Here is a 57,413-nt window from a genome sequence, read left to right on the forward strand (position 1 = left end):
ATCCGAAAACCGCTCGCCCCCCACCGACTTCACCTGTCCCGGCCTTGGCACACCCAACACAACGAGCCGACACCCTCAAAGTCACCGGTATTGGGGCTAGGCCGGCGGCGTGCTGATGCGCCGCCGGTGATGATGTGAGGAGGGCACCGAGGTGAGACCTTTCTTCTCGTCCTTCATCCGGCTTCCTCCGGGTCCCGCACGTGCCGGGCCGGTGTCAGCGGGAGTCTCCGAGCGGCGCGGTACGGTCGCCCGGCCGCCCGCGCTCCCCGGCCAGGTAGGCCGCGCCGAGCAGCGGGGCCTCGTCCGGCCGGTGCGCCGGGGTGATGACGACGCGTCGGTTGCGGACCGGATCGGCCTCGGTGAGCCCTGAGCGCAGTGGTTCGGCCAGGAGGTCCCAGGCCCCCGCGACGGCGCCCCCGACCACCAGAACCGTCGGTTCGAAGGCGGCGAGCAGTGGCCCGAGCACCTTTCCCAGGGCACGGAACGTCTCGGTGAACACCTCCGCCGCGGCCCGGTCCCCGTGCCGTGCCCGCCGGGCGATCTCCCGGACGTCGGGCGGCGCCGCGCCGGTCGCCCGTGCGTAGGCCCGCCGCAGGGCACGCCGGGACACCGTCTCCTCCAGGGGTCCGCCCGCGTACCGCAGGGTGTGGACCCAGCCTTCGGGAGGGACCCCGGGGCCGTGCCGCAGTATCCGGCCGTCGCGCAGGAAGCAGGAGCCCACACCGGTCCCGAGCGTGATACCGGCGACGGTGCGGTGCCCGCGCGCCGCCCCGGCCCACCACTCGCCGAGCACGAACGCGTCCGCGTCGTTGCAGAAGCTGAGCGCGGTGGCGCCGGGCAGTGACGCCGTCAGGGCGGCCCGCAGATCGACCCCCCGCAGGGCTTCGAACTTGCCGACCCCTTCGAACCGCCCGATCCCGCGCTCGTAGTCGAACGGACCGGGCAGTGCCACGGCCCATGGGCCCGCGCCGAGGCCGGACAGCCGGTCGGCGCAGCGGACGAGGGCCGACAGGATCTCCTCGGCACTGCCGTCGCTGTCCACCGCCTCACGGAACGAGAGGCCGGACCGGAGGCTGCGGGTGCGGATGTCGACACCGGCCGCGGTCACATGGGTGCCGCCGACATCGAGGACCGAGACGGTGGCTTCGTCGGCGGGGCTCACCGCACCAGCGCCTTCACATAGCGCACCGGTCCCCCGCCGAGGGCCCGCACCCGGTAGGCGCCGACCGCGGCGGGCACGGTCAGTGTCTCGGCGTACGCCAGCACATGGCGGTGGCCGCCACTGGTCTCCAGGAGGATTCCGTCGCCCTCCACGACGTTGAGGACGTGGAAGCGGTGGTCCGTGTCGTCGTCCGCGACGGTGTCCGGCGCCAGTGCGATCCGCCGGACCTCGAAGAACATCTCCGGGAGGCGGCCGATGACGTCCTCGTGCCAGCCGTCGCCCGAGCGCAAGGTGCGCGGCGTGGGGACCAGGTCCCTGGCCACGGCTTCCCCCGACCGGTCCGGGTCCAGGTTTTCGAACGCGTGGCCGACGTGGACCGGCCGCTGCCTGCCTTCGCTGTCCTTGCGCAGCCAGTCGTAGAGGCGAAGGCTGTACAGGTACGGCGTCGCGCTGATCTCGAGTACGACATTGCCCTCGCCGCTGCCGTGCGGGGTGCCGCCCGGGATGAGGAAGATCTGGTGCGGATCGGCCGGGAAGGTCTGGACGTACTGTTCGATGTCGAACGGCACGCCGTCGTGGAACGCCCGGTCCGCCTCGTGTCGGAAGGCCGCGAGGTCGGCGTCCTGGCGCAGCCCCAGGAACACCTGCCGACCGGGCCCGCCGAGCATCATGTAGTAGGTCTCGTGCTGGGTGTACGGCCATCCGAATACGCGGCGCATGTAGTCCGACTGCGGGTGGCAGTGGACGGAGAGGTTGCCGCCGCCGACGGTGTCGAGGTAGTCGAAGCGGATCGGGAACGAGGTGCCGAACCTCGCGTGCACGTCGTCGCCGAGGATCGCCTCGGGGTGCGAGGCGACCAGTGCCTGCAGGGGCACCTCGACCCGCGGACCGTCCGGCGTACCCACCAGAATCCCGCTCTCGGGAGCGATGAGCTCGTAGCCCAGCGCGGTGTTGGCCGCCTCCTGGTTGAAGCCGAGCTGCTCCTGGGCCCAATGTCCGCCCCAGGACGTGGTGTTGAAGGTGGGGCGGGTACGGAAGGGCCGCCTGGCCAGATCTGCGAGGGCAGCGCGCAGGGCGGCGCCCTCCAGCCAGGACGGAGCCTGCGCGTCCTGGGTGTCCAGCCACAGGTCGACGCCGGATACGAGGGTGTCGCGGTGCCGGTCAAGGACGGGCCAGTCGATGTAGAAGAGCCGACGGGTCGTGCCCGCCCCGGTACCGGCGGGCTGCCCCAGGTTGCGGCCGGTCCCGCCGGTGATCTGGGCCTCGGCGTACCGCTTGGGCAGGTCCGCGTACCAGAGCCGGTCGTGCGGCACCAGGGCCGCGCCCGGTCCGAAGACGACCGCTACGGTGTCGTCGGCGGCCCCGGGCTCCGGCAGCCCGGTGAAGAAGTCGGCGAGCCCGGCCCGGGACAGCGGGGCAAAGTCCGGGTCGTCCTCCAGTACCGCGGACGCGGTCAGGGCGAGGACGTCCGGCCAGGGCGCGAAGTGCTCGCGCAGGTCGGTCTGTTTGGTCGCGATGGCGCGAGCGGCCAGCGCCTCACAGATCCCGGCGGCAACCGCCTCCCAGTCCACGGCCACCGGGCCGTCGACGGCGAGGACAAGACCCTGGGCGAGTCCGGCGACCGCCTCCCGGTACCCGGCGCCCAACTCTGCGGAGATGCTGTAACACGGTTCGGCTTCATAGCCGCGAACTTCCGGCATGACGGTGTCAGCCTTTCTGTCTTTCGGTAGGGCTTGCTGATCGTGCGGCTCAGGCCGTTCCTGCGACCGGGCCGGGACGCGTGAGCGTCCCGACGCCGTCGACGCGGACGGTGGCGGGCAGGGGCGGGCGTCGCGCCGACCGGGGACGTCGGACCGATGCCGCAGAGGGCCGGGAGCACCGCCGCGGCCCCGGCCGCGCCCGCGGTGCGCTCCCGGCCGGACGCACCGCACTCGGCGTGACGCCGGGGCCAAGCGGCGCAGGCGCCGACCGCGCCATGATCGGGACGGTTGGGGGCGACGGCGACCGGGTCGCCGTCGCCCTGCGGTCCGCTCAGCCTCCCCATGGCGCTCCAGCCGCCGGTACGGTCCGGTCCCGGCCTGGTGTCCGACGGCGGGATCACGGCCGACGCGGCGATGAAGGCAGGCTCGCAGCCGGTTCAATGTCCATCCGATATTTCTGAGCTACGGATCTCCACGGGTGGAATGTATCGGATCTATGGTCTTGACGTCACGGAGCGCCCCACAAATACTGAGCTTCGCCTCGCGGTGGATACAAGTACCGGACCTCAGCGCCTCGGGAGACTACAGCCCCATCCCTCGGCCTTCGAGGGCAGCGCCAGTCTCCTCACGTTCAACTTGCCCAAGAATCTGAGTAATTGCCAGTTCTTCGCAACGGGAAGGTGCACATAAATGCTTGCTAAGTTGGCCGCGCGCTCCAGAAGGCGGGCCGTACTCGGGAGTTTGTCCGCGGCTGCCCTGGTCCTGACAGCGGCGGCGTGCGGAGGGAGCGGCGACGACAAGGCCGCCGGCGGCACCGTCCACCTGGAGTTCTGGGGCTGGGCCCCCGGCTACGACAAGTCGGCCGAGCTGTTCAACGCCACCCACAAGAACATCGAGGTCACCTTCAAGAAGCTGCCGTCCGGTGGCCAGGGCGGCTACGACAAGATGCTCTCGGCGGTGAAGGCGGGCAACGCCCCCTGACTGGCGCAGATCGGCTTCGAGTCCATACCCACGTTCCTGCTCGAGGGCGCCCTGGAGGACGTCTCCCAGGAGGCCGGTGCCGCGAAGGACAAGTTCGTTCCGTGGACGTGGAACCAAGTCACCGTCGCGGGCAAGACCTACGGCATCCCGGTCGACACGGGCCCGATGGCCATGTACTACCGCAAGGACGTCTTCAAGAAGTACGGCATCGCGGTGCCGACGACCTGGGACGAGTACGCCAAGGCGGCCGAGAAGCTGCACAAGGCCGACCCCGAGGCCCACATCGTGAACCTGCGGGCGATCACCCTGTCCGGCCTGGCCTGGCAGAAGGGCGCCAAGTGGTTCGGCACCGAGGGCGACGCGTGGCACGTCGGCGTCAACGACGACCAGTCCCGGCAACTCGCCGACTACTGGCAGCAGTTGGTGGACAAGAAGCTGGTGGCCACGGACCAGGGCTACAGCGCCGCGTGGTGGAGCGGCCTGCAGTCCGGCAAGGTGGCCACGGCGATCGGCGCGGTCTGGCTGAACCCGCTGATCGCCCAGAACGCACCCAAGGCCAAGGGCAAGTTCGCCGTCGCCCCGATGCCGCAGTGGACCGCCGGGGAGAAGAAGTTCGGCAACGACGGCGGCGGCAGCACGGCCGTGCTCAAGGGCTGTCAGCACAAGGACGAGGCAGTCGAGTTCGCCACCTGGATGAGCACCAACCCCGACAGCCTCAAGAACCCGATCACGAAGACCGGCATCTACCCGGCCGCCACCGCCGGACTCAAGCTGCCCGAGGGCCGTGGCGACTCGCTACGACAAGCGCGGGTACGTCTTCCTCGGCACCGTGACCGCGGCAGCCGTCGTCATCTGGCTTCGAGCCTGATCGCCCTCACCGGGCCGGAGGCCGAGACTGGTCGCCACCCTCGATCTCCTTCGGCCAGTCAATGGGGCGACTGTCCGTCCTGTTCAGGATCCCGGGGTCGGGTGGGAACTCTTCGTCGTGCGGTCCGGACCAGTAGGCCCGCCGCGTGCGCGGAAGGGGTATCTCCACCAGCTTGCCGTCGTGGATCATCCACAGCCCGAGACAGTCATCCTCCTCGTCATGGATCAGGACCTGCACCGTCTCCGGCCGGGGCCACGGCAAGGACTCCAGGTACTTCAACAACCCGGATCTACTGCGCATCCGCACGAACTCCGCACCCCAGCCGAACCCCCAGTTTCCGCCGGGCCGCATCTCGAAGAACGTCCCGTTCCAGGTGCGCGTGTCGTCGCGCCGCGTCAGTGGCTCCATGACCTCGTCCGCGTCCTGCGCCAGCACGATGACCTCAGCAATTCTGCTCATGCCGGAATACCACCGTGAACCACGGATGCTCCGCAACTGAGATCTACTGCAGGTCAGAAGTCAAAGCAGGGCAGCACCTGAGCACGACGTCGCCCTTGGCCATGATCGCCCGGACAGGTCCTGGTACCGTCCGATACCCTGGCCGCAATCATCGATGCGCACACAATGCCATTCCTCCCCGCCGCTTCAGGAGTTCGCGGAGCGCCAAATACAGCCAATCTCCACGGAGTTCGGATCGCTCCGACGGATTCGGCATCATCCGGCGCATTACTCCTCGCGGCTGGCAATCTCCTTGCAGACCGAGACATGTGGACCTTTAGCGAAAAGGCTGGACCCCTCGCTTCCGAGACATGCAGGCGTTCAAAATCATACGCCCGGAAAATCGCTCGAGAGCCTGGCATTTCGAAGGACTTCGCCCGGGCCATGTCACCACGTGCTCCACATCTGCACAGAAACAACAAAATCTACCGCACATTGCGACACGGCCATACCTTCAGAATTACTGAAGTCCCGCCCTGCCTGCCGCGCTCCTGGTACCTGAAGCACTTCGCGAAGCTCCGTGCACAGCTCCCCAATGCCACATACCGCGACGACCGACTCCTGCGTCGCGGAGCCGCGTTCCGGCTCGCGGAACTCGGATCCGGGCAGACATGGCCAGAGTGCGCAATATCCCTGGGCATCACTGCAGGAGTGGGAAGCAACGCGCAACGCGCGCTGGGCCACAGACTCACCGACACGCGACTCTGGCCGCTCTTCACCCACACCGTCGAGCAGATCGCGGACGATCTCGACGCGCAAGAAGACCGAATCGACTACGCCAACCGACGACAAGGAGCGGAGTGTTGGCGCATGCCCGACACCGACCGGGACCGCCTATTCGACAACCCCCACCGGCTTGAGCGCATGCGGACCCAAACAGACCCCCGCGGCATGTCGATCATCGTGTGGAGCGACGTCACTCAGTCTGAACCCTCGCGATCCCCCATCGTGGCCGCAGCACGCAGCGCCGGCGACGCCCAAACCCTCACCACCGCGACCGGCCAGTTCCACGAAGCCGACCTCGGCCACGGCCAGCGATACCGAATACGGCGGCGCCTGAATCTGTACGCGACGCACCTGGCGAGAGCCTGTGACCAAGACGAGGCACTGTCCGTCGACACGGACATCGTAGTCGCGCAAGAAGCAGACATGTACAGCCTAGAGGCCCCCAACCCGCGTCGCTAAGGCAGCAGTTCAGATGACCTATGCCGTCGAAGCCCATAGGCTTCGCATCGCGATGACTGCAGGCTGCAGCCAGTGCCAACTATCCCGCTTTTGTGCCAAATAAAAAGCCTCGTCACAAGACCGCTCACCGCCGAACGCGCGGCATGCCCAGGCCGATCCACGAAATGATCTCCCGCTGAATCTCGTTGTTGCCGCCGCCGAAGGTGAAGATGACCGCGGACCGGTATCCGCGTTCGAGTTCGCCGTGCAGTACGGCGCCCGCCGACCCTTCCTTCAGCGGTCCCGCCGAGCCGACGACCTCCATCAGCCAGGCGTAGGCGTCGCGGCGTGCCTCGGAGCCGTAGACCTTGACGGCGGAGGCGTCCTGGGGGGTGAGGGTTGCGTTCTGGACCGCGGACACCATCTGCCAGTTGAGGAGCTTCATGGCGTCGAGCCTGGTGTGGGTGCGGGCCAGGAGGGCGCGGACCCAGCCGAGATCGATGACGCGACGGCCGTCGGTGAGCCGGGTGTCCGCCGCCCAGTGCTGAACGTCGTGGAGCGCGCGGATGGCCATGGTGCCGTGGGCGGCGAGGGTGACGCGTTCATGGTTGAGCTGGTTGGTTATGAGCCGCCAGCCCTTGTTCTCGTCGCCGACGCGACGGGAGACGGGGACGCGGATGTTCTCGTAGTAGCTGGCGGTGGTGTCGTGCGAAGCGAGGGTGTTGATGACGGTGCAGGAATAGCCGGGGTCGCTCGTCGGGACGAGGAGCATGGTGATGCCCTTGTGGGGCGGGGCGTCCGGGTCGGTGCGGACGGCGAGCCAGACCCAGTCGGCTGTGTCGCCGTTGGTCGTCCAGATCTTCTGCCCGTTGACGACATAGTCGTCGCCGTCGCGCACGGCCCGGGTCTTGAGCGCGGCGAGGTCTGTGCCCGCTTCGGGTTCGCTGTATCCGATCGCGAAGTCGATCTCGCCGGCGAGGACCTTCGGCAGGAAGTAGTCCTTCTGTTCGTCGGTACCGAACTGCATGATCGTCGGGCCGACGGTGTTGAGGGCCATCAGCGGCAGCGGAACGCCCGCCTGGGCGGCCTCGTCGAAGAAGATGAACTGTTCCATCGGGGACAGGCCGCGTCCGCCGTACTCCGTCGGCCAGCCGACGCCGAGCCAGCCGTCGGTACCGAGGCGCCGGATCGTCTCGCGGTAGAAGTTCTTCTGGGAGGCGGGGTCGGCGTAGCGCGCGTAGGCGTTGTCGGGCACCAGTCCGGCGAAGTACGTACGCAGTTCGGCGCGCAACTGCTGCTGTTCAGGCGTGTATTCGAGGTGCACGGCCCCTCCAGGAGTCTCGCGGTCGCGTCGCCCGTGTGCGGCGGCGCACACAGTAGAACGTGTTGCAAGAATCCGGAAGGGGCAGGACGTCTCCGGCGGACGTCAGCGCTTGACGGCGCGCAGGACGACGAACTTCGGGTCGCCCGCGACCGTGGTGCAGTTGCCGAAGATCCGGCGCAGCTGGGTGTGGTAGCCGAGATGCCGGTTGCCGACGACCCACAGCTCGCCGCCCTGCCGCAGTGCGGCGCGCGCCCCGTGGAACATGTTGCGGGCCGTTGCGTCGGTGGTGGCCTGGTGGGAGTGGAACGGCGGGTTGTTGAGCACCAGGTCCACACTGGCGGGCGGCAGCTGCGCCGGCCCGTCGCCGACCACGAAGTCGGCCTTGGCGTCCGGGCCGGTGTTGGCCCGGAAGGTCTCCTCGGCGGAGGCGACCGCCTGGTACGACTCGTCGATGAAGGTGACCGCCGCTTCGGGATTGGCGAGCGCGGCGGACAGCCCGACGACGCCGTTTCCGCAGCCGAGGTCGACTACCCGGTCGGGGCCGCTGCGCGCGGGGAGATGGCCGAGGAAGAAGCGGGTGCCGATGTCGAGGCGCTCGGCGCAGAAGATCCCGGCATGGTTGGTGACCGTCCGGCCGGAGACCGGACCGACGCCCTCGGGCAGGTCGTAGCGGTGCGGCCAGGGACTCGGCGTGCGGGCCAGGGCCGGGTCCGGGGTGCAGAAGATGAGCCGGGCCTTCTTGACCGCGAGGGAGGTACGGGTCGGGCCGATGATCCGCTCGAAGAGTTTGAGGGTGGAGGTGTGGATCTCCTTGACCATGCCGGTGCCGATGACGACGGTGCCCGCATGGACGGCCGGCGCGAGCCGGTGGAGCTGGTCCTCCAGGAGCGCGAGGCTCTTCGGGACACGTACCAGCAGGACGTCGATACGGTCCGGCGGTGTGTCCCTGGCCGACAGGAGGCGTACGGCATCCACGTCCACGCCGTTGCGGTCCAGATTCGCCAGGGTCGCGCGCTGCGCCAGGTAGGAGTCGGTGATCTGTACGGGGCGGTGCCCGGCCAGCACGGTACTCAGGGCGCCCCAGCGGTCGCCCACCACGACCACGGCGCCCGACAGGTCGACCGGTTCCGACTCGCCGGTTCCCTCCAGCCGCCGCAGCAGATACTCATCGGCAGCGTCCCAGGCACGGAACGGGTCGCGCGGGTCCTCGGGGAAGCGGGCGAGGTCGTACCCGGCCCCTGACGTAGTCAAACGGTTCATTGTGCACCCAGGCTAGCCGAGCTGCGGGGAGCGCCCACACACACTCCCCGCGCCGACCGCCGGGCCATGCGCTACGGCAGCGCCTTGTCGATCGCCGACCGGCCCTCCCGGGCGAGCCTGCGCTCCGCCCACTGAAGATTCTTCGGAGTCAGGTCCCGCCCGGAGGCGAGCACCAGGTCCTCTGCCGAGGGATTGTCGCTCCCGCCGGTGTGCAAGAGGCTGTCGGGAGTCACTCCCCAAGCTGCGGATACGGATTCGGGCTCGTCGCTCATGCCGCCTCCTCGTCCTTTCGGTCATTCTCGCCCCGCGCCCGGCCCGCCGCATCCGATGCCTCCCCGATCCGCTCCCGGCGCCACGGACAAGCCCTCACTTGACCTGCACATGATAGGTACACAGCGTTCACACCATGGTCACGGTGCGTGTGGAAGGCTCCCGCTGACCACGTACCACACGACCGCCGCGGCGCCGCCCCCCACCTTGTGACGGCTTCGTGGTGCCCGCATTTTCGGAGAGGACACCCCACATGTCCCGTCGTCACCTTCATTACCGGCGCCCCCTGCTGGCGACCCTTGCCGCGTTCGCGGTACTCGCCGGCACCGCGGCCGCCGCGCCCGCCGCCACACCCCCCCAGGCCGCACCGGTCGCCGCGACACCGCTCGGCGCTCTCGACGACACGTACTACCAGGACGCACTCGGCAAGTCCGGAACCGCACTCAAGAGCGCTCTGCACACGATCATCAGCAGCCAGACCAAGATCTCCTACAGCCAGGTCTGGGACGCCCTCAAGAACACGGACGAGGACCCCGCCAATCCCTCGAACGTGATCCTCCTCTACTCCGGGCGCTCCGAGCCCAAGAGCGACAACGGCGGCTCGGTCGGCCAGTGGAACCGCGAGCACGTCTGGGCCAAGTCCCACGGCGACTTCGGCACCGCCACCGGCCCCGGGACCGACATCCACCACCTGCGCCCGGAGGATGTCACCGTCAATTCCATCCGCGGCAACAAGGACTTCGACAACGGCGGCAGCGCGGTCAGCGGCGCACCGGGCAGCTACACCGACAGCGACTCCTTCGAACCGCGCGACGCGGTCAAGGGCGATGTGGCCCGCATGATCCTCTACATGGCGGTGCGCTACGAGGGAGACGACGCCTTCCCCGACCTCGAACCCAACGACAGTGTGTCCAACGGCTCCGCACCGTACATCGGCCGCCTCTCGGTACTGAAGGCGTGGAGCCAGGAGGACCCGCCGGACAGCTTCGAGAAGCGGCGCAACGACGTCATATTCGACCAGTACCAGCACAACCGGAACCCGTTTGTCGATCACCCGGAATGGGTCGAGTCCATCTGGTAGAGGGACAAACCCGGACCAGCTCCTTCCCCGTTTCAGTCGGCCAGGCCGCTCGCGCACCAGGCCACGGCCTCCTCACGGGAGTCGAAGGGCCGAAGGGCTGTGCGCTCGTCCTGCTCCCCGGCGCCGGGGAGCAGGACGAGGTGGCCCGCCGGGTCGGCCACGGCGGTGCGCACGCCGCCATCCACGAGCCGGCCGAGTCCGCTCTGCAGCACCGCCCGGGCCACCGAGTCGATGTCGGTCACCTGCCGCAGATCCAGCACCGCGGCCCCCGTCTCCTGCGGTCGCGCCGCGTCCAGGGCGTACAGCACCCGTTCGGCCGCGGTGAAGTCGAGAGCACCCTGGGCTGCGACGACCGCGACCCGTTCGCGCCGGGCGCGCTCCCAGGGCCCGACCTGGGTGGACGGCAGATCGTCGGCGGTGGTCACCAGGGTGACGGTGGACCCGGCCAGTGCCGGATTGTGCATCAGATGGAGGCCGAGCCGCTCCGACAGGGCCCCGAGCGCGGCGCGCCCCCGAACGGAGGTGCCGGTCGGATCCAGCAGCGGGCTGTACGTCGCCAGCCCGAACCTGGCAGGGCCCGAGGCGATCAGGCCGCCGGACACACCACTCTTCGCCGGCAGCCCCACCCGTAGCAGCCAGTCGCCCGAGGCGTCGTACATGCCGCAGGTCGCCATCACCGCCAGCACCTGGGCCGCGACCGGCTCCGGGACCACCTCGACGCCGGTGAGCGGGTTGACGCCGCCGTGCGCGAGGGTCGCGGCCATCGCGGCGAGGTCCAGCGTGGTGACCCGTACCGCGCACTGTCTGAAGTACGTCTCCATCGCCGCCACCGGGTCGACGGGCAGTGGGCCGGCGCTGCGGATCAGATAGGCGAGGGCGCGGTTCCGGTCGCCGGTGACGGCCTCGGAGGCGTACACCTGCTCGTCGACGTCCAGCTGCCGTCCGGCGAACCGGCTCAGGCAGTCGAGGATGCGGCCGAATCTGGGGGCGTCGGGGGTGTCCGGGATCAGCGCGGTGGTGACGATGGCGCCCGCATTGACCATGGCGTTGTCGGGCCGCCCTGTGACCGGTTCCAGACTGATGGCGTTGAAGGCCTCGCCGCTGGGCTCGGCATTCACCCAGCGGCCCACCTCGTCGAGCCCGAGGACGGACAGGGCGAGGGCGTAGACGAACGGTTTCGACACGGACTGCATGGTGAACGGGGCATCGGCGTCACCGGTGCTGTAGCGGTGACCGTCCATGCTGATCAGCGCCAGTCCGAACGCATCCGGTTCGGCCAGCGCCAGTTGCGGGATGTAGTCGGCGAGCCGGCCGTCCCGCAGCCCGGCGAACCGCGTGTGCAGTTCGCGCAGGGCATCTGTGACGGCTTCGGCAGCGCTCACCCGGCCCGGCCGTCAGCTGCGCTCGGCCTGGGCGATCCGGGGGAACGTCTTGACTCCGGCCGCCTTGCGGCTGTTGGCGTGCTGGCTGACGGTCCGGCCGGGCGGGACGTCCGCGAAGCCGAGCACCACGGAGTCGAGCACCTTCTGGGACGAGTCGACGAACTCCACCTTGACGGCGTAGAAGGCCGCCTTGTCCGTGCGGTTGGTGACGCGGACGAGGGCGCTGCGGAACTGCTCGGACTTCACGACCGGCAGCCCCGTCACCGAGACGTCCTTGACCGCGTTGCCCCGTCCCTTGACGCCTGCGAGCTGCTTGGCGGCCTGCTGCCGGTTGCGCTCGGCGGCGGCGGAGACCGAGGCCGCGAATTCCTGCTGGGTACGCGGACTGGCGCTCGCAGACCGGGTCATGGCCGGTTCCGGGGACACCGTACGGGTGCTCCTGGCCGTGCCTTGCGAGGAGGTGTCGGAGCCGCCACAGGCGGCGGTACCGGCAATGATCAACACGGCCAGCACGGCTGGGGTCAGGTTGCGGGCTGCGCGGCCGCCGAGGGCGTGCCGCAAGGGGCTGGTCGGGTTCACGGACGCTCCGTCTGCTCGGAAGGGCGTAAGGGAGGTGGAAAGGTATGGAGAGATGAGGAAATGGGGGTGAGGCAGAGACGGTGCGGGGAACCCGGACCACCGGGCTCCCCGGTCGGTCAGGCCGCGTCCTCGTCGAAGATCTCGCGCAGCCGCGCCTCGCTCTGCGTGTCCAGGTTGCTGTGGAGCAGTTCGGCGCCGCCGTCGGGCAGCGCGTCGCTGATCCGGTCGGGCACCTCGTTCATGGTCAGCAGGAACAGGGCCGAAGTCCCGGGCGTCACCTTCTCCTTGACCTCGGCGATGAAGTCGTCGTCGATGCCGACATCGGCCAGTTTGCCGCCCAGCGCCCCGGCCGCCGCACCGATCGCGGCGCCCAGCATCGGCATCAGGAAGATCAGCCCGAACAACATTCCCCAGAACGTGCCGCTCAGTGCGCCGGCACCGACGAGGTTGATCAACTGCTTGGTCCTGGGCTTCGCCCGGTCGGCGGGCCAGCTGACCACGGCCGCGTCGAGGATCTTGATCAGCCCCTGCTTCTGGAGGGACTTGAGCGTGGTCTCCACGGTCTCCGCGCCCTCGGCCGACTGGAACTTCCACACGGTGAGCGTGGACATCGCGCGTACCTCCTGAGACCGATATTGAAGAACTCGCTCATATTAGGTTCAAAAGGTATGAATTGACTCGTCGAATTCACCCGCTTCACTCGGGAGCGGATGCCAGCCGAAGCCCCTGGGAGAGAACGATGGATGCGGACGCCCTGACCGTCGGCCTGTTGCAGGAACTGCGGGCGGCCAAGCCCTATCCGGCCGTTTCCCTGACCATGCCGACGCACCGCCGCGCTCCGGACAACGCCCAGGACGCCGTTCGGCTGCGCAACCTGGTGTCCGAGGCCGTCAGCCGGCTGGAAGCGGATCCCGCGGTCACCCGCGAGGCCCGGAACGCCATCAAGGAGCAGCTCGACCGGGCGGTCGACGAGGTGGACCCCCGCCGGGCCCTGGACGCCCTGGTCGTCCTCGTCACCGCCGACGAGCACCAGATCTGGCAGCTCCCCCGTACTGCACCCGAGCGGGTGGTCCTCAGCGACACCTATCTGACCCGCAACCTGGTCGCGGCGAAGGCCCAGGCCCAGCTGTTCTGGGCGTTCACCGTGTCGGCCGAGCACGCCGCCCTGTGGAGCGGCACGGCGGACGTCCTGCACGAGGAACGGACCGGCGGATTCCCGCTGACGGCTCCCAGGGAGGCGCCCAACCCACAGCGCGAGGAGCGGATCGGCGACACGCCGAGCACCTTCAGCGACGAGGAGACGCGCAACTTCCTGCGCACCGTCGACGAGAAGCTGCGCGCGGTACTGGCGACGGACCCGCGCCCGCTGTATCTGGTCGGCCTCGCCCCCGCGCTCGCCCTGCTGGACGAGGTCGGCGAGAGCGCCAAGTCGGCCGTGGGCCGGGTCACCAGGGGTGTACCGGCCGACATGACACCGGCCGACCTGTTCAAGGAGCTGCGGCCCGCGCTCGACGAGCGGCAGCAGCGGTTCGCAGCGGAGATCGACGGCAAACTGGACGAAGCGCGCGGCCGCCGCGCCTTCGCCGGTGGTCTCGACGAGGTGTGGGCCGCGGTACGGGAGGGCCGCGCCGGACTGGTCGCGGTGGAGGAGCACTTCCAGCAGACGGTACGGGTGACGGACGAGCACCTCGAACCGGTGAGCGGCGAAGCCGCGGACCTCACGGACGGCTCGGTCCGGGAGGACATCGTGGACGAGCTCGTCGAGGCGGCGCTCGACAGCGGCACCGACGTGGTCTTCCTCGCGGACGGCTCGCTCGCGGAGTACGGACGGATCGCGGCGGCCCTGCGCTACTGAACAGGGCGGCTGCACGCCGTACGCCGCATCGGGTACGTGGCAGGCATGCGGGCTCCGGGGGCCGCTGGGACACTGGGGAAGGGCCCGATCGAGCCCGGGGGCCGAGTCCCGGGGCAGATACCGGGGAGAGGAGCGCACCATGCCACGCGGATCCAATGCCAAACGGGAACGGCAGTACGAACACATCAAGGAGAGCGCGCAGGAGCGCGGGGTCAGCGAGGAGCGGGCGGAGGAGATCGCGGCCCGTACGGTCAACAAGGAGCGCGCCCGCTCAGGCGAGTCGAGGACCGCGAGCCGTACCTCCATCGAGGACATGTCGTCCTCGCGGCGCGGCGGTCTGCGCTCCCACAGCGGAGCCGAGGGGCCTACTCGCGACCAGCTCTACGAAGAGGCGAAGAAGAAGAACGTCCACGGACGGTCCCATATGACCAAGGCCCAGCTGGCAAAGGCTGTCGGCCGCTGAGCCCATGCCGCAGGAACCCGGGCGGTGTCAGCCGCTCCAGGTCCAGTCAGCTACCTCGGGCAGGTCCGTGCCGTGTTCACGGATCCAGGCGTGGTGGCGGGTACGGACATCCGCCATCGCCTGGCGTACCGCCACGGCACGGACGCCGAGGCCGGGCACCCTGTCGATGGCATCCATGACCAGCCGGTAGCGGTCCAGGTCGTTGCGCACCACCATGTCGAAGGGCGTCGTGGTGGTGCCCTCCTCCTTGTAGCCCCGCACATGCAGATGGGCATGGCCGGCCCGCCGGTAGGCCAGCCGGTGGATCAGCCACGGGTAGCCGTGGTAGGCGAAGATCACCGGGGTGTTCCTGGTGAACACCGCGTCGTACTCGGAGTCCGGCATGCCGTGCGGGTGCTCCCCGTGGGGCAGCAGCCGCGTCATGTCGACCACATTGACCACCCGTACCGCCAGTTCCGGCAGATGCCTGCGCAGCAGATCGGCTGCCGCCAGAGTCTCCAGCGTGGGTACGTCACCGGCGCAGGCGAGCACTACGTCGGGTTCGCGGCTGCCGTCCTCCGTGCCCGCCCACTCCCACACACCCGCTCCGCGGGCGCAGTGTGCCCGGGCCTCGTCCATGGTGAGCCAGTCGAAGCTCGGCTGTTTGCCCGCCACGATCACATTGACGTAGTCCCGGCTGCGCAGCGCATGGTCGGCGACGGAGAGCAGGGTGTTGGTGTCCGGCGGCAGATAGACCCGTACGACTTCGGGGCTCTTGTTGAGGATGTGGTCGACGAAGCCCGGGTCCTGGTGGGAGAACCCGTTGTGGTCCTGGCGCCAGACGTGCGAGGTGAGCAGGTAGTTGAGTGAGGCGATGGGTCGGCGCCAGGCCAGCCGGCGGGATGTCCTGAGCCATTTGATGTGCTGGTTGACCATCGAGTCGACGATATGGGCGAACGCCTCGTAGCAGGAGAAGAGACCGTGCCGGCCGGTGAGGAGGTACCCCTCCAGCCAGCCCTGGCACAGATGCTCGGAGAGTACCTCCATGACGCGTCCGTCGCGGGAGAGGTGCTCGTCGGTCGGCAGGATCCGCTCCTGCCATGCCTTGCCGGTGGACTCGTAGATGGCGTCGAGCCGGTTCGACGCGGTTTCGTCGGGGCCCACGACCCGGAAGTCGCGGCGTTCGGAGGTGGCGGCCATGACGGCCTCCAGCAGGCCGCCGAGCACCCGCGTCGGCTCGTGCAGCACGGTGCCGGGCTTGTCGACCTCGACGGCGTGGTCGTCCAGCGGCGGGATGGGCAGATCACGCAGGAGCAGACCGCCGTTGGCGTACGGGGTCGCGCCGAGCCGGGCGGTGCCTACGGGCACGCAGTCGAGCACCTGGGCAGTGGGGCGCCCCGATGTGTCGAAGAGTTCCTCCGGCCGGTAGGAGCGCATCCACGCCTCCAGCTGGCGCAGATGTTCGGGGTTGTCCCGGACTCCAGGCAGCGGGACCTGATGGGCGCGCCAGGTGCCTTCGACGGGCACCCCGTCGACCTCGGCCGGTCCGGTCCAGCCCTTGGGGGTGCGCAGCACGATCATCGGCCAGTGCGGGCGCCCGGTGTCGCCGCCGGTACGGGCGGCGGCCTGGAGCTCCCGGATGCGCTCCACGGCCCGGTCCATCGCGGCGGCCATCGCCCGGTGGACGGTGAAGGGGTCGTCGCCGCCGACATACATGGGGTCGTGCCCGTAGCCCCGTAGGAGGGCGTCGAGTTCCGGCTCGGGGAGGCGGGCGAGCACGGTCGGGTTGGCGATCTTGTAGCCGTTGAGATGGAGGACCGGGAGGACGGCTCCGTCGTGCACCGGGTCGAGGAATTTGTTGGAGTGCCAGGACGCGGCGAGTGGTCCGGTCTCGGCCTCGCCGTCGCCGATGACGCAGGTGACGAGCAGGTCCGGGTGGTCGAGGGCGGCACCGTAGGCGTGGGTGAGGGCGTAACCGAGCTCGCCGCCCTCGTGAATGGAGCCGGGCGTCTCCGGTGCCACATGGCTGGGCACCCCGCCGGGGAAGGAGAACTGTTTGAACAGCAGCCCCATGCCCTGGGCGTCACGGCTGACGTCGGGGTACGTCTCCGAGTAGCTGCCCTCCAGCCAGGAGTTGGCGAGGACGGCGGGTCCGCCGTGGCCGGGACCCCAGACGCACAGGCACTGGATGCCGCGGGACTTGATGACACGGTTGAGATGGGTGTGGACCAGGTTCAGTCCGGGTGAAGTGCCCCAGTGGCCGAGCAGGCGCGGCTTGATGTGCTCCCGGCTGAGCGGCCGGGTCAGGAGCGGGTTGGCCATCAGGTAGATCTGGCCCACGGCCAGATAGTTGGCGGCCCGCCAGTGCGCGTCGAGGGCCGCGATCTCTTCGTCGGAGGGGCCGGGCGTCACTGCCGGGTGGGCGGCATGACTCATGTTGTGTCTCCTAGGACGTGGCGCAGACGGGATCGGGGCCGTACCAGACCGTGGTCGCGTTGCAGAATTCGCGGATGCCGTGCCCGGAGAGTTCACGTCCGTAGCCGGAGCGCTTCACGCCGCCGAAGGGCAGCGCGGGATGGGACGCCGTCATGCCGTTGAAGAAGACACCACCCGCCTCCAGATCGCGCACACAGCGGCGGGCCTCGTCCGCGTCGCGGGTCCATACGTTGGAGCTGAGGCCGAAGGGGCTGTCGTTGGCGAGCGCCACGGCTTCGTCCAGCCCTTCGACGCGGTAGAGCGTGGCGACGGGGCCGAAGGTCTCCTCGCGGTGGATGCGCATGCCGGTCGTGATCCCGGTGAGGACGGTAGGGGCGTAGAACCAGCCCCGCTCCAGCTCAGGGCCCAGGCCGTCGGGCCGGCCGCCTCCGCAGAGCACGCTCGCGCCCTGCCGTACCGCGTCGTCCACCAGCTCCTCCAGGTCGGCACGGCCCTGTTCGCTGGAGAGCGGTCCGACGTCGGTGGATTCCTGCAGCGGGTCGCCGACCGTCAGATCGCGCATGCCCACGGTGAACCGCTCGGCGAACTCGTCGTACACCTCCGTGTGCACGATGAACCGTTTGGCGGCGATGCAGGACTGGCCATTGTTCTGCACCCGGGCGGTCACGGCGGTACGCGCGGCCCTGGCGACGTCCGCCGACGGCATGACGAGATACGGGTCACTGCCGCCCAGTTCCAGCACGGTGTGCTTCACCTCGTCGCCGGCGATCGACGCGACCGAGCGGCCGGCCGGCTCGCTGCCGGTGAGGGTGGCGGCGGCGACCCGGCGGTCGCGGAGGATCGACTCGACCGCTCCGGATCCCACCAGCAGTGTCTGGAAGCATCCCGCGGGGAATCCGGCCCGGCGGAACAGGCCCTCCAGATACATCGCCGTCTGCGGGACGTTCGACGCGTGCTTGAGCAGGCCGACGTTCCCGGCCATCAGCGCGGGGGCGGCGAATCGTACGACCTGCCAGAGCGGGAAGTTCCACGGCATCACGGCGAGGACGGCGCCCAGCGGGCGGTAGTGGACATAGGCCCTGGAGGCACCGGAGTCCTGCACATCGTCCGCCGGCGGATGCTCGTCCGCGAGGAGTTCTTCGGCGTTGGCCGCGTACCAGCGCATCGCCTTCACGCATTTGGCGGCCTCCGCTCGGGCCGCCTTGACGGGCTTGCCCATTTCGGTGGTCATGGTGCGCGCGATGTCCTGCACGTCCTCGTCGAGAAGACCGGCGGCCAGGTTCAGCAAGCCGGCCCGCTCGTCGAATCCGGTGGTGCGGTACTGCCGGAACGCGGTGTCGGCGGCGTCGAGCTTCTGCTCGATCTCCGCCTCTCCCAGTGCGTCGAACGTTCTGAGCGTCTCGCCGTTCGCGGGGTTGACCGTCGCGATGGGCATGACTGGGGCCTCCTTGCCTCGGTACTTCGACCGTGCAGCGCCGCGCGCCGTGCCGCAACGCGGGCCCTGCTGGGCGAATACCCGACCGGCGCGGACCATGCGTGCGGTGCGCACGCCGTCCGCGCCGGGAGGTGAAGCGTTCAGCGGGTACGGAAGCCGGCGGTACCGGTCCTGGTGGCCCGAATCAGACGAGAGCGGGGGCGGAGTCGGATGCCGTCGCGGTTTCGGGAACCGGATCCGGAACGGCGACGGGCGGACGACGGAACTCGCCCACGCCGGGCAGCGGCGGCAACGGCACCAGGTCGACGGTGCGCGGCTCCTTCGCGTACCGGGTGAACCAGACGACTTTGCCGTCGGCCGTGCGGCAGGTGCCCCAGCTGTCGCTCAGGGCCATGACGCGGCTGAGACCACCGCCGCCGGTGCTGAGCAGCCGCGGCATCTCGGAGCCGTTGTCAGCGACAGAGACCGTGAGATGCCGCCCGGACCAGCGGAGTTCGACGACACAGTTGTTGTCGTCACCGACATGCCGGTGGACATTGGTCAGCAGCTCCTCCACACCCCGGCACACCGGCCGGATATGAAGTTCGAGACTCCAATGGCGGAGGTGCGCGGCGATTATCCGCCGCAGCTGCGAAACACGCTCTGCCGAAACCTGGAGTTCGACCAGATAGTGCCGGTCGAATTGAACGGTCATCGTCGAGGCTCCTCGCATCGAGGCCCACTGACTTCGCCCCATTGAACCAACGACCCCCCGAATACGAAGAGTGAGCAGATGTCACTTCTGGGTCACTCAACAGGGTGACCCCGCAGAGCCGGATGCGCAACACGGAGGCTGAGCAGTCTGCCGTACAACAAGTATCTTCCCAGGTCAGAGCAGATACGGCAGCAGTACGTCGGGGGTGAGGGGAAGGCTGCGCAACCGGACGCCGGTGGCGTGCCGGACAGCGTTACCGACAGCCGCCGCGGCGCCGACGATGCCGATCTCGCCGATGCCCTTGCTGCCCATAGGGTTGAGATGCGGGTCGTCCTCGTCGATCCAGTGCACCTCGATCGGAGGCACGTCGGCGCAGACCGGCACATGGTAGGAAGCGAGGTCGCTCTCGGTGAAGTCTCCGAAGACGGGGTCCATGGTGCTGCTCTCGGTCAGGGCCATGCCGATTCCCATGGTCATACCCCCGATGAACTGGGAGCGTGCGGTACGGGGGTTGAGGATGTGCCCGGCGGCGAAGACACCGAGCATCCGGCGCACCCGCACTTCTCCGGTGCGGGAGTCGACGGCGACCTCGGCGAATTGCGCACCGAAGGCATGGCGCGCGTACGGGGACTGCCCTGAGGTCTCCTGCCCGGTGTCCGCGAAGGCTGTCAGCCCCTCGGCGGGAAGGGGGCCGGTGCGCTCGCGCAGCTGTCCCAGCAGGGCGGTGGACGCCTTGTGGACGGGCCAGCCCCAGGAGGCCGTGCCCGAGGAGCCGCCGGCCAGCGAGGCGTCGGGCAGTGCGCTGCTGCCGATGTCGATCCGGACGTTCTCCACCGGGGTGTCCAGTACGGAGGCCGCGATCTGCGCGAGTACGGTGCGGGCGCCGGTACCGATGTCGGTGGCGTTGACCTGGACGCGGTACGAGCCGTCGGGGGCCGCGTGCGCCGACGCGCTGGAGCCGAAGAGGTACACAGGATACGTGGAGGACGCGACGCCCGTACCGACCAGCAGCGGACCCTCTTCACGGACCCCGGGGCGCGGATCACGGTCGTACCAGCCGAAGCGTGCGGCACCCTCCTCCAGACAGGCGGCGAGGCCCCGGCTGCTGAACGGGCGGCCGGAATCGGGGTCGTCGACCGGATCGTTGCGCAGGCGCAGTTCGACGGGGTCCATGCCGAGTGCCGCGGCGAGTTCGTCCATGGCGGACTCCAGCGCGTACATGCCCGGGGCCTCGCCCGGTGCACGCATCCAGGAGGGGCTCGGCACATCCAGGGCGGTCACACGATGGGTGGTACGGCTGTGAGCCGACCCGTACATGATGCGGGCCGGGACGGCCGCCTGCTCCACGAACTCCTTGATGGTGGAGGTCTGGGTGATCACCTCGTGGGAGACCGAGGTCAGGGTGCCGTCGAGTTCGGCACCGAGCCGGAGGCGCTGCACGGTGGGCGGGCGGTGGCCGACCACGGCAGCCAACTGCCGCCTGGGCAGAGCCACCTTGACGGGGCGTCCGGCGTGGCGCGCGGCCATGGCCGCCAGGACGGTCTGCGGGCGTGTGGTGCCTTTGCAGCCGAAGCCGCCCCCGACGTGTTCGGCGACCACGGTGATCTGCTGCGGCCGGAGCCCGAAGGCGGCGGCGAGGCTCTCACGGACCGCCGTGGACCCCTGATTCGAGTCGTGGACGTGCAGATGCCCGTCCTGCGTCCACTGCGCGGTGGAGGCGTGCGGCTCCATGGGGTGGTTGTGCAGGGCACCGATGGTGTAAGTGGCGTCGACCTGTACGGGCGCCACGGCGAAGGCCCGGTCGGCGTCCCCGCGTTCGCGGACGGCGGGGTACTCGCCGTTGACGGTCTCCGGCGTGTACAGGCCGGGGTGGTTCTCGGACAGAAGGACATCGTGCTCGGTGGTCTCGTACGCGATCCGCAGTGCCTCGGCCCCGGCACGGGCCTGGTCGAGCGTGTCGGCCACCACGAGCGCGATGTACCAGCCCCGGTGCGGGACCCGGTCGTCCTGGAGGACGGCGAGGATCGGGTCGTCGGGCTGCTTCAGCCGCGGGGCGTTGTCGTGGCTGAGGACGGCGTGCACGCCCGGCAGGGCCAGCGCCTCGTCGGTGTGGACGGCGCTGACGCGGCCGCGGGCGATGGTGGCGGGGACGGGCCAGCCGTACAGACAGCCCGGCGGGGTGTGCTCGGCGGCGTAACGGGCGGCGCCCGTGACCTTGTCCCGGCCCTCGCGGCGTGCGACGGGGGTGCCCAGTGGTGGAGGGGCCTGGCTCATGACGGGGTCCTCACGTCTGCGGGTCGGCTTTTGTGCGGTTGCTCAGCTGTCGGCGGCGAGTTCGGCCAGCGCGTCGACGGCCAGACTGCGGGCGAGGCCCACCTTGAACGCGTTGTCGCGCAGCGGCCGGGCCGCGGCGAGTTCGGCGTCCACGGCCCGTTCGAAGGTCTCATCGGTCGCGGGTGCGCCCCGGAGTGCGTCTTCTGCGGCGTGTGCGCGCCAGGGCCGGTGGGCAAGCCCGCCGAACGCCAGCGCCGCATGCTCGATCCGGCCGTCGCGGACGCTCAGTACCGCGGCGACGGACACGAGGGCGAAGGCGAACGAGGCGCGGTCGCGGGCCTTTCGGTAGAGGGAACCGGCGCCGTCCGGGCGCGGCGGCAGGACCACCTCGGTGATGAGCTCGCCGGCCCGGATCTCGGTGTCCCGGTGGGGGGTGTCGCCCGGCAGCCGGTGGAATTCGGTGGCGGGTAGGGTCCGTTCGCCGTCCGGCCCGTGCAGCTGGACGGTGGCGTCGAGCGCGGACAGGGCCACGGCCATGTCGGACGGGTGCGTCGCGACGCAGTGCTCGGAGTGGCCGAGTACGGCGAGATCGCGGTGGGCGCCCTCGATGGCGGGGCAGCCGGTGCCGGGTTCCCGCTTGTTGCAGGGCTTGGAAGTGTCCTGGAAGTAGGGGCACCGGGTGCGCTGCAGCAGGTTGCCGCCGGTCGTGGCGGTGTTGCGGAGCTGCCCGGATGCGCCGGACAGCAGCGCCTGCGACAGGACGGGGTAGCGGGTGCGTACAGCGGGATGGGCGGCCAGATCGCTGTTGCGTACGGTCGCGCCGATGCGCAGTCCGCCGCTGTCGGTGTCGCCCACCCGGTCCAGCGGCAGTCGGCTGATGTCGATGAGCAGGTCGGGGGTTTCCACTCCGAGCTTCATCAGGTCGACGAGGTTGGTGCCGCCGCCGAGGAATCCGGCGCCGGGGTGGGCGGAGCTCTCACGGACCGCTTCGGCGGTGGACCGGGCGCGGAGGTAGGCGAATGGTTTCACGGCGCCACGTCCTCGATCGCCTCGACGATACGGGGGTAGGCGCCGCAGCGGCACAGGTTGCCGCTCATCCGCTCGCGGATCTCGGGGGTGTCGAGCGGCGCCGGGGTGGATACGGGTGCGGTGCGAGCGGTGACATGGGACGGGAAGCCGTCCGCCGCCTCGCCGAGCATGCCGACGGCCGAGCAGATCTGGCCGGGTGTGCAGTAGCCGCACTGCAGGGCGTCGCGGTCCAGGAAGGCTTCTTGGACGGGGTGGAGCCGGTCGCCGTCGGCGAGGCCCTCGACGGTGGTGATGCGGGCGCCGTCGTGGGCGACGGCGAGCAGCAGGCAGCTGTTGGCGCGCCGTCCATCGACGATGACGGTGCACGCCCCGCACTGTCCGTGGTCGCAGCCCTTCTTCGCGCCGGTGAGGTCGAGGTGTTCGCGGAGCGCGTCCAGGACCGTGGTGCGGTGATCGAGCGTCAGAGTCTGCTCGGCTCCGTTGATGTGCAGCGTCAGGGTGGAACGGTCGCCGGTTGCTCCCGGCTGTTGCGCACCGTCATCCCGCCCGCGAGAGGGGTCCACTCACTCACACCTTTCAGAGGTGGCCTTTGTCTGCTTTCTATCAGATATGTAATACCTTCCTGCCTCATTGCTCCGTCGCCGGGCCGTGGCCGGTCGGCCTATCGGCTTTCTCGGCTTTCTCGGCTCTCTCGGCTTTTCAGGCGGAGGCGTACCTCTTCCTCCTGATCTCCGGAGACCGTCCCGACGACCCGTACGTCGAAGGCATGCGCCAGGCTCCGCCGGAGCCGTTCGACCGCCCAGTAGCCGCCCTGCACGTCGATCGACACGGGGCCGCCGAGTGAGACCGGTCCCGAGACCACTCTCTCCTCGGTGACATCGACGGTCGCCACCCATGCGGTGGGGCGCCTTTCCGCGAGTTTCTTCGGTACGTCGACCGAGGCCCGGTCAGTGGTGAAGGCGGCCCGCAGCGCGTCGAAGACCATCCGCGCGTCGCCCGTATCGCACCCGCTGATGACGACAGAGACGTCCTCCACGTGCGAGCTCTCCTCCGTCTGCTTCTCCTTGATGCTGTTCACCGCGGTTCCTTCCGCTCGGCGTTGTGTGGTGCGTCCCCGCGCTGGGGGCCGACGGTGTGGACGGGGTCCTCGGCGGAGGCGATGCCTGCCGCGAAGATCCCGAGGCGTGTGCAGGCCGAACCGGCGAGCAGGGCGATCCCGGCCCCGACGGCGGCCGGTCGGCCGCAGCCGCCGAGGGTCCCCAGTTGGCGGTCAGCGCGTCGCACACCTGCCGGAACAGGTCGTGCGGCACCCCGCAGATCTCCTCGACCAGTTCGGGGGTGTAGCGCGCGTAGTGACGCCTGAGGATCTGGCAGACGCAGCGGGGGTGCTGGAGTGCCTCGTCGCGCGGGGGCCGTGCGGCGGTCCGTGGGCCGCCGGAGCCGTGCGCCTCGGGCCCGGCCGCTCCGTGGGTACGGACGTGCGCGTCGCTGTCGTCGACGCACTGTTCGTACTGCCGGCTCCGCGGGTCGTAGAGGTGCTCTTCATCGTCCAGGCCGGAGAAGACACCGTCGAGGTCCTCGGTGTCGCGGAAGTCCTCACCTACAAGGGTGGCCCCGCCGAGGCCGGCGATACCGGGCGTGCGGGCCGTGCGGAGCCCCTCGTGCTCCCACTCCCAGGTCCTGCGCCGGGTCTCGACCACCCGGTCGGCGACCATGTCCATGGCGGTATCCAGGTCGAGCGGCTCCCAGTCGGTCGCGTACGGGCGCCGGTACAACACCTGGTGGCGGCGGGACGGGCCCGTGGTGAGCTGAAGCGTCGCGGAACCCTTCGGACAGAGCCGTCCCCGGCTGATCGGCGAATCGGGGTCACCCTCGATCTGTACGACCCGGTCGTCCTTGACGTACACCTGCTGACCGCAGCCGACCGCGCAGTACGGACAGACGGACTGCACGACCCGGTCGGACGTGGCAGTACGGGGCCTGAGGCCCTCCGTGGCAGGCGACATCGCGGCACGCCCTCTGCCCAGCGGATCACCACCGGTCAACTGTCGGTAGACCGGCCACCGGCTGAGCGGATTCGGCACTGCCATCGCTTCCCTCCAGCGATTCGAGGATCCTCTCCAGGCTCGCCCCACTGCTGGGTGACGGCGACACGAAGCCGTCGGCACGTGGATGGTCCAGACGCCGGAGACCTTCTCCGATCGCCCCTCGCGGGACCGAAACACTTTTAGATTTATATCCACTTAAAACATGAATTCACAGTCATTACCGAGTGCCGCCTCTGCCTCGGGGTATCCGGGAGGCATGGATGTATCGAACGGAGACCTCAGCTCGCTGGCCCTCACCCTCGCCGACGGGCGGGGCGCGACCGGCGTGATCATGGGCATTGTCGGAGTGGCGCTGGTGGGCGTGCTGATCGGTGCCGTCTGGCTGGGCAGGCGGCGCCGAGCCCAGGAGCTGCCTCCACCCCGGCCCGAGGAGCAGCCGCTGCGGCCCGACCACCGGAGCCATATCGAGCAACGCGATGTCCACGGCGACGACAGCTTCCCGCCCGACGGCCGGGGCCTGTCCCCCTATGAGCTCGGTGACCACGGAAGCGAGACCATCCGTCGCGACAGCGACGAGCAGCGTGACCGGCCTCCGGGAGACCAGGGGACGCAGGCGCCTCACTGAGCAGCTGCGGCGAGGCAGCGGGGTGCTGCGTGTTGCGGGAGCGACCGCTCGCGGCGAGGCTGGTGAGGCTCCGACGGCCGCCGGCACGCGCAGGCCGCAGAACCGATGAAGGCAGTAGGACCATGACCGGAAGCCATCCTGGGACGGCGTCGATGCCGGCGCCGCTGACCGGATCCGCAGCGCCCTGCTGGGTCAACCTCATGACCCGCGACCTGGAATCCGCGCAGAAGTTCTACGCCGCCGTGCTGGGCTGGACCTTCCGGCCGGGCAAGCTGGGGCAGGAGTTCTCCGTCGCACGCCGCGGGGATGTGCCGGTCGCCGGCATCGGTGCGGTGGCGACCGCCTACCGGGTGGCCGTGGCCTGGACCCCGTACTTCGCCGTCCCCGACGCCGACGCGGCGGCCTCACGCATCCGTGAGCGCAGCGGCACGGTCGCGGTGGGACCGCTGGCACTCGGCAAGGGGCGCGGGGCCCTGGCGGCGGACCTCGACGGTGCGGTGTTCGGCATCTGGGAGCGGATCGAGCCCGCGACTTCGCCCCCCGCGCCGGACGACCGCTCGCACGCCTGGCTGCGACTGCACACCAGGAACGCCTTCGATGCGGCGATCTTCTACGGCGGGGTGCTCGACTGGGCGAGCGGGCGGCCCGGGTGCTGCGAGGTGTCGTACGAGAAGGACGAGGTCATCGTCGAGTGCGAGGGGCGTCAGCTCGCCCGGATCAGCTCCGGTGCAGTGGAGGCGGCACCCGATCCGCTGGTCCGCCCGCACTGGCAGGTCCACTTCCCCGTCGCCGATCTGGTGGCCACGGTCGAGGCGGCGCGGCGGCACGGCGGCAGTCTGGTCGAGCAGCGTCCGCTGGGGCAGGGCAGCGAGGCGACTCTGCTGGACCCGGACGGCGGGCTCTTCACGGTCACGGACGCCCAAGGCCCCGTTGCCGGCGATTCCGGCTGAACGGACCTCCCGCGCACAGCGGTCACTTCTCTCGCTCGAGTGAGGAGCGGGTCAGCGCCCAGGCCGGAAACACGAACCAGCAGACCAGGAACCACAGCGCCATGCCGCCGACCAGCCACAGGGCGAGAGGGTTGTGCAGGGCCACCCGCAGGATGAGCAGCAGCGCGGAACACATGGTGCACAGCAGCAGAACCAGCCCGAGCACGGTCAGCCGTGACGCCCAGGTGACCGTCTGCGGCTTGAGCCGCCGTCCGGTGAGCAGCCGGTGGTACGACACGGGCCCGATGAGGGCGGCAACGGTGGCGGAGCCCAGCATCACGGTGACCACATAGATGGTGCGGTCCGTGTCCGACAGCTCGGTGAAGCGCGGCTGGAAGACGACGGCGAGCAGGAAGCCGAACAGGATCTGGACGCCCGTCTGGGCCACCCGCAGTTCCTGGAGCAGTTCGTTCCACTGCCGGTCCGCCCGTTCCTCCGGCGTCTCGTGGCGGCCAATGTCGCGGCCCGGGCCGCCGGGGAGGTGGGATGTCGAGGTCACCGTGCGCCTCCGTCCGAATGCGCGGAGTACTTCGCCTTCCCCTCCTCCCCCACCGTAGACCTCGCGGCGGGCGCACCGGGCCTCGACGACCGGCACGACCCCGCCTAGGATCTTGAGTACGGCATCGCGCGTCGGTCACCGGCCGGGTGAGGCGTGGAGGCGCCCGTGAGATGCCCGTTGGAGGCATTCCACAGTGTCAGTCGAGTTGAATCACACCATCATTCACGCCCGTGACAACCGGGAATCCGCCGAGTTCCTGGCGAACATACTGGGTCTGGAAGTCGGCGGGGAATGGGGCCCGTTCATACCGGTCGCCACCGCGAACGGGGTCACCCTGGACTTCGCGACCATTCCCGAAGCGTCGATCGTCATGCAGCACTACGCCTTCCTCGTCTCGGAGGCGGAGTTCGACACGGCGTATGCCCGTATCAAGGAGCTCGGGATCACGTACTACGCGGATCCGCATCGGAAGCATCCGGGCGAGATCAACCACAACCACGGCGGCCGAGGCGTCTACTTCCTCGATCCCGCCGGTCACGCCATGGAGATCATCACGCGTCCGTAGGGGGCTGGATCTCGTAACACAACGTGCTGGAAAGGGGGGTTCGGCCGGGGTCCGTGCACGGGTTCCGGCCGTGCCCTTCCGCGTCGGGTCAGGCGATCGGCAGTAGCAGTTCGGGCCGTTCCCACATCACCGCGGGCGGGCTGGCAGCAAGGGTGCCGGTCCGCCGGGCTCCGACACTGCGGTAGAAGCCCTCGGCGGGCGGATGCGAGACGATACGGACGCCGGTCAGGCCGGCGCTCTGCGCCTCGTCGCGCAGGTGCCCGATGAGCAGCCGCCCGATGCCGAGCCCCTGCGCATCGTCGGCGACGAACATGAGGTCGAGTTCCGGCGGGGCGAGGATCAGCGAGTAGAAGCCGAGGAGCCGGTCGGTGCCGGGCTCGACGGCCGCGAAGACCTGGTGGGTCTCGATGTAGTCGGGCCCCACCCGGTATCCGGCGACCATGGCGGCGTAGTGTCCCTCATAGGCTCGGGATTTCCTGACCAGCCGGGTGAGCCGCTTCGCGTCCCGTGCGGTCGCCCGCCTGATCCGTACCGCCTCGCTGCGCGCCCCGCCACCCGGACGCGTAATGCTCGATGTCATGGAGCGAGTATTACGCATCCGGCTGCGGGGAACCCACTCCCGGGTCCGCGGGCTCCCGACTGCTACGACGGTCCGCGCGCGGCGCGCCACTCCTCGACCATGGCGTCGATGTCGAACGGCTTGAGGTTCAGCAAGGGGCCCGGCGGCGGGCGCCCGATGGCTGCCCGGATCTTCTCGTTGACTTCCGTCAGCATGCGCCGCACCTCGGCCTCCGTCCGCGCCCCGGGCACGGCGTCGCGCACATCCTCCGCCTCTTTGCGCAGCGCCAGTGTCGGCGGGAGCACCGACACCCCTTCCCGCTGCATCTTCTGCTTGATCCACCAGGTCTCGTCATAGGGAGCGTCAAGGCCGTCGAGCGGCTTGCCGAATCCCGGCAACTGCGAGAAGTCGCCGCGTTGCTCGGACTCGCGGATCTGCTTGTCGACCCATGATTCGAAGCTGACGCCCGCAGGCTTGCGTTCGGTCAACGTACGCCCCTCTCGGAGGATTCGTGATCCTGCCCTTTCACGATACCGAGGGGCCACAGGAGCACCCGCTGTGCCCACGTCGTCACCTCGCAACGGGCGTCGGCGCAACGCCGCTTCGGGGTTGGGGGGCACACCCTCGCGCCCGCTTCAGTGCGCGTGCCCGCCGGTTGCCCCTGCCCGGCTCTCCTCATGGCCGGCGCCCCCCTTCCCCGAGGCCGCCACCGGAACGGTGAACGCCGCGGTGCGGACCTTCCCTTCGTGCTGGAAGTCGAGGAAGAGCCGGTACGTACCCGCACTGGGCGCCGTCGCCGTGAAGGACACCTCGGGCCCCGGGCCGCCCTCGTTCGGGTGGACGTGCAGATAGGCCAGGTCGCCCGAGCGCAGCGCGACCAGATGCCCGTACGCGCCGAGGTAAGGCTGCAGATCGGTGACGGGCCCGCCGTTCCGGCTGACGGTCAGCTTCAGCTCTCCGCCTTGGCCGGCGCGGAGTTCGCCGTCGAGTGCGACGCGGTAGCCGTCCACCTCGGCGGTGGTGCGCGGGACCGGCAGAGCCGCGGGGCGGTAGGTGCCGGAGACGGCCAGATCCGCGCCCAGCGTGAGGTTCTCGGCACCCTCGGCGGCCGGCGTGAAGTCGGCGAACGCCCGGTAGCCACCGGCCTCGGGCAGGTCGACGGGGGTCGACCAGATGCCGTCGGCGGCGCGGACGGGGTGCAGGTGCCGGAATTCGGTGAGATCGCTCGACGCAAGGATGAAGTGCAGTTCCTTGCCGTGCTCGCGTTGATAGGCGGTGACCTTGCGGCCACTGTCATCCGTGATGGCGAACCTGATCTCGGTCCGGGCCCCTGCCCGTATGGTGGGCGTTTCGAGGGTCAGCGTGTAACCGCCGTCGGAGATCTGCAGTCCTTTGGCCACTTGATCCGTCGCCCCCTTCACCCTGTTCTCCTCTCCCGCGCCGTGGCCGGCGTGCTGCTGCGCGGGGCGGTCCTCAGCGGCCACGAGCGGGTCGGCGCCCCTCCCCACGCCGTACGCGGTCCCGAAGGTCGCGGCGAGCGCGGCGGCGAAAGCCGTGATCCTCAGTGCGTTGTTCATGACGGTGTCCTCCATCGGGTCCATCGGGAGGCGACGCTCCACGATGGGACTCAACATACCCCCTGGGGGTATCAGGTCAACCCGGGAGTGCGTCATGGCTTGCCGATTTCTTCTCACTTCCGAGAGAGACCGGCCGATGACACCGGGAAGGGACCGGGGTCTCGGCGTCCGGCTCAGGCGGACACCACGAGCCCGCTGCGCAGCCGCTCCACCGCGGCCTCCGGAATTCTCAGGCCATCGCGCACATACCCGTCGAGCCCGCCCCACCTCTCGTCCATGGCGTCCAGCGCCATGTCGAGATAGCGGGGGCGGACCTCGATGATCGCGGACGCGATCTCCGGGTCACCGCCCGCATCGAGGAAGCCCTGTACGTACGGGGCGTAGGCGACCCGAACGACCGGGTTCACCGCGAGGAACTCGGCCCGCACCACATCCCGTGACGCACCGACCAGCATCAGCAGCAGCGCGGCGGCCCAGCCGGTACGGTCCTTGCCGGCCGTGCAGTGGAAGAGCACCGGGCGGGCCCGGTCGTCGGCGGCCGTCTCCACGAAGGCCCGGTAAGCGGCGGCGGCACCCGGCGAGAGCACCATCTGACGGTAGGTCTCGGCGAACATCTCCTCGGCCTTCCCGCTCCCCAGCAGTTGCTCCGCCTCGAGCGGATCGGCGAGCAGCGCACGCAGCCGGGCGGGCGCCACACCCGGGTTGTCGCCGAGCACATCGGCGACGAAGAGCCGCGCACCGGGCGGCAGCCGGTCGGGGGCCGCCGCACGCTCGTCGGCAGTGCGCAGATCGACGACGGTACGGATACCGAGCGCGGCCACCGCCATGTCCTGCGCCGCGTCCAGGCCGCTGAGCTGGCCGGAGCGCAGCACGGCGCCCGACCGGACCCGATGGTCAGGCCCCAGAGCGATGCCGCCCAGGTCGCGAAGATTGATGACGGTGGATGCCGGGACGGCCCTGGCGGTTTGCACGATGAACTTCCCCTTTTCCCGACACGTATCCGAATTGCTTCGACCTGGCCGGATCAAACGTCGCACGCGGTCGGGAGATCGACAAAGTAAAACGCCGGAGGAGCACCGATCGACGACGTCGAAGGAGATAAAGGAAATGTGAAATTGCAACCGCCCCCTCCAGGTCAGGGGCACAGCACATTTAGACCGACCGGGTCCTGGTCTTAATGGGCCACGCTTCTGCGGCAACTCGCTCGACATGGAACAGTTGTCGCGTCGTGGGCAGGGCCGACAGCCGTTGATTTTCCGACCGCACGATTCCCCGCCGCGGCACAACCGGATCAGTCCGCCAGGATCTTCATCTTCTGGGCCTCGAACTCGGCATCGGTCAGGATGCCCTGCTTCTTCAGCTCGGCCGGCCGCTCCAACCGGCTGATGAGATCGTCCGCAGGCGGTGCGGCGGGGCCTGCTGCTGTGCGGTCTGCGGCTCCGCGGCATATTGCTGCACCTGCCCTTCGGCCGCTTCCTGGGCGTCGCGTGCGGCGAACTTCGCCTGCTGGTGCTGCTGAACCCGTCCGCTGACCGCCGAAGCGGTCCCCGCGACGACGGCTGTACGGGCCACGGTCGGAGCTGCCCAGCGGCACCTGCTCCCCCGGCGCTCGGATGTCTCCACGGTTCAGCAGGTCGGTGACCACGCCTTCGACCGGCTCGAACGACACGAGCTCATCGAGGTCGAGGTCTTCCGGTTCGATCACGTCGAGGAGGTGATTCCGTCACAGGGTGACGACGGTGACCTCGGTTGCCTTCACGCTGGTCCAGATGGCCGTCCCTTCGCTGAGAGCCAGCTCGGTCGCCGCCTCGGGGGTGATCTCGGCAACCAGGTCCGGAGCCTCGTCGGAGGCGATCACCACCCGGAGCCGGCTGCCCACGGCGGTGAGCTCGCGAACCGTTCCGGACCAGACGTTGCGGGGGCTTCCTCCGGGCCTGTCGTGATGCACGGCGACCGCTTCCGGCGCGATGACCGCGAGGGCTGCCGTCCCCTCGGTGAGGGAGTCCGCGACGACCAGGCGGCCGCCGCCGGCGAGGGCGAGGGTGCCGTCGGGAGCAGCGGTACCGGGCCAGGCGTTGCGGCCGAGCATCCGGGCGACCCACGGCGAGCGCGGATGCCGGGTCACCTCGGCAGGCGCCGCGTACTGGAGGGTGCGGCCCTCGTCGAGTACGAGTACCCGGTCGGCCAGTGAAACCGCTTCGACGGGGTCGTGGGTGACGATCAGACAGACGCCGCCGAACCCGGCGAGATGGGTGCGCAGGGTGTGCCGGACATGGGCGCGGGTGGTCTGGTCGAGCGCGGCGAGCGGCTCGTCGAGCAGCAGCAGCCAGGGGCGGGCGGCGAGCGCCCGGGCCAGGGCCACGCGCTGGGCCTGGCCGCCGGAGAGCTGGGCGGGCCTGCGGTGGGCGAGACGGCCGACGCCCAGCCGGTCGAGCCACTGCTGCGCCTCGCGGCGGGCCTCGGCCCGGGGAACGCCGTGGGCGCGGAGCCCGTACGCGGTATTCGTCAGTGCGCTCAGATGTGGGAAGAGCGCACCGTTCTGCGGCACCCAGGCCACCTGGCGGCGGTGCGGGGGCAACTCGGTGACATCGGTTTCGCCGAGGCGCAGTCGGGCCCGGGCGCGCGGGGTCAGGCCGAGAAGGGCGCGCAGGAGGGTCGTCTTGCCCGCGCCGTTGGGTCCGACGACGGCGATCGTGGTGCCGGGCGCCGCGTCGAGGGTCAGCCGGTTGAAGCCGGTGACCTCGGCGTGCAGCGACCGGCGTTCCTGCGGAACCGGAGGCATTTCGTCGCTCCGTCGGGCGGCCTGAGCACCTGTGGTGTCCGTATCGCCCCTGCCGTCCGTGTCGTCGGCCACGGGCTCGGGGCCGCGTGAGCGGTCGCGTGGCGCTCCGGTCCAGCGCCCGCGCAGAGCGACGAGTACGGCCATGGCTATGGCGAGCAGGAGGAGCGATACCGATGTGGCGGCCTCCGGGGAGTCCTGGAGCAACAGGTAGACCTGGAGGGGCAGCGTCTGGGTGGTGCCCGGCAGGTTGCCCGCGAAGGTGATGGTCGCACCGAACTCGCCGAGCGCCCGCGCCCAGGTGAGTGCGGCACCGGCGGCGAGACCGGGGGCGACCATCGGGAGGGTGACCGTGAAGAACACCCGGGCCGGTGAGGCCCCCAGCGAGGCGGCGGTCTCCTCGTACGAGGGGCGCAGACCGGCCAGTGCTCCTTCTAGGCTGATGACGAGGAACGGCATCGCGACGAAGGTCGCCGCGACCACCGCGCCCGAGGTGTGGAACGGCAGCGTGATCCCGAAAGTGTTCTCGAGCCAGGGTCCGAGCAGACCCCGGCGGCCGAAGCCGAGGAGCAGTGCCACGCCTCCGACAGTGGGCGGCAGCACCATCGGCAGGAGGACCAGTGAGCGGACGAGCGCCTTGCCGGGGAAGTCGACCCGGGCCAGCAGCCAGGCCAGGGGCACCCCGAGCAGGAGCGAGAGGCCCAGGGCCCAGAACGAGACGAGCAGGGACAGCCTGAGCGCCTGCGTGACACCGGGGCTGGTCAGATGAGTGCCCAGGTCGGCCCAGGAGGTCCGGGCCAGGATGCCGATCAACGGCATCAACAGGAACGCGATGGCGAGCAGCGCGGGGAGCGCGAGGGCGACAGGGGTGCGCGCGCCGGGCACACGGCTGCGGAGGGCTTTCATCGGAGGTTCCCGGGATCGGTCGGCAGGTGCAGGGCTGGCTCAGCCGCAGGGGCTGCCCCGGTTCCCCGGCCCGGGCAGCCCCTGCGGTGCGTACGGCGTGCCGGCTACGGCTGCTGGAAGCCTGCGGCCTGCAGGATCTTCTGCGCCTCGGGGGTGCTCAGCCACTTCACGAACGCCGTGGCGGCCTCGGTGTTCTTGGACTGCCGCAGCGTAGCCGCCGGGTAGGACGCGACGGCGTTCTGCGCGTCGGGGATGTCGACGGCGTCGACCTTGTCGGTGGCCGTGGCGGCATCGGTCTGGTAGACGATGCCCGCATCGGCCTCGCCCAGCTCGACCTTGCTGAGGACGGCGCGGACGTTGGGCTCCTGGGACACCGGCTTGACGGTGAGCTTCTGGGCGTCGAGGACCTGCTTGCTGTAGCGGCCGACCGGAACCTCGGGTGCGGCCAGGACCACCTTGAGCCTGGGGTCGGTCAGGTCCTTCAGGTTCGCGATCTTCTCCGGGTTGCCCTCCCCGGTGGCGATGACGAGGCGGTTCTTGGCAATGACGGTGGGGGTACCGGTGTCGGACTTCAGCCCGTCCATCGTCTTGGTGTCCGCGGTGACCAGGGCGTCAGCGGGTGCGCCCTGCTTGACCTGGGCGGCGAGTTCCTGGGACCCGGCGAAGGAGAACGTCACCTTCGTACCCGGGTGTTCCTTCTCGTACGCGGCGCCCGCGGTCTTGAACACATCGGTGAGCGAGGCCGCGGCCAGCACCGTCAGCCGGCCCTCGGGGGCGCCGGACGACGCCGCGGACTTTCCGGCGGAGTCCTTCTTGTTGTCGTCACCGCTGCCGCAGGCGGCGAGCGGGAACAGCAGGGCGGCGGTCGCGATCGCGGCAGCTGTGCGGCGCCTGGTGAAGGTGGTCGTCATGTTGACGGGGGGCTCCTTGGAGTTGATGTGCGTCGCAGGTGATACGCGATCAGACGCGGTCGATGTGCACGTTGGTGGACTTCACACGAGCGGTGGCCTGCATACCGACCTCCAGGCCGAGTTCCTCGACGGCCTCCCGGGTGAGCAGCGACACCAGCCGGTGCGGGCCTGCCTGGATCTCTACCTGGGCCGCGACATCGCCGAGCTTCACTCCGGTGACGATGCCCGGGAAGGCGTTGCGGGCCGACGTGTACGAGGTCTCGTCCTCGCCTCCCCCGCCCTGGCCGATCTCGATGGAGAACGCGGCCAGATCACGGCCGTCGATGAGCCTGCGGCCGCCTTCGTCACGGTGGGTCGCGACCCTTCCGGCGTCCGCCCAGCGACGGGCCGTGTCGGGGCTGACCCCCAGCAGACGCGCCGCCTGCCCGATTGTGTAGGACTGCATGTGCGACAACATATTCGGACTGATCTCGCAACTGCAATCCATACAGCCGATCCATGGAGCAAACGCCAGGCACATTGGAGGAAGCGCCAAGCCACCGGAGTCACGCCGGGTAAGCGACCGTGTGTGAAGGATCAAGTGCGCTCGGAGAGGGCAAGGTCACAGACGGAGCACCTGCTGCTCGTCTGAGACCTGACCTAGCATCTGGGCATGACGGTCCTGCCTGCCGACGGGCTTTCGTTGGCCGCCGAGTTCCCTCACCCCGCCCATGAACAGTGGCAAAGCCTTGTCGAAGGCGTGCTGCGCAAATCGGGCAAGGATGTTGCGGGTTCGGCCGCCGAGGAAGCACTGTCCACCACGGTGGAGGACGGGCTCATCACCCGCCCCCTCTACACCTCGCGCGACAGCGCGCCCGATGCCGGATATCCGGGCTTCGCCCCCTTCACCCGCGGCGGCAAGGCCGAGGGCAACGCGGCGGGCGGCTGGGACGTACGGCAGCGGCACACCCTGCCGGATCCTGCGCGTCTCAACGAGGCGGTGCTCGCCGATCTGGAGAACGGTGTCACCTCGCTGTGGCTGACCGTGGGCGGTAGCGGCGGCGTTCCGGTGTCCGCTCTGGCGGGGGCGCTGGACGGCGTATATCTCGATCTGGCTGCCGTGGTGCTGGACGCTGGAAGCGAACTCGACGCTGCGGCGACGGAGTTGCTGCGGCTCTACGCGGAGCGGGGCGTCGATGCGCACACCGCGCGCGGCAACCTCGGCGCCGACCCGCTCGGGCAGGCCGCCCGCAGCGGCGCCGAACCCGGCCTGACGGCGGCGGTCCACTGGGCACAGCGGTGCGCGCAGGAGTATCCCGGGCTGCGGGCCCTGACCATCGACGCTCTGCCGTACCACGAGGCCGGCGGCTCGGCCGCCGAGGAGCTGGGCGCTTCGCTGGCGACAGGTGTCGCCTATCTGCGGGCGCTGACGGAGGCCGGGCTCTGTGTCGAAGAGGCCTGTGCGCAGATGGAGTTCCGGTACGCGGCGACGGCCGATCAGTTCCTGACCATCGCCAAACTGCGGGCCGCTCGGCGGCTGTGGGCCCGGGTGGCCGAGGTGTGCGGGGCCGCCGATGCCGGGGCGCAGCGCCAGCACGCGGTGACGTCCTCGGTGATGATGACGCGGCGCGATCCCTGGGTGAACATGCTGCGCACGACGCTGGCATGTCTGGGCGCGGGTGTCGGCGGGGCCGACTCCGTCACCGTGCTGCCGTTCGATCACGCCCTGGGCCTGCCGGACGCGTTCGCCCGGCGCATCGCCCGCAATACGTCGACGATCCTGCTGGAGGAGTCGCATCTGGCCCGGGTGATCGACCCGGCGGGCGGTTCCTGGTACGTGGAGCGGCTCACCGCCGAACTCGCCGACGCCGCCTGGGCGTTCTTCCAGGAGATCGAGCGGTCGGGCGGCCAGGCGGCCGCCTTGCGCTCGGGAATGATCGGCGAGCGTCTCGCGGCCACCTGGGCGGCACGCAGCAAGGATCTGGCCCGCCGCAAGGAGCCGGTCACCGGCGTCAGTGAGTTCCCGCAGCTGGCGGAGCGCGTGGTGGAGCGCGAGGCGGCCCCCGCCAAGGTGTCCGCCACGGGATCGGGCGGTCTGCCCAGGGTCCGTCGTGACGAGGCGTTCGAGGTGCTGCGCGCCCGGTCGGACGCCCATCTCGCGGCGACCGGGCAACGGCCGCGGGTGTTCCTCGCCGCGCTCGGCCCGGCCTCGGCGCACACCGCGCGGGCGTCCTTCGCCTCGAACCTGTTCCAGGCCGGCGGGATCGAACCGGTCCACGACCCGGTCTCGGTCGACGCGGCAACGGCCGCCGACGCATTCAGGGCCGGCGGGGCCACCGTGGCGTGTCTCTGCTCCAGCGACACCCTGTACGCCGAGCAGGCCGGGGCGGTCGCCGAGGCACTGGGCTCGGCCGGTGCCCAGCGCGTGTTCCTCGCGGGCCGACCCGGCGAGTACACCGGTGTCGACGAGTACGTCTTCGCGGGCTCCGATGTGGTGGCCGTGCTCTCTTCCCTTCTCGACCGCATGGGTGTGGCGTAATGCGTATCCCTGACTTCTCCGACATCGAGCTCGGACCGGGCGGCGCCGCCGAGGTGCCCGAAGACCAGTGGCGCGCCTCGGTGAAGGAGTCCTCCGGCCGTTCCGACGGCGACCTGCTGTGGGAGACCCCGGAAGGCATCACGGTCAAGCCGCTGTACACCGGGCGCGACCTGGAGGGGCTCGACTTCCTCGGTACATATCCGGGCATGGCCCCGTATCTGCGGGGCCCCTATCCGACGATGTACGTCAACCAGCCCTGGACGATCCGGCAGTACGCCGGGTTCTCCACCGCCGAGGAGTCCAACGCCTTCTACCGCCGCAACCTCGCGGCCGGCCAGAAGGGCCTCTCCGTCGCCTTCGACCTGCCGACCCACCGCGGCTACGACAGCGACCACCCGCGGGTGACCGGCGACGTCGGCATGGCCGGCGTGGCGATCGACTCGATCTACGACATGCGTCAGCTCTTCGACGGCATTCCGTTGGACAGGATGTCGGTTTCCATGACGATGAACGGCGCGGTGCTCCCCGTACTCGCGCTGTACATCGTGGCCGCCGAGGAACAGGGCGTTGGGCCCGAGAAGCTGGCCGGGACCATTCAGAACGACATTCTGAAAGAGTTCATGGTCCGCAACACATACATCTATCCGCCGAAGCCCTCGATGCGGATCATCTCCGACATCTTCGCGTACACCTCGCAGAAGATGCCGCGCTACAACTCGATCTCCATCTCCGGCTATCACATCCAGGAGGCGGGTGCGACAGCCGATCTGGAGCTGGCGTACACCCTCGCGGACGGGGTGGAGTATCTGCGGGCCGGGCGGGACGCCGGTCTTGATGTGGACGCGTTCGCGCCGCGGCTGTCGTTCTTCTGGGCGATCGGCATGAACTTCTTCATGGAGATCGCGAAGTTGCGGGCGGCCCGGCTGCTCTGGGCCAAGCTGGTCAAGGAGTTCGATCCGAAGAACGCCAAGTCGCTGTCCCTGCGTACCCATTCACAGACATCGGGGTGGTCGCTGACCGCTCAGGACGTGTTCAACAACGTCACCCGGACCTGTGTGGAGGCGATGGCCGCCACCCAGGGGCACACCCAGTCGCTGCACACCAACGCGCTCGACGAGGCCCTCGCCCTGCCGACGGACTTCTCGGCTCGGATCGCACGGAACACCCAGCTGCTGCTCCAGCAGGAGTCGGGCACCGGCCGGGTCATCGACCCGTGGGGCGGCAGCGCGTACGTGGAGCGGCTGACGTACGACCTGGCGCGCCGGGCCTGGCAGCACATCCGGGAGGTAGAGGCGGCGGGCGGCATGGCGCAGGCCATCGACGCGGGCATCCCGAAGCTCAGGGTCGAGGAGGCCGCGGCCCGTACCCAGGCGCGCATCGACTCCGGGCGCCAGCCGGTGATCGGGGTCAACAAGTACCGGGTGGAGACCGACGAGCAGATCGATGTGCTCAAGGTCGACAACTCCTCGGTGCGCACCCAGCAGATCGAGAAGCTGCGCCGGCTGCGCGAGGAACGCGACGAGTCGGCGTGCCAGGCCGCGCTGCGGGCGCTGACGGCGGCGGCCGAGCGGGCCCCCGGCCCCGGCCTCGAAGGCAATCTGCTGGCACTCGCCGTCGACGCGGCACGCGCGATGGCGACCGTGGGTGAGATCTCGGACGCCCTGGAGAAGGTATACGGGAGGCATGCGGGCCAGATCCGTACGATCTCCGGTGTGTACCGCAACGAGGCAGGTGAATCCCCTTCCGTGGACCGGACCCGGGTGCTGGTGGACCGGTTCGAGGAGGCCGAGGGGCGCCGTCCGCGCATCCTGGTCGCCAAGATGGGGCAGGACGGCCACGACCGCGGCCAGAAAGTGATCTCCACGGCCTTTGCCGACCTGGGCTTCGACGTCGACGTCGGCCCGCTGTTCCAGACACCGGCCGAGGTGGCACGGCAGGCGGTGGAGGCGGACGTGCACATCGTGGGCGTCTCCTCGCTGGCCGCCGGGCACCTCACGCTCGTACCGGCGCTCCGCGAGGAGCTGGCCGCCGAGGGCCGCGACGACATCATGATCGTAGTGGGCGGGGTGATTCCGCCGCAGGACGTCGAGGCATTGCACGAGGCGGGGGCGACGGCGGTGTTCCCGCCCGGAACCGTGATTCCGGATGCCGCGTACGACCTGGTGACGCGGCTCGGTGCCGCGCTCGGCCACGAGCTGTGAGCCGCTGACCAGATGCCTGCGAAGATCGACATCGACAGCTATGTGAAGGGGGTGCTCGACGGGAAGCGGGCGTACATCGCGCGCGCGATCACTCTCGTCGAGTCCACCCGCTCCGATCACCGGGCACTGGCCCAGCAGTTGCTGCGCGAGCTGCTGCCGCGCTCCGGGAATGCCCGGCGCATCGGCATCAGCGGCGTGCCGGGGGTCGGGAAGTCCACCTTCATCGACGCGCTCGGCACGATGCTCACCGGGCTCGGCCACCGGGTCGCGGTGCTGGCCGTCGATCCCTCCTCCAGCCGTACCGGCGGCTCCATCCTGGGCGACAAGACCAGGATGGAGCGCCTCGCGGTGGACCCCGCGGCGTTCGTACGTCCCTCTCCGACCGCCGGGACGCTCGGCGGGGTGGCCAAGGCGACCCGGGAGTCCATCGTGGTGATGGAGGCCGCGGGGTACGACGTGGTGCTGGTGGAGACGGTCGGCGTCGGCCAGTCGGAGACGGCGGTGGCCAATATGGTCGACACGTTTCTGCTGTTGACCCTGGCCCGTACCGGCGATCAGCTCCAGGGCATCAAGAAGGGCGTCCTGGAGCTGGCGGACGCCATCGCGGTCAACAAGGCGGACGGCCCGCACGAACGCGACGCACGAGCGGCCGCGCGCGAACTGGCGGGCGCACTGCGGCTGATGCACCCGGTCGACGCGGCCTGGACGCCTCCGGTCCTCACCTGCAGCGCCCGGGAGTCGACCGGTCTCGACACGCTGTGGGAGCGGCTGGAGCAGCATCGTGCGCTGCTCGGATCGACCGGCCGGCTCGCCGCGAAACGGCGTGACCAGCAGGTCGACTGGACCTGGACGATGGTGCGGGACGAGCTGCTGGAGAGCCTGCGCGGCCATCCGGAGGTGCGCGCGCTCACTCCGGAGCTCGAACAGCGGGTACGGGACGGCAAGTTGACGGCCACACTGGCGGCCGAGCAGATCCTGGGGGCGTTCCGGGGCACGGCCCCGGCGTCGGAGGGCGGTACCCCTGGGGGGTGACGGGCGACGCGTGAGGTGTCCCCCAGAGTGTGGACACGGGGGTTCATGCTGCGAGTGTGAGTTTACGTCCTCGCCGGTGTTGCTGTTCGAACTCGGCTGGTGAGAGGTAGTTGACGGCGCTGTGGCGCCTGCGGGAGTTGTAGTAGGTGAGCCACTGGAAGATCTCCAGCCTCGCCTGGTGCACCGTCGAGAACAGCCTCTGGTGCATCGTCTCCCTCTTGAGCCCCTGCCAGAACGACTCGGCGAGGGCGTTGTCATAGCTCGAGCCGACCCGGCCCATGCTCCTGCGGATCCCGAAACCGTCGCAGACCTGCGCGAACGCGGCCGACGTGTATTGTTGCGAGCCCCTGTCCGCGTGGAAGATCACTCCGGCGACGGTGCCGCCGCGGGCCGCGACCGCCATCTTCAGGGCGTCGATGACCAGTTCGGCGCGCATGTGCGAGGCCATTGAGTAGCCGAGTACCCGGCGCGAGTAGATGTCCAGGACGCAGGCGAGATACAGCCACGTGCCGCCGACCTGCACGTATGTGATGTCGCCGCACCACTTCTCGTCCACCGGGCGGCGGTGAACTGGCGCTGGATGAGGTCCGGGGCGGGCGGCGCGAGCAGGTCCGGGACGGTGGTGTGCTTGCGGCGCCGCAGGTGACGGCCCTCGATGCTGTTGAGGCGCATCAGCCGCTCGATGCGCTTGCGGTTGACGGTGTGTCCCAATCCCCGCAGCTCAGCATGGACGCGGCGGACTCCGTACATCCCCTTGTGCGCGGTGTGGACCTCGCGGATCTCCTCGACCAGGGCGGCGTCGGCGGCCTGCCGGACCCCGCGGGCCTTCGCACCGGCGAGCCACCGGTAGAAGCCCGAGCGGGAGACCTGAAGGGCCCGGCATATCCGCTGGACGCCGAACTCGGCGCGATACGTGGAGACGAAGTCCCAGCGGCGGGTCATGCCTTCATCTCCGTGGCGAAATAGGCGGCTGCCCGGCGCAAGATCTCGCGCTCGAGCTGCCACTCCTTCTCCGCTTTTCGTAGCCGGCCGATCTCGGCCCGCAGCCGTGCCAGTTCCTCATTCCGGTTCTCCCCGGGCACCTCACTACGGCTGCGGCCTGCCAACTCGTCAACCTGGCGCACCCAGCTCCGCAGCGTCTCGCCGGTCACCCCGACATCCGCCGCGACCGCCGCATACATGCGCTTCCCGCCCGCCGCGCGGTACAGCGCGACGGCATCGTTCCTGAACTCCGCCGGATACGGAGACTTCCGTCCCACCAGGACACCCTTCCTCGGATCTGCAAGATCCAATTGTCAGAGTTTCCACACCGCCGGGGTCACCTCATCTTCGGGCCGCCCCCCTGGCGGACCTTCTCCCAGTGGCGGGCCATCTGCCGCACAGCGTGGGAGACCGGGGAATTCAAGGGCTGCCCGAAGTAACCGCCCTCGCTGCCGCGGGCAGGCTCCGCGTCCGGTTCCGGCCGCGCAGCCTGCTCATTGTGTCGGACGTTCGTCAGCAGGTGACCGGAACGTCCAGGGTCACCGGGCTGGAGGGATAGCCGAGGGCGGATGAGGTGAACTCGGCGTGGACGGTCGAGCCGCAGGGGACGGTGCCGCCGACGCCACGGACCTGGGTGGTCGCGGCTTGGAAACGGACCGGCTGCACCAGGTGGCCGAGGGAGGTGCCGCCGACGGCGTTGCCGGTGAGGGTCGTGGTCAGGTCCTTGACCGGGAGCGTGGAGCCCGGGCTGGGCGGGCCCGACAGGCTTATCTGGCCGTACAGCTGCACGCTGTTGCCGGTGACTTCGGCGCACACCTTGGTCGACAAGCCCACCCGGAGGGCGGACGGACCGCACGTCACGGTGGTGGCAGTGGTGGTGGGGGCGTGTGCGGCGGTGGCCGGGGCCGCGCCGAATAAGGCCAGGCCCACGGCCGCGGTGGCGAGCAGAGCGATACGAGACATGAGGGTAGTTCTCCCTGTTCAGAGGCGTCGTTCATAGGCATCACTGATGCACTCAGGATGCAGTTGCAATGTGACATTGCACTGAACGTCAGTATGTGTGGAGGCGGCGTGAAGGTCAAATCCCATACCTCCATGGGATTTTCGCGCCCTCACCTTCCCCTTGTCCCGCCGAGTTACGGGTACGGCTACACCGAGCACGCCGCTCCCGCGACGGGCATCCCGGAGATCGGGGCCACGCAGATGGGCGTTCCCGGGAATGTCGTGCCGCCGTCGGCGACCGTCATGGTGCGGCCGACGGCGGCCTTCGCACCGGATTCCACCCACGCCGTGCAGTCGTTGTGGTTGCGGGCAGGGGCCGGCCGGCCACGACGACGAGCCGGGTGTCGGCATCGATGACGATTGACCCCGACCGTCACTTCAAAAGAGCCGCACCTTACTCAGATCCTGGTGTGGTGAGCACTCCGCTGCGGTGCAACATGCCTGTTGCACGTCTGCTTGCCCCCGTTGCCCCGTGACCTGCAACCATGCACTCGATCCAACTCGTCGCCCCCGCGCGACACTGGCGGAAGAACGCGATGCGGCGAACGTCGGCGCGAGGTCGTGCGGGATGGTGCCGTCCCAGGACACCAGCCGGTAGCCCGGGTGCGACTGTCCGAAGATCCCGCGGAGGGCCCCGGTGTCGGCCTTCGCCGGCGGTAGGCGGGCGTACGTCAGGGTGAGGACCTTGCGCAGCCCCTTGGCCCGCAGAAAATGATCGCCGGAGGAACCGGCCCCGGACAACGCGGCGTTCCTCCGTACGGTCCACCGCACCCTCCCGGATGCCCGAGCCGCGCCGAACGGCGCAATAGCATGGACCGCCCTTGCACGATCCATCCCTCACGAGCACAGGGAGAGCAGGCACATGGAATTCCGCCGACTCGGCCGCAGCGGTCTGACCATCAGTGAGATCGCCTACGGAAATTGGCTCACCCACGGCTCCCAGGTGGAGGAGGACGCAGCGGTCGCCTGTATCCGCGCCGCCCTCGACGCCGGGATCACCACCTTCGACACGGCGGACGTCTACGCCGAGACGCGGGCCGAAGCCGTCCTGGGCCGGGCGCTCAAGAACGAGCGCCGCGAGGGACTCGAGGTGTTCACCAAGGTCTACTTCCCGACCGGTCCCGGGCACAACGACCGGGGGCTCGGCCGCAAGCACATCATGGAGTCCATCGACAACTCGCTGCGCCGCCTGCAGACGGATTACGTGGACCTGTACCAGGCGCACCGCTACGACCACTCGACCCCGCTGGAAGAGACCATGGAGGCGTTCGCCGACGTCGTCCGCTCCGGCAAGGCCCTCTACATCGGCGTTTCGGAATGGACGGCCGACCAGCTCCGCGCCGCACATGGGCTGGCCCGCGAACTGCAGGTGCCGCTGATCTCCAACCAGCCGCAGTACTCGGCGCTGTGGCGGGTCATCGAAGGCGAAGTGGTGCCCGCGTCCGAGGAGTTGGGCATCGGTCAGATCGTCTGGTCACCGATCGCTCAGGGCGCCCTCACGGGCAAGTACAAGCCCGGTGCGCCGCTCCCGGCCGGCTCCCGGGCGACGGACGACAAGGGCGGCGCGAGCATGGTCGCCGGCTGGCTCCGTGACGACGTGCTGGAGCGTGTCCAGCGGCTGCGGCCGCTCGCCGACCAGGCCGGTCTGAGTCTTGCCCAGCTCGCGGTCGCCTGGGTGCTGCAGAACTCCAATGTCTCCGCCGCGATCATCGGCGCCTCCCGGCCCGAGCAGGTGACGGAGAACGTCGGGGCGGCGGGTGTGACACTCGACGCGGAGCTGCTGAAGGGCATCGACGACATCCTGGACCCGGTGGTGGAACGGGACCCCGGGCTGACGGCCGGGCACGAGAGCAACAGCTGATTCGACGGGGCCCGCACGTGTGGGGCAGGGGCCTCCGCAACATCGGCCCCTGCCCCACACCTCGCACGCCTGGGGCGAACCGGGGGCCTGTCGCCGCCCGGCATCGGTCACAACGGCTCGGTTTCGTGGGTCACCCCTCTGACACGTCGCGGCAAAAGGAATGTGACCGATGGACGGACAGACACTACTGGCGGCCCGCTTCGAGGAGCACCGGTACCGACACCCGCGAGGTGGGGAACCTCGGCGGATGGCTGACGACAGTGGTGGGGCGGGTGCACCTCAACATGCTGTGCTCGCACGGCACTCGGCGCGAGGGCTCCTGGGACGCCGATCTACCCGAAACGGGCGCGGGGGACGAGGCCGGAATCGACCCGGAGCAGCAGGCGGTGCTGGCCGACTCCGTCGGCCAGGCCATGCTCGTGGTGCTCGACACGCTCTCTGTCGCTTCGACGGGCGTTCTGTCCGTCGGAGGTATGTCCCGCACCGGCCGGGAAATGTGACCGGTGCCAAGGCGGATTCTTTTCGAGCCGTACGCGGATCTTTGTCTCCGAGCTGTACGAGGTCAGGTTCCGGTGTGCAGCGAGGCGGTGTGCTCGCGGACCTGCGCCGGTGTGAGGTAGGAGTTCGTGTACTCGAAGTCGCGCAGCTTGGCCGGGTTCCGGGACTGGAAGCCGGTGCGCACGAAGTCGTCGCCCGCGATGGCGTTGAGCATCCAGTTGGTCATGACCCGGGCCTTGGCCACATTGGTCCGCAGCGCGGCCCAGTGGTAGCCACGGGCGACGGCCTGCGCGATGATTCCGTGCATTTCGATGCCGATCGGCTTGGAGACCGCGTCCTTGCCGCCGAGGTCCACGACAAGACCGAGATCCTTGTGGACGTACGGCTTCAACGGCTGGTGCCGCAGCGTGGCGATAAGGTTGTCGGCGAGCCTGCGGCCCTGGCGCATGGCGTGCTGCGCGGTGGGCGGGCAGACCGCCCCATCGCCCTTGCTCAGGTCCGGTACGGCCGCGGCGTCGCCGAGCGCGAAGACGCCGTCGAAGCCGGGCAGCCTCATCTCGGGCGTCACCGCCAGCCGGCCGCGTACGGTCTCCGCGTCGAATGTGGCGACCAGCGGACTCGCGGTGACTCCCGCCGTCCAGATCAGTGTGCGGCAGGGCACCACCCGGCCATCGGTGAAGGTCACCTTCTCCCGCCCGGCCTCGGCGACCGAGACTCCGAGCGACACCTCGATGCCACGTGCGCGCAGCACCTCCAGGGCGCTCCGGCCGAGCTTGTCCCCCAGTTCGGGCATCAACTTCGGGGCGATGTCGATGAGATGCCACTTGATCAGCTTCGGGTCGAGCCGTGGGTAGTGCCTCACCGCGTTGGTGGTGAGGCGCTGCAGACACGCAGCCGTCTCGGTGCCCGCGTACCCGCCGCCGACCACCACGAACTGCAGGCGCGAAGCCCGCTCGTTCTCGTCGTGGCTGGCATCCGCGAGATCGAGCTGAGCGATCACGTGGTCACGCACGTACGCCGCCTCGGCCAGCGTCTTCATACCCCGGGCGTTTTCGAGCAGGCCGGGGATGTCGAAGGTACGGGTGACGCTCCCGGGGCTGAGCACGATGTAGTCGTAGGGCTCGTAGACGACCTCGTCGGTGATCTTGCGAATGACGCAGATCTTCGCCTTGGGGTCCACTCCGATGGCCCCGCCCGGGATGATCCGGGTGCGGTGCTTGCGACTGCGGCGCAGCGACACCGCGACCGACTGAGGGGTGAGCACACCTGCCGCCACCTGCGGCAGCAGCGGCAGGTAGAGCTGGTACGAGAAGGGGGCGACGAGCGCGATCTCAGCCTCGCCCGGGATCAGCCCGCGCTCCAGACGGCGTACACACTCCACCCCGGCGAATCCGGCGCCGACAACGAGAATCCTGGGTCGTGCCACAGTGTTCGTCCCTTCTCGGGCCTGCGCGGTCGTTCCGTTCGCCTGCCCCGTCGCACGCGCCCGTCAGGTCTCATCTTTACGAGCCGCATCCGACTTCGCCTGCTGGGGACGGCGGACGGACGACACCACCGGGTCAACGGGCCACTAGGGTGACGGCCGTGCAGATGCCGCCGACCGCGCCCACGAGCACGACACCCGCGGCCACGCAGCGTGCCTTGAGCCTGCGGTAGCGCGCCTCGTATTCGCCGCGCAGTCCGGTGGCGCGCGCGGAGATGCGGCAGAGCATGGCCCGCGACGCGGCTAGGCGGTCCGCGGTATAGACCCGTTCCACGTCCTCGCGCTGTGCCGTGGTGAGCCAGGGCAGCTCGTCGGTGAAGCGGCCGGCCTGTCGTCGCGCCTCCTCGACCTCGGCGCTCCACAGCAGATAGCCCTCCAGTTGTGCCAGACCGCGGGCACTGTCCTTGTCGGGGTCCACTCGCTCCTCCTCTCCCGTCGCCGCCGTGCTCACGCCTGCCTGTCCCCCGGGGTCCACGTCGTGCCGATGTCGGGACGGTTGAGGCCTTCGTCGAGGGAGCGCACCGAAGGGTGGTGCAGGTCGAACGCCGGGGATTCGGAACGGATCCGCGGCAGCGTGTGGAAGTTGTGCCGCGGCGGCGGGCAGGAGGTCGCCCACTCCAGCGAACGGCCGTAGCCCCACGGGTCGTCGACCCCGACGTTCTTGCCGTACTTCGCGGTCTTCCACACGTTGTAGAGGAACGGCAGCATCGACAGGCCGAGCAGGAACGAGGAGATCGTCGAGATCGTGTTGAGCGCGGTGAAGCCGTCGACGGCGAGGTAGTCCGCGTAACGACGCGGCATGCCCTCGGCACCCAGCCAGTGCTGAACCAGGAACGTGCCGTGGAAACCCACGAACAGCGTCCAGAAGGTGATCTTGCCGAGCCGTTCGTCCAGGATCTTGCCGGTGAACTTCGGCCACCAGAAGTGGAATCCGGCGAACATCGCAAAGACCACGGTGCCGAAGACGACGTAGTGGAAGTGCGCGACGACGAAGTACGAGTCCGAGACGTGAAAGTCCAATGGAGGCGACGCCAGGATCACACCGGTCAGACCACCGAAGAGGAAGGTGACCAGGAAGCCGATCGACCAGAGCATCGGCGTCTCGAAGGACAGCGATCCCTTCCACATCGTGCCGATCCAGTTGAAGAACTTCACACCGGTCGGTACCGCGATGAGGAAAGTCATGAACGAGAAGAACGGCAACAGCACACCGCCGGTGACGTACATATGGTGCGCCCACACGGTCGCCGAGAGGCCTGCGATCGCAATCGTCGCACTGATCAGGCCGATGTAGCCGAAGATCGGCTTCCGGCTGAAGACCGGAATGATCTCAGTGACGATCCCGAAGAACGGCAGAGCGATGATGTACACCTCCGGGTGGCCGAAGAACCAGAAGAGGTGCTGCCAGAGCAGCGCGCCGCCGTTGGCCGCGTCGAAGACGTGCGCACCGAACTTGCGGTCCGCCTCCAGCACCAGCAGGGCCGCCGCGAGGACCGGGAAGGCCAGCAGGACCAGCACAGCGGTCAGCAGGACGTTCCAGACGAAGATCGGCATGCGGAACATCGTCATGCCGGGGGCGCGCAGGCAGATGATCGTGGTGATGAAGTTGACCGAGCCGAGGATCGTGCCGAAGCCGGAGAAGGCCAGACCCATGATCCACATGTCGCTGCCGATGCCCGGCGAGCGGACCGCGTCGGTCAGCGGGGAATAGGCGAACCAGCCGAAGTCGGCCGCGCCGCTCGGGGTGAGGAAGCCGGCCACCACGATGATCGAGCCGAAGAGGTACAGCCAGTACGCGAACATGTTCAGCCGCGGGAACGCCACATCGGGCGCGCCGATCTGCAGCGGCATGATCCAGTTCGTGAACCCGGCGAACAGCGGCGTCGCGAACATCAGCAGCATGATCGTGCCGTGGATCGTGAACGCCTGGTTGAACTGCTCGGGCGAGACGATCTGGATTCCGGGACGGGCCAGCTCGGCGCGCATGACCAGGGCCAGCACGCCGCCGACGATGAAGAAGGCAAACGAAGTGACCAGGTACAGCGTGCCGATCGTCTTGTGGTCGGTGGTGGTCAGCCACTTGATGACGACGTTTCCCGGTTCCTTGGCCCGGACCGGAAGCTCGTTCGCGTACGCCTCCTCTTCCTCGGCTGCCCCTGTCGTGCCCGTCGTCGTCACTGGGACGCTCCTTCGATTGTCATTCGCGAGTGGACTGAGCACCCGGCAGGGGCGCCGCCTCCACCGGCCGGCCGACAGGCCGATCCCGCGCGCGTCACGCCAGATTCCAGGTGCAGCAAATCAGCCGCGGGGCCGCTATGTGCGGCCCTGCGCCCGCCGTCGCGTGACTTTCACCCGTCAGGGCGTCCTGTGGTCCGGGCCTCGGCCCGCTCGCACACAGCCGATGCCTGTGCGGACTTCCGCATCGATGACGGACGTCTCGGAGCAGACCGAACTCCCGCACCGTCCAACGCTGTTACCGCCGAATCCGGTGAACGCCCGGATCGGGTGACCGGTCCCGGGCGACCCGGCTGCCGCTCAGGCCAGCCCGCCCGTCGCGCGCACGTTCTGGCCGGTGATCCACCGACCGTCGTGGCCGGCCAGGAAGGCAACCACATCGGCCACATCGGAGGGTTCGCCCAATCGGCCGAGGGGGGTCATGCCGGCGACTGCCTCGAGCGCCTGCGGCGGGTTGGTTCCGCGCAGCAGATCGGTGTCGGTCGCGCCGGGCGAGACGGTGTTGACCGTGATCCCGCGCGCTCCGAGTTCGTGGGCGGCAATGGTGGTGAGTTGCTCGACCGCCCCCTTGCTGGCGGCGTACGCAGAGATGCCTGGGCCCGGCCGCGCGGTGTTCGCCGTGGAGATGTTCACGATGCGACCGCCGTCGCGCATCCGCCGGGCCGCATGGCGGATCGTCATGAAGACCGCTCTGGTATTGACCGTCATCACCTTGTCGAACACCGCCGGGTCGGTGTCCGCGATGAGGGACGGGGTGAGGCACAGTGCGGCGTTGTTCACCAGGATGTCCAGGCCGCCCAGCTGTGCCTCGGCGGCTTCCATCAACTGCTCCGGCGCTTCCGGGTCCGCGAGATCGAGCCGGATGGCCCAGGCCTTGCCGCCGTTGTCCTGCACCGTGCGGACGACCTCTTCGGCTGCGTCGTCGCTGGTGGCGTAGTTGAAGACCACATGGGCCCCGTCTCGGCACAGGCGCTCGACGATCGCGCGGCCGATGCCCCGCGACCCTCCGGTGACCACAGCGTTCCTGCCTGTCAGCACGGTCTCTCCCCCTCCAGGAGCAGTTGATCCGGGTCATTCGAACCTACCGGCACAGCGGCTCCTTGTACGCGATTGCGCAGAGAACCCGTCGGCGCCGGCCGATCACCTTCGGTGCCGGCTCGGGACACGGAACCGCCCCGGCCGGGCGTGGTGCCGGCCGGGGCGGGAGGGGTGGGAGGGCGCCGGGATGCGCCCCCTTCCGCGACGTCGCGTCAGCCGATGGCGGCGATGGCCTGCGTGAACGTCGCCGACGGGCGCATGACAGCCGAGGCCTTGGCCGGGTCGGGCTGGTAGTAGCCGCCGATGTCGGCCGGCGAGCCCTGCACCGCGATCAGCTCGTCGACGATGGTCTGCTCCTGCTCTCCCAGCGTCTTCGCGAGCCCTGCAAACGCCTGCGCAAGCTGCGCGTCGTCGGTCTGCTGTGCCAGCTCCTGGGCCCAGTAGAGGGCCAGGTAGAAGTGGCTGCCACGGTTGTCGATGCCACCCAGCTTGCGGCTCGGCGACTTGTCCTCGTTGAGGAAGGTGCCGGTCGCGCGGTCGAGGGTGTCCGCGAGGACCTGGGCACGCGAGTTGCCCGTGGTCGTCGCCAGGTGCTCGAAGCTGGCCGCGAGCGCGAAGAACTCACCCAGGCTGTCCCAGCGGAGGTAGTTCTCCTTGACGAGCTGCTGGACGTGCTTGGGCGCGGAGCCGCCGGCACCGGTCTCGAACAGTCCGCCGCCGTTCATGAGCGGGACGACGGAGAGCATCTTCGCGCTCGTGCCCAGCTCAAGGATCGGGAACAGGTCGGTCAGGTAGTCACGCAGCACATTGCCCGTGACCGAGATGGTGTCCTCGCCGCGTCGGATGCGCTCCAGCGAGAACGCGGTCGCCTTCACCGGCGACATGATCTCGATCTGCAGGCCGTCGGTGTCGTGGTCGGCGAGGTACGTCTTGACCTTGGCGATCAGCTGCGCGTCGTGGGCGCGGTCCTCGTCGAGCCAGAACACGGCCGGGACGCCGGTGGCGCGGGCGCGGGTGACGGCGAGCTTGACCCAGTCCTGGATCGGCAGGTCCTTGGCCTGGCACATGCGGAAGATGTCGCCCGCGCCCACGACCAGCTCCAGCACGGCATTGCCGCTGCCGTCGACGACCCGCACCGTACCGGTGGTGGGGATCTCGAAGGTCTTGTCGTGGCTGCCGTACTCCTCGGCCTTCTGCGCCATCAGGCCGACGTTCGGCACCGAGCCCATGGTCGACGGGTCGAAGGCGCCATTGGCGCGGCAGTCGTCGATGACGACCTGGTAGACACCCGCGTAGCTGCTGTCGGGAAGCACCGCGAGGGTGTCGGCCTCCTTGCCGTCCGGGCCCCACATGTGACCGGAGGTGCGGATCATGGCCGGCATGGAGGCGTCCACGATGACATCGCTCGGTACGTGCAGGTTGGTGATGCCCTTGTCGGAGTCGACCATGGCCAGCGCGGGGCCTTCGGCGAGCTCGGCCTCGAAGGATGCCTTGATCTCGGCGCCCACGTGCGGCACCGAGTCCAGGCCCTTGAGGATGCCGCCGAGGCCGTCATTCGGGGAGAGACCGGCCGCGGCGAGCACCTGGCCGTACTTGGCAAAGGTGTTCGGGAAGAAGGCACGGACCACGTGGCCGAAGATGATCGGGTCGGAGACCTTCATCATGGTGGCCTTGAGGTGGACGGAGAACAGCACGCCCTCGGCCTTGGCGCGGGCGACCTGCGCGGTGAAGAACTCGCGCAGGGCCGCGACTCGCATGACCGCCACATCGACGACCTCACCCGCGAGCACCGGCACCGACTCACGCAGAACGGTGGTGCTGCCGTCGTCGCCCGCGAGCTCGATGCGCAGCGAACCGGCCTCGGCGACGACCGTGGACTTCTCGGTGGAGCGGAAGTCGTCGACGCCCATGGTGGCGACGTTCGTCTTCGAGTCGGCCGACCAGGCGCCCATCCGGTGCGGGTGCGCCTTGGCGTAGTTCTTGACCGAGGCGGGGGCGCGGCGGTCGGAGTTGCCCTCGCGCAGCACGGGGTTCACCGCGCTGCCCTTGACCTTGTCGTAGCGCGCGCGGACGTCCCTGTCCTCATCGGTCTGCGGGTCGTCCGGGTAGTCCGGAAGCGCGTAGCCCTGTGCCTGCAGCTCGGCAATGGCAGCCTTCAGCTGCGGGATCGAAGCCGAGATGTTCGGCAGCTTGATGATGTTGGCCTCGGGCGTCTTGGCCAGCGCGCCGAGCTCGGCGAGCGCGTCGTCGATGCGCTGGCTCTCCTCGAGGCGCTCGGGGAAGCTGGCGATGATGCGCCCGGCCAGCGAGATGTCACGGCTCTCGACATTGACCCCGGCCGTCGAGGCGTAGGCCTGGACCACGGGCAAGAACGAATACGTCGCCAGGGCCGGGGCCTCGTCGGTGTGTGTATAGATAATGGTCGAGTCAGTCACCCTGTGCTCCGCTCCACGTCTGCAACATTGCTTGACATCAAGATATCTCGTGATCGCTGCCGACTCGACAGGGCCCCGCCCCTTGCTTCGGCAGGGCCACCACGGGCGCCGGGTTCAGGGACGCCCCGACGGCGGGACTTCCTCCCCGGGCGGCACCGGACCGGGCGGGGTGCCGTCGCCGAACGGGCGTCCGCCCAGATCTTCGCGGTGGTGCGGGGCCAGCCAGCCCGACAGATCGGGGCCGACGGGCACGATGCCGGTGGGGTTGATGCCCGTGTGGACCCGGTAGTAGTGCTGCTTGATGTGGTGGAAATCGACCGTGTCGCCGAAACCGGGGGTCTGGTACAGGTCTCTGGCGTACGCCCACAGGACGCGGTCCTCGGCCAGCTTCGAACGGTTGCACTTGAAGTGTCCGTGGTAGACGGCGTCGAAGCGCACCAATGTGGTGAACAGCCTGATGTCGGCTTCGGTGAGGGATTCGCCGACGAGATAGCGCCGGTCCGCGAGACGTTCGGACACCAGGTCCAGGCGGCCGAACACATCGTGGTAGGCGGCCTCGTATTCGGACTGCTGCGCCGCGAAGCCCGCGCGGTACACGCCGTTGTTGACATCGCGGTAGATGTCCTGCATGACCTCGTCGATCTCGTCACGCAGGGCCTCGGGATACAGGTCGGGGGCGCCCTGCCGGTGCAGCGCGGTCCACTCGGTCGCGAAGTCCAGCGTGATCTGCTGGAAGTCGTTGGTGACGAGCCTGCCGCTCGGTACGTCGACGATCGCGGGCACGCTGACCCCGCCGGGGTAGTCCCGCTCCCGCGCGTTGTACGCCTCGCTCAGGTACCGGATGCCGAGCACCGGGTCCCTGCCGTCCTCGTCCAGGGTGAAGCGCCAGCTGCGGTCGTCCTGGATCGGGTCGGCTACGGCCAGCGAGAGGGCTCCCTCCAGCCCGAGGAGTCGCCGGGAGACCAGGGAGCGGCTCGCCCACGGGCAGGCGCGGCTGACGACCAGCCGGTAGCGGCCGGCCTCGACGGGCCAGCCGTCCCGGCCGTCGGCGGTGATGCGGTCGGCGAAATGGCTCCTGGACCGTTTGAAGGCCTTGTGCCCGTACGCCGCGTTGCCATTCGCCCCTGCGCTGGTGGTCGCGCTCATCTCGCTCTCCTTCATGGCGTTCTCCCTACGGACGGACTGCGGACGGACCGGTGTGTACGACTCCTGCTGCGGCGCTCCCCGCGCACATCTGCCAGCCCGACGAGCAGAGCGGCCAGGACGAAGGCGACCGCGACGACGAGCCCGTGGTCGTACGCGGTGGCCCACCCGTCGCCGCCCAGTTGGGCGAAGAACATCGAGCCGACCGCGGCGATCCCGATCGCCGACCCGACGCGCTGGCCGGTCTGGAGGGTTCCGCCGGCGCTCCCCGCCCTGGCCACCGGCACTTGGGAGAGGGTCAGTGTCTGATTCGGGGCGATGACCAGGCCGCTGCCCAGACCGGCCAGGAGCAGTGGGGCCACCATCGCCCACCCCGCGCCCCGCCCCGGCACCAGATGCACGGCGAGCGCGGTGGCCGCCAGCCCCACGGCCACCGTGGTCAGACCGGTCACGACGAGGGGGCGCCCGAATCGGCCGACCATTCGGCCGCCGGGGCTCGCCGCGACGGCCGCGCCCAGTGCGAAGGGTGTGATGGCGAGTCCCGCCTGCAGTGCGGAGTAGTGCAGTCCGCTCTGCAGGTAGAGCGTGGTGATGAAGAAGATCGCGGTGAATCCGGCAAAGTACATCAGGCTCAGCAGACAGCCCAGCCAGTAGGAGCGGACCCGGAAGAGCGACAGGTCGACAACCGGTTGCGTGCCGCGTCTGCCGCATCGGGATTCCCAGCCGACAAAGACAGCGAGCAGCGCCACGGCCACCGCGATCAGCAGCCACTTCCGGTTGCCAAGCCACTGCTGCGACTGCACGAAGGGCAGCAGCAGAGCCAGTACACCCGTGCCGAGCAGCAGCACGCCGAGCGGGTCGAGGTCACGCAGGCGCACCCGGCCGGCCGAGGGGGTGTCCGGGAGCAGGCGCCGGGCAAGCAGAAGGCAGACTGCGCCGAGCGGCAGATTGACGTAGAACACCCAGCGCCAGCCCTCCTCGGCACCGGCCGCCTGGATCAGCAGGCCACCGGAGAGCGGGCCGACAGCGGTGGAGATGGCGACCACGGTGCCGAACATGCCGAAGGCCCGGCCGCGCTCCTGGCCGGAGAACATCTGCTGGATCAACGCGGAGATCTGTGGCGAGATCATGCCTCCGGCGAGGCCCTGTACCAGACGGGCGACCACCAGCCAGAGGCTGGACTGAGCGGCTCCGCAAGCCGCTGATGCCAGGGTGAACAGGGCGAGCCCGGCCATGAACACCACGCGGCGTCCCCGCGCGTCACCGAGCCGTCCCGCGGGGATCAGGAACAGGCCGAAGGCGAGCGAGTAGCCGGAGAGGACCCATTGCAGGTCGGACTCCGGGGTGTGGAGCCCTTCCCGGATCGACGGCAGGGCGACATTGACGATGGATACGTCCAGCAGGGTCATGAACCCCGCGATCAGACACACCGCGAGCGCCCGCCAGCGGCGCGGGTCGGGGGTGCCGGGGCCGGGGGCAGAGTGAGCATCCCACCCCGCAGCGCCCCAGTGAGCTGCACTCTCTGCCATGGCTCGCACCCTAGGACCAAGGGCCCCGATACTCGTCCCGGCAGGGCCGCGACGGCGGTTTTCCTGCATCCGTTTCAGTGGACGGGAGGCACCGGGCGCAGGACACGGCCGTGCCCCAGGGGCAGGACACGGCCGTCGACGGTCCGCACGGGCTCCGGACCGTGGCGTTCGAGAACCGGTCGGCCGGACGCGCCGTTCGCAGCGGCGGTGCGTGGACCGTCGCGGGTAGAAGGCCCAGGTCACCACCAGGCAGAGGCCGTAGTACCCGAGGACCGCCAGAGAGGCGGCCTGTCCGTTGTGTGTCTCCAGGAAGGACTGCCGCAAGGCCAGGTTGACCAGCACTCCGCCGAAGGCGCCGATCGCCCCTGCCACCCCGATCAAGCAGTGGGAGGGCGTCCAGCGCCTCTCCAGGCTCGGCTACGGCGCCTGCGGGCTCCGTGCTGTCGGGTGCGCATGCCTGATGCACGGCCGACTCGATCGACATCGACGTCGAACGGAACATGCTGACCGTGTAGGCGGAGCGTCGGCCGACGGCCACGGGCGAGGACGTACAGATGGATCTCTCCGAGCGGCCCCTGAGTGTCTTCTCCCGCCAGATCGTCCTGACGGACACGCTCGAGCTTCCCCCGGCTACGACCTGCTCTTCGGCCGCCCCGTGTCCGACTGAGAAGCCGGCGGTGACGGTGCACCCCGTCCGGATCCTGGCCGATGCAGTCAGCCTCGCTGTGGCACTGCGGGCGATGCTGCGGGCCATCGGAGGCTGACGTGACCGTGCTCGTCCGGATCAATGAAGGGACTTGGCGGGCCGCGGTGGATGCCGCCCGCTCCCACGCCCGAGCCGGGGAGGAGATCACCTTGCTGCACGTCACCGGCGACGACGTCGCCGAAACAGCCCACGGCGCATTCGTCGCCCTGCTGGGCCGCGGCCACCGCGAGCGCGACCCCGGCGACCAAGTGGCGGCCCTGTCCGCGAGCGCTGCCGCCGAACTCATGGATGCGGCCGCCGACTGCCTGGGGCGGCCCGCGGTGCGCCTACAGGCCCACGGCCGCGCCGAAAGGGAGGTCGTCCGCGCTGCCGAGGAAGCCGGCCTGCTCATCTGCGCCCGCGACGGCGACCGGCACCGTCTGGGGCCCCGCAGCCTGGGCCCTGCGACGCGCTTCGTCGTCGACCACGCTCCTTGCCCGGTCCTGTTGGTCTGGCCGGAACCGCCGCCCGGCGTCGACTCACTGCCACCGCAGCCGCACCCTTGACGGCTCGGCCTTCTCGTCCAGTGATTCAGTCGGCGAGACCTTGTCGACTGCTGAGGGCTTCACCTGGCTGCCTGGTTCACCGGTGATTCTCCCGCCGGAGCGCGGGCTCCGGTCACGGTCGGCAGTGCGGGATCGGGAGCGCACACAGTGGCGCTGAGGTGCGGTGCAGCCCAGTCGGGTACAGGGTGAGGGCATGAGCCCGACCCCGCCGCTCGTGAGGCACAGGTCGCGGAAACCCGGGGGCGATCGTCGACAACCCGATGAGGGTCGAACGGCGAGGAGCCGAAGCCCACCCATACGAGCTGAAAGCCCAACAGGCCCCAGGAAAGCGGGGCCCGCTCCGGCGTTTCCGTGGACAACGAAACCGAGGAAGTGATCGTCATGGGACACGGTGGCAACGTGATCGCGGAACTGACGGCCGATCATCGTGAAGCGGAGGAGCTGTTCCAGCAGATCGAAGCGCAGCCCGTCGGCCATCCGCAGCGACGGGACCTGGCTGACCGGCTGACCGCGGAACTGGTGCAGCACTCAGTGGCCGAGGAGATGCACCTGTACCCGACCGTGCGCAAGCACGTCCGCAACGGTGCGGAGCTGGCGGACAAAGAACTCGCCGAACACACCAGGATCGAGCACATGCTCAAGGACCTCGAAGACCTGAACGCCGACGATCCGCAGTTCAACGACATCGTCGCGAAGCTGAAGCTCGAGTTCGCCGCCCACCTTCGCGAGGAGGAGAACGACCTCTTCCCGAAACTCGCAGCCACCTGCTCACCCGAGAAACTGGACGAGCTGGGGCAACTGGTCCGCCGAGCCAAGGAGACCGCACCCACCCGCCCGCACCCCGCCCTCCCCCACACCCCGCCCGCCAATAAGTTGATCGCGCCCGGCGCAGGGCTCGTGGACCGCGTACGCGACCTGCTGAGCGGCCGCAAGACCACGGGCTGAACCGTCCCGGTACTCACTGCGTTCCGACGACGCGTACGGCCCACTCGAAGTAGTCGCGTTCACACGCCCATTCAGGCTCGTCGAGAACTCCGAGGCCGCGGCCCGGCGAACGGGGAAACAGCTGCCCGTGCCGACACAGGGCGTCGAAGTCGGTGGAGTCGGTGTCGCCGACCGCCGTCAACGGCAGCATGCGGGAACCTGCGATCCCCTGACCCCACCAGTCAGATGCGGCTGCCGGAGGCGGTGTCCGACGACAGCCGCTGGGCGAGGTAGATCGGTATGACGGACAGCAGGACGAGGACGGCCGCGACGACGTTGACGACGGGGGCCTGTTGGGGTCGGGCCATGTTGGAGAAGATCCAGACGGGGAGGGTCTGGACGCCGGGCCCGGCGGTGAAGGTCGTCACGACGATCTCGTCGAAGGACAGAGCGAAGGCGAGCAGTCCGCCCGCTACCAGCGCGGAGCGCACCAGCGGGAAGGTGATGTCGACGAACGTACGGAAGGTGTGGGCCCCGAGGTCCATGGCGGCCTCTTCGTACGACCCGGGCACCCGGCGCAGCCGGGCGATCACATTGTTGAAGACGACCACGATGCAGAAGGTGGCGTGGCCGACGACCACCGTGAACATTCCGAGGCCCACGCCGAGCGGTTCGAGGACCGTACGGAAGGCGGTGTTGAGCGCGACGCCGGTGACGATGCCCGGCAGTGCGATCGGCAGGACGACGACGAAGGAGATGGCCTCGCGTCCGAAGAACTTGTGGCGCTGGCAGGCGAAGGCGATGAGAGTGCCGAGGACCAGGGCGATCGCCGTCGCACCGAGACCAGCCCTGACCGAGGTCCACAGCGCGTCGCGGGCGCCTGAGCTGTGCCAGGCGGCCACCCACCAGTCGAAGGTGAGACCGGGTGGTGGCCAGTCCGAACTTCGGTCCGGGTTGAGGGAGTTGACGAGGACCAGGAGCAGCGGGACGTAGATCACCGCGAAACCGAGCCCGGCGGCGATGCGCAGTGTGACGCGCGCGGGACGGGAGAGATTCATCGGGAGCCTTCGCTGTGCGTGATGCGGAGGTGAGGGAGAGGGTCAGAGACTGCTGAGGGCTCCGGTACGGCGAACCGCGAGCAGATAGAGCACGATGATCACGACGGGCACGGTGCCGAGTGCGGCGGCCAGCGGCAGGTCCAGGGTGATGTTGGAGTAGATGAGGTTGCCGATGAGCTGCGTCTTGCCGCCGACGATCTGTACGGCGATGTAGTCGCCGAGGCTGAGCGAGAAGGTGAAGACCGAGCCGGCCGCGATGGACGGCAGGATCATCGGCAGCACCACGGAACGGAAGGTCCGGCCGGTGCGGGCGCCGAGGTCTGCGGAGGCGT

At 69.4% G+C, this 57,413-nt stretch carries 51 protein-coding genes and 4 pseudogenes (1 of these 55 running past the window's edge); 17 read left to right on the forward strand and 38 right to left on the reverse strand.

All coding sequences use genetic code 11. The features are described from left to right. Positions 1-214: 214 nt before the first annotated feature. Positions 215-1,162: an ROK family protein gene (locus ACZ7IB_RS37185; protein WP_470918824.1), complete on the reverse strand. Its 948-nt coding sequence runs from the start codon at positions 1,160-1,162 to the stop codon at positions 215-217. Then, complete coding sequence (locus ACZ7IB_RS37190; RefSeq protein WP_470918825.1) at positions 1,159-2,862, reverse strand: class I mannose-6-phosphate isomerase; 1,704 nt, start codon at positions 2,860-2,862, stop codon at positions 1,159-1,161. The genes ACZ7IB_RS37185 and ACZ7IB_RS37190 overlap by 4 nt, the downstream gene beginning before the upstream one ends. A gap of 690 nt (positions 2,863-3,552) precedes the next feature. On the opposite strand from ACZ7IB_RS37190, the gene ACZ7IB_RS37195 reads away from it, so the two are divergent. The 3 genes from ACZ7IB_RS37195 to ACZ7IB_RS37205 all read left to right on the forward strand — a co-directional run bounded on the left by ACZ7IB_RS37195 (position 3,553) and on the right by ACZ7IB_RS37205 (position 6,394). Further along, complete coding sequence (locus ACZ7IB_RS37195) at positions 3,553-3,843, forward strand: hypothetical protein (RefSeq protein ID WP_470918826.1); 291 nt, start codon at positions 3,553-3,555, stop codon at positions 3,841-3,843. A 36-nt stretch (positions 3,844-3,879) separates the two neighbouring features. Further along, entirely contained in the window at positions 3,880-5,121 is a 1,242-nt protein-coding gene (locus ACZ7IB_RS37200; RefSeq protein WP_470918908.1) for an ABC transporter substrate-binding protein, read from the forward strand. Between the two features lie 739 nt (positions 5,122-5,860). Continuing rightward, complete coding sequence (locus ACZ7IB_RS37205) at positions 5,861-6,394, forward strand: hypothetical protein (protein WP_470918828.1); 534 nt, start codon at positions 5,861-5,863, stop codon at positions 6,392-6,394. Positions 6,395-6,518: 124 nt separating this feature from the next. Here ACZ7IB_RS37205 and ACZ7IB_RS37210 read toward each other — a convergent pair whose 3' ends face one another. The 3 genes from ACZ7IB_RS37210 to ACZ7IB_RS37220 all read right to left on the reverse strand — a co-directional run bounded on the left by ACZ7IB_RS37210 (position 6,519) and on the right by ACZ7IB_RS37220 (position 9,229). Further along, on the reverse strand, positions 6,519-7,697 hold the full coding sequence (locus ACZ7IB_RS37210) for an acyl-CoA dehydrogenase family protein (protein ID WP_470918829.1): 1,179 nt from the start codon (positions 7,695-7,697) through the stop codon (positions 6,519-6,521). Positions 7,698-7,799: 102 nt separating this feature from the next. Further along, complete coding sequence (locus ACZ7IB_RS37215) at positions 7,800-8,957, reverse strand: methyltransferase (RefSeq protein WP_470918830.1); 1,158 nt, start codon at positions 8,955-8,957, stop codon at positions 7,800-7,802. A 71-nt stretch (positions 8,958-9,028) separates the two neighbouring features. Beyond that, a complete protein-coding gene (locus ACZ7IB_RS37220) occupies positions 9,029-9,229 on the reverse strand; it encodes a hypothetical protein (protein ID WP_266364722.1) in 201 nt (66 codons plus the stop codon). A 251-nt stretch (positions 9,230-9,480) separates the two neighbouring features. On the opposite strand from ACZ7IB_RS37220, the gene ACZ7IB_RS37225 reads away from it, so the two are divergent. Continuing rightward, positions 9,481-10,308 carry an endonuclease I family protein gene (locus ACZ7IB_RS37225; protein WP_470918832.1) on the forward strand — a complete coding sequence of 276 codons (828 nt, stop codon included), beginning with the start codon at positions 9,481-9,483 and terminating at the stop codon, positions 10,306-10,308. A 32-nt stretch (positions 10,309-10,340) separates the two neighbouring features. Here the strand turns inward: ACZ7IB_RS37225 and glsA are convergent, their stop codons facing one another. The 3 genes from glsA to ACZ7IB_RS37240 all read right to left on the reverse strand — a co-directional run bounded on the left by glsA (position 10,341) and on the right by ACZ7IB_RS37240 (position 12,880). Continuing rightward, positions 10,341-11,690, reverse strand: a complete 1,350-nt coding sequence (gene glsA, locus ACZ7IB_RS37230; protein WP_470918833.1) for a glutaminase A — start codon at positions 11,688-11,690, stop codon at positions 10,341-10,343. Between the two features lie 12 nt (positions 11,691-11,702). Further along, positions 11,703-12,269: a hypothetical protein gene (locus tag ACZ7IB_RS37235; RefSeq protein ID WP_470918834.1), complete on the reverse strand. Its 567-nt coding sequence runs from the start codon at positions 12,267-12,269 to the stop codon at positions 11,703-11,705. Between the two features lie 116 nt (positions 12,270-12,385). After that, positions 12,386-12,880 (reverse strand): DUF1269 domain-containing protein, encoded by a 495-nt coding sequence (locus ACZ7IB_RS37240; protein ID WP_470918835.1) that lies wholly within the window; start codon positions 12,878-12,880, stop codon positions 12,386-12,388. 128 nt (positions 12,881-13,008) lie between these two features. Here ACZ7IB_RS37240 and ACZ7IB_RS37245 point away from each other — a divergent pair, with 128 nt between their 5' ends. Together ACZ7IB_RS37245 and ACZ7IB_RS37250 are read left to right on the forward strand one after the other, a co-directional pair. Next, positions 13,009-14,124, forward strand: a complete 1,116-nt coding sequence (locus ACZ7IB_RS37245; protein WP_470918836.1) for a baeRF3 domain-containing protein — start codon at positions 13,009-13,011, stop codon at positions 14,122-14,124. Positions 14,125-14,263: 139 nt separating this feature from the next. Next, the gene (locus ACZ7IB_RS37250) at positions 14,264-14,587 is read left to right on the forward strand and encodes a plasmid stabilization protein (protein ID WP_470918837.1); all 324 of its coding nucleotides are present in this window, start codon (positions 14,264-14,266) and stop codon (positions 14,585-14,587) included. Positions 14,588-14,614: 27 nt separating this feature from the next. Here ACZ7IB_RS37250 and ACZ7IB_RS37255 read toward each other — a convergent pair whose 3' ends face one another. The 8 genes and pseudogenes from ACZ7IB_RS37255 to ACZ7IB_RS37290 all read right to left on the reverse strand — a co-directional run. Then, positions 14,615-17,002, reverse strand: a complete 2,388-nt coding sequence (locus ACZ7IB_RS37255; RefSeq protein WP_470918839.1) for a phosphoketolase family protein — start codon at positions 17,000-17,002, stop codon at positions 14,615-14,617. A gap of 10 nt (positions 17,003-17,012) precedes the next feature. Continuing rightward, on the reverse strand, positions 17,013-18,437 hold the full coding sequence (locus ACZ7IB_RS37260; protein WP_470918840.1) for an NADP-dependent succinic semialdehyde dehydrogenase: 1,425 nt from the start codon (positions 18,435-18,437) through the stop codon (positions 17,013-17,015). A gap of 184 nt (positions 18,438-18,621) precedes the next feature. Next, a complete protein-coding gene (locus ACZ7IB_RS37265; protein WP_470918841.1) occupies positions 18,622-19,131 on the reverse strand; it encodes an ATP-binding protein in 510 nt (169 codons plus the stop codon). Between the two features lie 174 nt (positions 19,132-19,305). Then, complete coding sequence (locus ACZ7IB_RS37270) at positions 19,306-21,405, reverse strand: xanthine dehydrogenase family protein molybdopterin-binding subunit (protein ID WP_470918843.1); 2,100 nt, start codon at positions 21,403-21,405, stop codon at positions 19,306-19,308. Between the two features lie 42 nt (positions 21,406-21,447). Continuing rightward, the gene (locus ACZ7IB_RS37275; RefSeq protein ID WP_470918844.1) at positions 21,448-22,434 is read right to left on the reverse strand and encodes an FAD binding domain-containing protein; all 987 of its coding nucleotides are present in this window, start codon (positions 22,432-22,434) and stop codon (positions 21,448-21,450) included. After that, positions 22,431-22,997, reverse strand: a complete 567-nt coding sequence (locus ACZ7IB_RS37280) for a 2Fe-2S iron-sulfur cluster-binding protein (protein ID WP_470918846.1) — start codon at positions 22,995-22,997, stop codon at positions 22,431-22,433. Before ACZ7IB_RS37280 ends, ACZ7IB_RS37275 begins: the two co-directional genes overlap by 4 nt. A 98-nt stretch (positions 22,998-23,095) precedes the next feature. Next, positions 23,096-23,512, reverse strand: a complete 417-nt coding sequence (locus ACZ7IB_RS37285) for a hypothetical protein (RefSeq protein WP_470918847.1) — start codon at positions 23,510-23,512, stop codon at positions 23,096-23,098. Positions 23,513-23,672: 160 nt separating this feature from the next. Next, positions 23,673-24,524: pseudogene (locus tag ACZ7IB_RS37290) on the reverse strand (formate dehydrogenase); the annotation flags it as partial. A gap of 214 nt (positions 24,525-24,738) precedes the next feature. On the opposite strand from ACZ7IB_RS37290, the gene ACZ7IB_RS37295 reads away from it, so the two are divergent. Further along, positions 24,739-25,107, forward strand: coding sequence for a DUF6479 family protein (locus ACZ7IB_RS37295; protein ID WP_470918848.1), 369 nt, complete (start codon positions 24,739-24,741; stop codon positions 25,105-25,107). A 122-nt stretch (positions 25,108-25,229) separates the two neighbouring features. Beyond that, positions 25,230-26,057, forward strand: a complete 828-nt coding sequence (locus tag ACZ7IB_RS37300) for a VOC family protein (RefSeq protein WP_470918850.1) — start codon at positions 25,230-25,232, stop codon at positions 26,055-26,057. A gap of 22 nt (positions 26,058-26,079) precedes the next feature. Here ACZ7IB_RS37300 and ACZ7IB_RS37305 read toward each other — a convergent pair whose 3' ends face one another. Next, on the reverse strand, positions 26,080-26,595 hold the full coding sequence (locus ACZ7IB_RS37305; RefSeq protein ID WP_470918852.1) for a DUF6328 family protein: 516 nt from the start codon (positions 26,593-26,595) through the stop codon (positions 26,080-26,082). A 193-nt stretch (positions 26,596-26,788) separates the two neighbouring features. Here ACZ7IB_RS37305 and ACZ7IB_RS37310 point away from each other — a divergent pair, with 193 nt between their 5' ends. Then, a complete protein-coding gene (locus ACZ7IB_RS37310) occupies positions 26,789-27,160 on the forward strand; it encodes a VOC family protein (RefSeq protein ID WP_470918853.1) in 372 nt (123 codons plus the stop codon). A gap of 88 nt (positions 27,161-27,248) precedes the next feature. Here ACZ7IB_RS37310 and ACZ7IB_RS37315 read toward each other — a convergent pair whose 3' ends face one another. The 8 genes from ACZ7IB_RS37315 to ACZ7IB_RS37350 form a co-directional block, all read right to left on the reverse strand. Next, on the reverse strand, positions 27,249-27,740 hold the full coding sequence (locus tag ACZ7IB_RS37315; protein ID WP_470918854.1) for a GNAT family N-acetyltransferase: 492 nt from the start codon (positions 27,738-27,740) through the stop codon (positions 27,249-27,251). 62 nt (positions 27,741-27,802) lie between these two features. Next, entirely contained in the window at positions 27,803-28,207 is a 405-nt protein-coding gene (locus ACZ7IB_RS37320; RefSeq protein WP_470918855.1) for a DnaJ family domain-containing protein, read from the reverse strand. 147 nt (positions 28,208-28,354) lie between these two features. Continuing rightward, entirely contained in the window at positions 28,355-29,296 is a 942-nt protein-coding gene (locus ACZ7IB_RS37325) for a hypothetical protein (RefSeq protein ID WP_470918909.1), read from the reverse strand. A gap of 173 nt (positions 29,297-29,469) precedes the next feature. Then, on the reverse strand, positions 29,470-30,267 hold the full coding sequence (locus tag ACZ7IB_RS37330) for a tyrosine-protein phosphatase (protein WP_470918856.1): 798 nt from the start codon (positions 30,265-30,267) through the stop codon (positions 29,470-29,472). Between the two features lie 320 nt (positions 30,268-30,587). After that, the gene (locus ACZ7IB_RS37335) at positions 30,588-31,001 is read right to left on the reverse strand and encodes an SHOCT domain-containing protein (RefSeq protein ID WP_470918857.1); all 414 of its coding nucleotides are present in this window, start codon (positions 30,999-31,001) and stop codon (positions 30,588-30,590) included. Positions 31,002-31,019: 18 nt separating this feature from the next. Further along, positions 31,020-32,981, reverse strand: a complete 1,962-nt coding sequence (locus ACZ7IB_RS37340) for an ABC transporter permease (RefSeq protein ID WP_470918859.1) — start codon at positions 32,979-32,981, stop codon at positions 31,020-31,022. 104 nt (positions 32,982-33,085) lie between these two features. Beyond that, complete coding sequence (gene modA / locus ACZ7IB_RS37345) at positions 33,086-33,892, reverse strand: molybdate ABC transporter substrate-binding protein (RefSeq protein WP_470918860.1); 807 nt, start codon at positions 33,890-33,892, stop codon at positions 33,086-33,088. A gap of 49 nt (positions 33,893-33,941) precedes the next feature. Continuing rightward, the gene (locus ACZ7IB_RS37350; protein ID WP_383074873.1) at positions 33,942-34,337 is read right to left on the reverse strand and encodes a TOBE domain-containing protein; all 396 of its coding nucleotides are present in this window, start codon (positions 34,335-34,337) and stop codon (positions 33,942-33,944) included. 207 nt (positions 34,338-34,544) lie between these two features. Between ACZ7IB_RS37350 and mutA the strand changes: the two genes are divergently transcribed. From mutA to meaB, 3 genes are read left to right on the forward strand one after another with little or no spacing between them, the layout of a single operon-like run. Then, entirely contained in the window at positions 34,545-36,410 is a 1,866-nt protein-coding gene (gene mutA / locus ACZ7IB_RS37355) for a methylmalonyl-CoA mutase small subunit (RefSeq protein ID WP_470918862.1), read from the forward strand. Further along, positions 36,410-38,611, forward strand: coding sequence for a methylmalonyl-CoA mutase (gene scpA, locus ACZ7IB_RS37360; protein WP_470918863.1), 2,202 nt, complete (start codon positions 36,410-36,412; stop codon positions 38,609-38,611). The genes mutA and scpA overlap by 1 nt, the downstream gene beginning before the upstream one ends. A 12-nt stretch (positions 38,612-38,623) precedes the next feature. Continuing rightward, complete coding sequence (gene meaB / locus ACZ7IB_RS37365) at positions 38,624-39,643, forward strand: methylmalonyl Co-A mutase-associated GTPase MeaB (protein ID WP_470918864.1); 1,020 nt, start codon at positions 38,624-38,626, stop codon at positions 39,641-39,643. 43 nt (positions 39,644-39,686) lie between these two features. Here meaB and ACZ7IB_RS37370 read toward each other — a convergent pair. The 3 genes and pseudogenes from ACZ7IB_RS37370 to ACZ7IB_RS37380 all read right to left on the reverse strand — a co-directional run. Further along, positions 39,687-40,902 (reverse strand): annotated as a pseudogene (locus ACZ7IB_RS37370) (IS3 family transposase). 235 nt (positions 40,903-41,137) lie between these two features. Beyond that, entirely contained in the window at positions 41,138-41,587 is a 450-nt protein-coding gene (locus ACZ7IB_RS37375; RefSeq protein WP_383969363.1) for a hypothetical protein, read from the reverse strand. 233 nt (positions 41,588-41,820) lie between these two features. Further along, positions 41,821-41,987: pseudogene (locus ACZ7IB_RS37380) on the reverse strand (IS5/IS1182 family transposase); the annotation flags it as partial. A 501-nt stretch (positions 41,988-42,488) separates the two neighbouring features. On the opposite strand from ACZ7IB_RS37380, the gene ACZ7IB_RS37385 reads away from it, so the two are divergent. Further along, complete coding sequence (locus tag ACZ7IB_RS37385) at positions 42,489-43,487, forward strand: aldo/keto reductase family protein (RefSeq protein ID WP_470918865.1); 999 nt, start codon at positions 42,489-42,491, stop codon at positions 43,485-43,487. Between the two features lie 230 nt (positions 43,488-43,717). Beyond that, on the forward strand, positions 43,718-43,987 hold the full coding sequence (locus ACZ7IB_RS37390; RefSeq protein WP_470918866.1) for a hypothetical protein: 270 nt from the start codon (positions 43,718-43,720) through the stop codon (positions 43,985-43,987). 62 nt (positions 43,988-44,049) lie between these two features. Here the strand turns inward: ACZ7IB_RS37390 and ACZ7IB_RS37395 are convergent, their stop codons facing one another. The 7 genes from ACZ7IB_RS37395 to ACZ7IB_RS37425 all read right to left on the reverse strand — a co-directional run bounded on the left by ACZ7IB_RS37395 (position 44,050) and on the right by ACZ7IB_RS37425 (position 53,848). Next, complete coding sequence (locus ACZ7IB_RS37395) at positions 44,050-45,411, reverse strand: NAD(P)/FAD-dependent oxidoreductase (RefSeq protein WP_470918868.1); 1,362 nt, start codon at positions 45,409-45,411, stop codon at positions 44,050-44,052. A 133-nt stretch (positions 45,412-45,544) separates the two neighbouring features. After that, the gene (locus tag ACZ7IB_RS37400; protein WP_470918869.1) at positions 45,545-45,886 is read right to left on the reverse strand and encodes a hypothetical protein; all 342 of its coding nucleotides are present in this window, start codon (positions 45,884-45,886) and stop codon (positions 45,545-45,547) included. 29 nt (positions 45,887-45,915) lie between these two features. Continuing rightward, positions 45,916-47,646: an aa3-type cytochrome oxidase subunit I gene (ctaD, locus tag ACZ7IB_RS37405; protein ID WP_470918870.1), complete on the reverse strand. Its 1,731-nt coding sequence runs from the start codon at positions 47,644-47,646 to the stop codon at positions 45,916-45,918. 357 nt (positions 47,647-48,003) lie between these two features. After that, positions 48,004-48,741 (reverse strand): glucose 1-dehydrogenase, encoded by a 738-nt coding sequence (locus tag ACZ7IB_RS37410; RefSeq protein WP_470918872.1) that lies wholly within the window; start codon positions 48,739-48,741, stop codon positions 48,004-48,006. Between the two features lie 212 nt (positions 48,742-48,953). Continuing rightward, positions 48,954-51,176 carry an NADP-dependent isocitrate dehydrogenase gene (locus ACZ7IB_RS37415; RefSeq protein ID WP_470918874.1) on the reverse strand — a complete coding sequence of 741 codons (2,223 nt, stop codon included), beginning with the start codon at positions 51,174-51,176 and terminating at the stop codon, positions 48,954-48,956. A gap of 114 nt (positions 51,177-51,290) precedes the next feature. After that, the gene (locus ACZ7IB_RS37420) at positions 51,291-52,322 is read right to left on the reverse strand and encodes a glutathione S-transferase family protein (protein ID WP_470918875.1); all 1,032 of its coding nucleotides are present in this window, start codon (positions 52,320-52,322) and stop codon (positions 51,291-51,293) included. 11 nt (positions 52,323-52,333) lie between these two features. After that, positions 52,334-53,848: a DHA2 family efflux MFS transporter permease subunit gene (locus tag ACZ7IB_RS37425; protein ID WP_470918876.1), complete on the reverse strand. Its 1,515-nt coding sequence runs from the start codon at positions 53,846-53,848 to the stop codon at positions 52,334-52,336. A gap of 470 nt (positions 53,849-54,318) precedes the next feature. Here ACZ7IB_RS37425 and ACZ7IB_RS37430 point away from each other — a divergent pair. The 3 genes and pseudogenes from ACZ7IB_RS37430 to ACZ7IB_RS37440 form a co-directional block, all read left to right on the forward strand. Further along, positions 54,319-54,468 (forward strand): annotated as a pseudogene (locus ACZ7IB_RS37430) (Hsp20 family protein); the annotation flags it as partial. A gap of 145 nt (positions 54,469-54,613) precedes the next feature. Next, positions 54,614-55,099, forward strand: a complete 486-nt coding sequence (locus tag ACZ7IB_RS37435) for a universal stress protein (protein WP_470918878.1) — start codon at positions 54,614-54,616, stop codon at positions 55,097-55,099. A 381-nt stretch (positions 55,100-55,480) separates the two neighbouring features. Beyond that, entirely contained in the window at positions 55,481-56,044 is a 564-nt protein-coding gene (locus ACZ7IB_RS37440) for a hemerythrin domain-containing protein (protein WP_470918910.1), read from the forward strand. 13 nt (positions 56,045-56,057) lie between these two features. On the opposite strand, the gene ACZ7IB_RS37445 is transcribed toward ACZ7IB_RS37440, so the two are convergent. The 3 genes in view from ACZ7IB_RS37445 to ACZ7IB_RS37455 are tightly spaced (at most 42 nt apart) and all read right to left on the reverse strand, a layout consistent with a single transcriptional unit that may run on beyond the window. Then, positions 56,058-56,234 carry a hypothetical protein gene (locus ACZ7IB_RS37445; RefSeq protein WP_470918879.1) on the reverse strand — a complete coding sequence of 59 codons (177 nt, stop codon included), beginning with the start codon at positions 56,232-56,234 and terminating at the stop codon, positions 56,058-56,060. A gap of 31 nt (positions 56,235-56,265) precedes the next feature. Next, a complete protein-coding gene (locus ACZ7IB_RS37450; RefSeq protein WP_470918880.1) occupies positions 56,266-57,081 on the reverse strand; it encodes an ABC transporter permease in 816 nt (271 codons plus the stop codon). Between the two features lie 42 nt (positions 57,082-57,123). Further along, positions 57,124-57,413 carry the final stretch of an ABC transporter permease gene (locus ACZ7IB_RS37455; protein WP_470918882.1) on the reverse strand. It continues 595 nt past the right edge of the window, so only the last 290 of its 885 coding nucleotides appear in the window; its start codon lies off the right edge, out of view; the stop codon is at positions 57,124-57,126.

This window comes from Streptomyces sp. NPDC037301, from assembly GCF_055602785.1.

Coding starts and splice junctions, on each gene's coding strand:
- ACZ7IB_RS37445 (WP_470918879.1), bottom strand. CDS start 56,234: ATGCTGCCGTTGACGGCGGTCGGCGACACCGACTCCACCGACTTCGAC.
- ACZ7IB_RS37260 (WP_470918840.1), bottom strand. CDS start 18,437: ATGCCCATCGCGACGGTCAACCCCGCGAACGGCGAGACGCTCAGAACG.
- ACZ7IB_RS37220 (WP_266364722.1), bottom strand. CDS start 9,229: ATGAGCGACGAGCCCGAATCCGTATCCGCAGCTTGGGGAGTGACTCCC.
- ACZ7IB_RS37315 (WP_470918854.1), bottom strand. CDS start 27,740: ATGACATCGAGCATTACGCGTCCGGGTGGCGGGGCGCGCAGCGAGGCG.
- modA (WP_470918860.1), bottom strand. CDS start 33,892: ATGACGACCACCTTCACCAGGCGCCGCACAGCTGCCGCGATCGCGACC.
- scpA (WP_470918863.1), top strand. CDS start 36,410: ATGCGTATCCCTGACTTCTCCGACATCGAGCTCGGACCGGGCGGCGCC.
- ACZ7IB_RS37325 (WP_470918909.1), bottom strand. CDS start 29,296: ATGAACAACGCACTGAGGATCACGGCTTTCGCCGCCGCGCTCGCCGCG.
- ACZ7IB_RS37215 (WP_470918830.1), bottom strand. CDS start 8,957: ATGAACCGTTTGACTACGTCAGGGGCCGGGTACGACCTCGCCCGCTTC.
- ACZ7IB_RS37420 (WP_470918875.1), bottom strand. CDS start 52,322: ATGAGCGCGACCACCAGCGCAGGGGCGAATGGCAACGCGGCGTACGGG.
- ACZ7IB_RS37340 (WP_470918859.1), bottom strand. CDS start 32,981: ATGAAAGCCCTCCGCAGCCGTGTGCCCGGCGCGCGCACCCCTGTCGCC.
- ACZ7IB_RS37450 (WP_470918880.1), bottom strand. CDS start 57,081: ATGAATCTCTCCCGTCCCGCGCGCGTCACACTGCGCATCGCCGCCGGG.
- ACZ7IB_RS37300 (WP_470918850.1), top strand. CDS start 25,230: ATGACCGGAAGCCATCCTGGGACGGCGTCGATGCCGGCGCCGCTGACC.
- ACZ7IB_RS37425 (WP_470918876.1), bottom strand. CDS start 53,848: ATGGCAGAGAGTGCAGCTCACTGGGGCGCTGCGGGGTGGGATGCTCAC.
- mutA (WP_470918862.1), top strand. CDS start 34,545: ATGACGGTCCTGCCTGCCGACGGGCTTTCGTTGGCCGCCGAGTTCCCT.
- ACZ7IB_RS37245 (WP_470918836.1), top strand. CDS start 13,009: ATGGATGCGGACGCCCTGACCGTCGGCCTGTTGCAGGAACTGCGGGCG.
- ACZ7IB_RS37225 (WP_470918832.1), top strand. CDS start 9,481: ATGTCCCGTCGTCACCTTCATTACCGGCGCCCCCTGCTGGCGACCCTT.
- ACZ7IB_RS37240 (WP_470918835.1), bottom strand. CDS start 12,880: ATGTCCACGCTCACCGTGTGGAAGTTCCAGTCGGCCGAGGGCGCGGAG.
- ACZ7IB_RS37375 (WP_383969363.1), bottom strand. CDS start 41,587: ATGTCTCGTATCGCTCTGCTCGCCACCGCGGCCGTGGGCCTGGCCTTA.
- ACZ7IB_RS37440 (WP_470918910.1), top strand. CDS start 55,481: ATGGGACACGGTGGCAACGTGATCGCGGAACTGACGGCCGATCATCGT.
- ACZ7IB_RS37295 (WP_470918848.1), top strand. CDS start 24,739: ATGGATGTATCGAACGGAGACCTCAGCTCGCTGGCCCTCACCCTCGCC.
- ACZ7IB_RS37255 (WP_470918839.1), bottom strand. CDS start 17,002: ATGAGTCATGCCGCCCACCCGGCAGTGACGCCCGGCCCCTCCGACGAA.
- ACZ7IB_RS37250 (WP_470918837.1), top strand. CDS start 14,264: ATGCCACGCGGATCCAATGCCAAACGGGAACGGCAGTACGAACACATC.
- meaB (WP_470918864.1), top strand. CDS start 38,624: ATGCCTGCGAAGATCGACATCGACAGCTATGTGAAGGGGGTGCTCGAC.
- ACZ7IB_RS37270 (WP_470918843.1), bottom strand. CDS start 21,405: ATGAGCCAGGCCCCTCCACCACTGGGCACCCCCGTCGCACGCCGCGAG.
- ACZ7IB_RS37350 (WP_383074873.1), bottom strand. CDS start 34,337: ATGCAGTCCTACACAATCGGGCAGGCGGCGCGTCTGCTGGGGGTCAGC.
- ACZ7IB_RS37385 (WP_470918865.1), top strand. CDS start 42,489: ATGGAATTCCGCCGACTCGGCCGCAGCGGTCTGACCATCAGTGAGATC.
- ACZ7IB_RS37195 (WP_470918826.1), top strand. CDS start 3,553: ATGCTTGCTAAGTTGGCCGCGCGCTCCAGAAGGCGGGCCGTACTCGGG.
- ACZ7IB_RS37265 (WP_470918841.1), bottom strand. CDS start 19,131: ATGACCGTTCAATTCGACCGGCACTATCTGGTCGAACTCCAGGTTTCG.
- ACZ7IB_RS37190 (WP_470918825.1), bottom strand. CDS start 2,862: ATGCCGGAAGTTCGCGGCTATGAAGCCGAACCGTGTTACAGCATCTCC.